The sequence below is a fragment of the Bacillus pumilus genome (genome assembly GCF_900186955.1).
GTDB lineage: Bacteria > Bacillota > Bacilli > Bacillales > Bacillaceae > Bacillus > Bacillus pumilus.
Genome location: NZ_LT906438.1, coordinates 2,187,394 through 2,242,506 on the forward strand (window position 1 = coordinate 2,187,394; position 55,113 = coordinate 2,242,506).

Here is a 55,113-nt window from a genome sequence, read left to right on the forward strand (position 1 = left end):
TTTTCAAATACAGCAACATTTGTTGGAATGCTGATGTATTCCTTCACTATGCTCATAAACCCTGTACTTATTAAAGAAACAAGGAGAATCACACCAATGGCTTTTCTCATCTTTTCGGGCATTCATTTTTCACTCTCCTCGCTCCTTACCCACACCAGAACACTCATGTTTTGGCTACATCTTTACTTTTGCCTTCTTCGCTTTGATTTATAACCGGCAGCTATAGAAAATGATTGGATAAATTGATAAAAGAAAAAGACGATTTCGTGGGTATATACAGCGATTTTGACACAATATAAAAAAGGCAGCTGGTTTTTCAGCTACCCTGTTGTTTTGACATCATTTGCTTGATGCAGCAATTCTTTTGCGTGCTGTTTTGTCAGTTCAGTGACTTCCACACCCGCAATCATCCTGCCAATTTCACTCACTTTTTCTTCATGACTTAATGGTTTGACGCTTGTCAGTGTTCTGCCTGCTTTAGAGCGTTTAGAAATGAAGAGGTGCGTGTCAGCCATTGCTGCTACTTGCGGGAGGTGCGTAATGCAGAGCACTTGTGAGCCAGCCGCCACTTTGTAAATTTTTTCGGCAATCGCCTGTGCAACTCTGCCGCTTACGCCCGTATCGACCTCATCGAAAATAATGGAAGTGACTTCTTGTTTGGCCGAGAAGATACTTTTCACGGCGAGCATAACACGTGAAATTTCTCCACCCGAGGCAACTTTTGATAAAGATTTCATCGGTTCGCCAGGATTAGTAGAAATCACAAATTGAGCTTGGTCGATTCCGTTTTTTCCAAGCTGGACGGGCTTTCCATCTAGCAGCGGATTATCCGTGCTGCTAAAAGGCGCATACCGAATAGAAAAGGATGTATCAAACGTTGATTTTTCCATATACAAATCCTTTAGTTCTGTTTGAATTTGCTTCGCTAGCTTTTTGGCCCATTTTTTACGAAGCTCCGAAACGTTAAGTGCTTCAAGCAGGGCGTCACGGCTCATTGCATCCAGTTTGTTTTTAAGCGTCTGCAGGTGACTGTCTCGATTTTGAATTTGATCGATTTCTTCTTCAATCTTCGCCGCATACTCCAAAATTTCCTCAACCGTTGTCCCGTACTTTCGTTTTAACTGCTTCATTTCATTCAGCCTAGACTCAATTAAATCAAGACGTGCTGGGTCGAACTCTAATTGATCCAGCATGCTTCGCATTTGGAACGTCGAATCCTCTAATAAATAGTAAGAGTTCGACACTTGTTCTGATAGCTTTTTCAGATCGTCGTTGATCTCAGAAACCTGCTCGAGCTCGCTCGATGACATGCCAACCCAATCAAGTCCCCCCTGCTCATTGCGCAAGGCATTATAGGCGTTTTGGAGTGAGGAAAAGATTTTTTCGTAGTTGCTGATCTGATGGCGCTCTTCTTGAAGCTTCTCATCTTCTCCCGGCTCTAATTGTGCCGCTTCAATCTCTTCTAGCTGAAATTGCAGTAAATCTAACCGGTGCACCATTTCCTGCTCATTCTCAGAGAGCTGTTTTAGCTTTTGGGCTGTCTTTGTATATTGCTCATATGCTTCTTGATATTGTGACAGAGCAGGTGCAATTTCTTCTGCTCCAAATTGATCGAGTAAATGCAGATGATTTTCATCCTCCATCAATAACTGGTTATCGTGCTGTCCATGTATATCGAGCAAAAGGCGTCCTACTTCGCGTAAAAGTGAGATTGTAACGAGCTTGCCATTGATGCGGCATATGCTTTTCCCGTTATTGTTCATATCACGGCGAAGAATCATCATTTCATCCGTTGCGTCAATTCCATGCTCTTCGCATAAAGCAAATACAGGGTGGTCAGCTGCTGGCACAAGAAAAAGCCCCTCCAGCTCAGCCTTTTTCTCACCATAACGAACAAATTCAGACGACCCTCTACCTCCCACAAGAAGTGAGACAGCATCAATCATGATGGATTTCCCTGCACCTGTTTCCCCTGTTAGGACTGTGAGTCCTTTTTCAAATGAAACTGTTAACTCTTCAATGATTGCAAAGTTTTTAATGGTTAGTTCTGCTAACACTCATTTGACACCTCTTTTTGTAAACCTGATTCTTTATAGAAGCTCTAAAATTTTGCTTGAAACTGTTTCCGTATCATCTGGAGTGCGGCAAATGATCAAAATGGTGTCATCTCCGCAAATGGTTCCCATGATTTCTTCCCAATCTAAATTATCCATTAAAGCCCCAATCGCCTGTGCATTACCCGGCATGGTTTTGAGGACGATTAAATGACTGGCAGCATCCATTTTAATAAATGCATCCATTAAGGATCGCTTTAGTTTAGACAGCGGATTAAACCGCTGATCCGCTGGAAGGCTGTATTTATATGTTCCATTGTTCGTTGGCACTTTCACTAAATGCAATTCTTTAATATCTCTTGAAACGGTCGCTTGTGTAATGTTATATCCATCGGATTTTAAAATATCGACTAGTTCATCTTGTGTTTCAATCTCTTGGCTCGCGATGATTTCTCTAATCTTGATATGCCTTTGACCTTTATTCATTTTTGACCCCCCTAGGCGTTTGATCTCAGTTTGTCTTTACGTTCTATGTTATATGAACCACAGTTCAAAAAACAAGCGTTACGTGAGAAACGGCCAATTCTCATCTTTTGACCATGTAAAAAGGAATAATAGCGAGCTATTATTCCTTTTGTTTCAATCTCATGTGTCAGCCGGCTCAGGACTGTTTTTCTTTTCTTTCAATACAGAATGGGCTTCCTTGACGATCTTTTCAAGCTCTGAAACCTGAAGTGCCGCATTCTCTTCTTGATCGGGATGAAGCACTAAATGGAGAAGGAACTCAATATTCCCGTCTCCGCCAGTAATAGGCGAAAATGATACATCCTTCACATCATAGCCTTCTTTTGCAGCAAATTCATTCATCTCTTCGAGTACACCAAGGTGGACCGATGGATCTCGCACGATGCCTTTTTTCCCAACAAGCTCTCTGCCTGCTTCAAATTGAGGCTTGACGAGTGCAATACAGTCTCCGCCCGGGACAAGAATGTGCTTTAAAGCCGGAAGGATGAGTTTAAGTGAAATAAAAGAGACATCAATTGACGCTACTTCTGGCAATCCTTCAGTAAAATCTCCTGGGACGGAATGACGGAAATTGGTGCGCTCCATGACGATTACCCTGTCATCCTGCCTTAATTTCCACGCAAGCTGATTGTAGCCAACATCAACAGCATATGATTTGACTGCTCCATTTTGAATCGCACAATCTGTAAATCCACCTGTTGATGAACCAATATCAATTAGCAATTTCCCTTCAACGGTTAAGTCGAATTCTTTTAGCGCTTTTTCCAGTTTTAATCCGCCGCGGCTCACATATTTCAGAGGGTTCCCTTTCACAGTGAGCGGTGTATCACGAGCGATTTTCTCTCCTGGTTTATCCAAACGGTTTTCATTTGAGTAAACGATCCCTGCCATAATGGCACGCTTTGCTTTCTCTCTCGTTTCCATTAGTCCTTGTTCGACTAATAAAACGTCAAGTCGTTCTTTCTTTGATGTCATGATCCAATTCCTTTTCTTGGTGCTGCGGGAAGCAGGTCACGTAAAGTGTCAGCAACCTGTGCTTTCGTCAAACCAATTTCTTCAAGCAGGGCATCAACACTTCCATGCTCAATAAATTCATCTGGAATGCCCATACGTTCTACTTTAATATGAGATGCTTTCTTATCGTGTATATATTCTAAGACGCTGCTGCCAAATCCACCTTGGAGCACAGCTTCTTCAATCGTTAAAATTGGAATACCTTCAGAAAAAATGTCATTTAACATCGCTTCATCAAGAGGCTTAATAAAACGAGCATTGACAACACGAACCGATTTCCCTTCTTTTTGAAGTTCTTCTGCAGCTTGGAGCGCCATTTTAATTGTCGTACCAAATGTTAAAATCACAGCATCCTTCCCTGGACGAAGAACCTCCCAGGACCCAATCGGAATGGTTTTCAGCTGATCATCCATTTTGACACCTAGCCCATTACCGCGCGGGAAGCGCATAGCAATAGGACCGTCATCATACTGAATGGCTGTATTGACCATGTGCTGTCCTTCATTTTCATCTTTTGGCATCATGAGCACCATATTCGGCATATGACGCATAAAGGCAATATCAAACACACCTTGATGGGTTTCTCCATCTGCACCGACAAGTCCCGCACGGTCAATGCCAATAAATACGTTAAGGTTCTGACGGCAAATATCGTGTAGCACTTGGTCATAGGCTCTTTGCAGGAACGTTGAATAAATCGCTAAAAATGGCTTCATGTCCTGCGTCGCAAGCCCAGCTGCCATTGTGGCTGCATGCTGCTCGGCAATTCCTACATCAAACATCCGCTCTGGAAATTCCTTCGCAAAGCCTTCAAGCTTTGAACCAACAGGCATCGCAGGCGTGATCGCAACAATCCGCTCATCTTCCCGCGCCAGCTTTCTGACCGTTTCACTAACGAGACCACTCCAAGACGGAGCTGCTGCTGCCGGTTTTACAAAATCACCTGTATCAATTTTGTATGGACCTGTACCGTGCCAAGTCCCGATTTTATCGGATTCTGCCGGCTGATAGCCTTTTCCTTTTTTCGTGATGACATGCAGAAGAACCGGACCTTTTGTTTTCTTTGCATATTCAAGATTTTCAAAAAGATCTTCATACGAATGTCCATCGACAGGACCTAAGTAGGTAAATCCCATTTCCTCAAAGAACATGCCAGATACAAGTAGATATTTGAGGCTGTCTTTGATACGCTCTGCTGTGGCAGCAAGCTTTCCACCTACAGCTGGAATGCGCTTGAATAAATATTCAAGTTCGTCTTTTACCCATTGGTATTTGCCAGCTGTACGTAATCTGCCAAGCATTGTGTGAATCGCACCGACGTTTGGTGCAATACTCATTTCATTGTCGTTTAATATGACAATCATATCTTTCTTTTCATCACCGATATGATTCAAAGCTTCTAGCGCCATACCTCCGGTTAGTGCACCGTCTCCGATAATCGGCAGGATATATTCATCTGTCCCTTTGATATCACGCGCTGCCGCCATACCCATCGCGCCAGATAACGAGGTTGAACTGTGACCTGTCTCCCACACATCATGCTCGCTTTCATTTCGTTTAGGAAAACCGCAAAGCCCTTTATATTGACGAAGTGTATCAAACTCCGCCCCTCTTCCCGTTAACAGCTTATGAACGTACGACTGATGTCCAACATCCCAGAGGAATTTGTCTTTTGGGCTGTCAAATACTTTATGAAGCGCAACAGTCAGTTCAACGACTCCTAGGTTCGGACCGATATGCCCACCAGAGTTAGCTAAGGACTCAATTAAAAACATGCGAATGTCAGCGCTAAGCTCCTCTAATTCTGCATTTGACATTCCTTTTAGAAACGTTGGATTTTTTATTGATAAAAGATCCAATTAGGATCAACTCGCTTTCAACAAAATTTCTATATACATCTATAATGCCTCATTCCTTTGAAAACCAATAGGGAATAAGAGTTGTCTCATCATAATAAACTGTTTACAGTTTACCACAATTGCTCGAGGACCCTCAAATCTAGGCTGTTTTTAATGATCTCTTGAGGCAATTAGATCACATAAATCATGCAACAATTGCTGCTCTAATTGAAGATTTGAGACAATTTCTTTTGCACGTGTGATGTGCTCATGCAGCTTTTCTTTTGCTCCTGAAAGCGTTAATAAAGAAGGATATGTCGACTTTTCATTTGCTGTATCAGAGCCGACCCGTTTTCCGATTTTTTCTTCGCTTCCTTCGAGATCTAAAATATCATCACGGATTTGAAACGCAATGCCAATATGATAGCTAAATTCCCTTAGCTTTTCGATATCGTCATCTGATGCTCCTGCTAGCATTGCACCTGCTGCGACGCTGAACGTAAGGAGTTTTCCTGTTTTACGGGCGTGAATGGATTCTAGTTCAGCAAGCGATACTTGCTTTTGCTCTGCTTCCATGTCGTCAAATTGACCGCCAACCATTCCTAGAGCACCTGCTGACTTTACAAGCTCATCCACAATTCTGAGCTTTTTGTCAGCAGAGACGCTGCTAGACAGCTGAGATGTAATCAGGCGGAAGCTTTCTGTTAAAAGGGCATCACCTGCGAGAACCGCTGTTGCTTCTCCGTACACTTTATGATTCGTCGGTTTTCCTCTGCGAAGGTCATCGTCGTCCATGCAAGGAAGGTCATCATGTATCAATGAATACGTATGAATCATCTCAACCGCACAGCCGACAGGTATACCGTCTTCTTCGTTTTTACCGTAGGCATTTAGAAGAGCAAGAACGAGAACAGGTCGAAGCCTTTTCCCGCCCGCTTTAAGAGAATAGAGCATAGAAGATTTCAGGTCTTCAGGAATCGTCAATTCCTGAACATATGTAAATAAATAATCTTCAATGGTCTGTTTTCGTGTTGTTAAAAATTCATTTAAATTACTTGTCACCAGCATCGGCCTCCTTCACTGAGAAGGGAGCTAGCTCACCGTCCTCTTTTAAAATGAAATCCATTTGCTTTTCAACATGCTGTAATTTTTCATGACAAAGCTTCGAAAGGGTCATCCCTTCTTGGAAATAATGAATGGCCTGCTCAAGTGGTACATCTCCTTCTTCGAGCTTTCCCACAATCTCCTCAAGACCTTTCATCGCCTCTTCAAATGTCATTTGTTCTTCTTTTTGTTTATTGGATTCTGTCATGTTGATTGCCCCTCCTTCTCAATAACCTCACAAATCAGACGTCCATCCTTCATCGTGATGGTCAGCTGATCCTGCGTCTCTACTTGGTTCACACTTTTTATTAGTTCATCTTCTTTATAGGCTAAGCTATAGCCTCTTTCCATCACTTGAAGTGGATTTAATGCATTTAGTTTACCAAGAACCGATTGGAACTGCGAATGAATTGTTTTCATTTGCACATTCATACTGCGAATGAGCTGTTCTGTTTCATTGGCGTGGCGTTTTTTCGCTTGAAGCAGCTGCTCTTTAGGGTGAAGCGGCTTCAGCCTGTATGTCTGGCGGTCTAGCTGACTGCGTTTTAGCTCAATTTGCCTCGATAGCTGTTTTTGAAAACGGTCAAATACCAAATCGAATTGCTGCTCTTTTTGCTCCTGTAATCGTTTTGGAAAACGGAAGGCATAAGAGGATTGCAGCGCCACAAGACGATCCTTCGCTTGTGAGGTTCGATTCTTTACCGCTCTTGTTAGCCGTATATCGATTGATTTGATTCGTTCAATTAAATCGGTCGTGCTTGGAACAGCAAGTTCGGCTGCTCCTGTTGGTGTGGGTGCTCTCATATCTGCAGTGAAATCACTGATCGTAAAGTCTGTTTCGTGTCCAACTGCAGATATGATTGGAATGTCTGATGCGAAGATGGCTCTTGCGACAGCTTCTTCATTAAAAGCCCAAAGCTCTTCAATCGAACCGCCTCCTCTTCCGACAATCAAGACATCACAGAGCTGTTTTTCATTCGCTTCCTTAATCCGCTCTACGATGGAACGGGTCGCATGCTCACCTTGAACGAGCGCCGGAAGCACAATGATTTTCGCCTGCTGATAGCGCCGATTAATGGTCGTAATGACATCTCGAACAGCCGCTCCTGTTGGAGACGTAATGACACCAACAACCTCTGGATATTCAGGGATTGGCTTTTTATAGCGCGCATCAAATAAGCCTTCACTTGCTAGCTTTTTCTTCAGCTCTTCATAAGCGAGATGAAGAGCACCAACACCATCAGGCTGCATTTCTTTTGCATATAATTGATAGTTGCCGCTTGGTTCATAGACTTGAATTCCGCCGCGTACAAACACCTTCATTCCACTCTTAGGTGAAAAAGGCAGCTTCGCCGCAGAGCGCTGAAACATGACAGCTTGCATGCGTGCGTTTTCGTCTTTTAAGGTGAAGTACACATGTCCTCTTGAATGAATCTTGACATTGGATAGCTCACCTTTGATCCAAATATCTTCTAAATGCGGATCAACATCAAATTTTCTTTTTATGTATTTTGTAAGGGCTGTGACCGTCACAAAGGCTTTTTCACTCATGACGTATTCCTCCTCTTCAAAAACGCACATTCATCCACCAGCAGCATGCAGGTGGATGAATGGATAAAGCTTATGCTAATGTACGTTTTGCTGATTTAACCGTATTATGTGCAAGCATCGTAATCGTCATTGGACCGACTCCGCCAGGGACTGGTGTGATATAAGAAGCTTTTTCTTTTGCCTCTTCAAAATCAACATCTCCAACAAGCTTTCCATTATCCAACCGATTGACTCCTACATCGATCACAATAGCGCCTTCTTTAATTTGGTCAGCTTTAATAAAGTTTGCTCGACCGACGGCAACAACTAAAATATCCGCTTTCAACGTATGTTCTGAAATATTCGCTGTTCTTGAATGGCAATAAGTAACCGTTGCGTTTTCGTTTAACAGTAATTGTCCTACTGGTTTACCGACAATATTGCTGCGTCCGACAACAACGACTTCTTTTCCAGAAAGACTGACGCCCGTTTTATTTAGTAATTCAACAATGCCTGCTGGTGTGCATGGAAGGAATGTGTCTTCCCCAAGGAGCATTTTCCCGATATTCAATGGATGGAAACCATCAACATCTTTTTCAGGTGAAATACGTTCAATCACGGCTTTTTCAGAAATATGTTTTGGCAGTGGAAGCTGAACAAGAATCCCGTGGAATTGATCGTTCGCATTGTACTGATCAATCAGCTGAAGCAATGCTTCTTCTGTTAAAGAAGCATCTAAATGATCTAGCTGGAAATGCATCCCCATTGCTTCTGCTGCTTTTTTCTTCCCACGTACGTAAGAAAGTGAAGCCGGATCATCACCGATTAGAATAACGGCAAGACCAGGTGTGACACCTTTTTGTTTTAGCTCTTCTACTTCTTTTGCTAATTGCTCACGCTTTTCTTTTGCTGTTTCTTTCCCATCGATGATTGTTGCTGTCATGTCGAATCCTCCTATTGCTGCTTTAGGTCGTTTTTAATGTTTGAAAGTACTCCATTTACAAATTTCGATGCTTTATCGTCACCGAATAATTTGGCCAGTTCAATCGCTTCATTCATTGAGACACTAACCGGGATATCTTCTTGATACACCATCTCGTACACAGACAGCCTTAAAATGGCTCTGTCTACGTTTGCAATACGATCGAGTTTCCAATTCACTAGATGCTGTGAAATCATGTCATCGAGCTTGTCCTTTTGTTCAAGCACACCGAAAACCAGCTCCTCGAAAAAAGGATCTGATTCTTGTTCATCCAGCGCATGTGTAATGGCCTCTTTCGGATCAATATTGCTCACATCAATTTGAAATAATGTTTGTAGCGCCTTTTCTCTTGCAGTTCTTCTTTTCATTATTTACTCCTTTAACCACTTTATCCGCTTGTCGTTAAGCCATACAGAGATCATAACATATTTTGACCGTGGTCGCACCAAGATCCATGCGAGCTGTGACGAAAAACGAATCAATCAACGTGTGAGATCTTTATTATTCGGAAATGACCCAAAAATGGGCTTTAAAAAACCAAAGAGGCAATGCCTCCTTGGTTTCACTTGAACTCTTTTTTTACATTTCTTGATCTACTTCAGCCTCAGATGCTTTAGTATCAAATTGAATACCAACGACATGAATATTGATTTCATTAATCGTTAAAGCAGTCATGTTCAAAAGAGTTTGACGGATATTTTCTTGTACAGCAGTGGATACCTTTGGAATGGATAGGCCAAATTCAACCACACAATATACATCGATTGTGATGCCTTCATCAGAGACATCTACTTTCACACCTTTACGGTGATTTTTCTTACCAAAGCGTTCTGCTACATCAGCAGCGAAATTGCCGCGCATTTCGGCAATGCCTTCGACTTCTGAAGCGGCGATCCCAGCAATGACCTCAATCACTTCTGGTGCAATTTGCACTTTTCCCAATTGATCTTCATCAAGGTTCATTTCAAGCAAATTGTTTTCTGACACGATCATTCACCTCCGAAAGCTGTGATTATTTCATGATTTGGTATGTTTCTAAAAACTTCGTATTAAAATTACCACTCACAAATGTTTCATGCTCAAGCAATCTTAGATGGAATGGGATCGTTGTGTAGACCCCTTCAATGACGAATTCTTGAAGCGAGCGTTTCATTCTCGCAATCGCTTCTTCTCTCGTCTTACCATATGTGATCACCTTTGCAATCATACTATCGTAATATGGCGGAATCACATAGCCCGGATAAGCGGCAGAATCAACACGTACTCCTAGACCGCCTGGCGGAAGATACATTTTAATTTCACCAGCTGAAGGCATGAAGTTTTTCTCTGGGTTCTCTGCATTAATACGGCATTCGATTGCCCATCCTTCATATACGACATCCTCTTGTGTAAGAGAAAGCTTCTCACCTGATGCGACTTTAATTTGTTCTTTGATCAAGTCAACACCTGTGACCATTTCTGTTACAGGATGCTCTACTTGAATACGGGTATTCATTTCCATGAAGTAGAACTTCTCTTCATTATAATCATAAATGAATTCGACTGTTCCAGCACCAGTGTATTCAACAGCTTCTGCAGCTTTTACGGCTGCTTCACCCATTTGCTCACGGATGTCTGCATTCAGCGCTGGTGATGGCGTTTCTTCAAGAAGCTTTTGCATTCTTCTTTGAATCGAGCAATCACGCTCTCCTAAATGAATGGTATTGCCATGCTGATCTGCAAGCACTTGGATTTCCACGTGTCTAAAGTCTTCAATGAACTTTTCTAAATAGACGCCAGGGTTACCAAAGTTTTGCGCTGCTTCCTGCTGCGTGATGGTGACACCGTTAATAAGCTCTTCTTCGGTACGAGCTACACGGATTCCTTTACCACCGCCGCCGGCAGTTGCTTTTATAATCACAGGATACCCAATACTTGCTGCTGTTGAAACAGCATCATCAAGATCTTTTACAATTCCTTGGGAACCAGGAACAATCGGAACGCCAGCATCTTTCATTGTTTCCCTTGCGACATCTTTCGTTCCCATTTTGGAAATCGCTGACGCAGTTGGCCCAACAAAGATGACATTGCATTCCTCGCAAAGCTCTGCGAAGTCTGCATTTTCAGCAAGGAAGCCGTATCCTGGATGGATGGCATCTGTCCCTGTTAATTTGGCTACACTAACAATATTCGTGACATTTAAATAACTATCTTTTGAAGCAGTCGGTCCGATGCAATATGCTTCATCAGCCATTTGAACATGAAGCGCATCGCGATCCGCTTCAGAAAATACCGCAACTGTTTCAATTCCAAGCTCTTTACAAGCGCGGATAATTCTAACTGCGATTTCTCCTCTGTTTGCAATTAATAGCTTTTTAATCATGATCGTACTCCTTACTCTGCTTTCACTAGAAAGAGGGGTTGTCCGAATTCTACAAGCTGACCGTTCTCAGCTAATACTTCGACGATTTCACCTTTTACTTCTGCTTCGATTTCATTAAACAGTTTCATCGCTTCTACGATGCACACAACTGTGTTTTCCTTCACCTTAGAACCTGATGTCACATATGGATCTGCTTCTGGTGAAGATGAAGCATAAAATGTGCCAACCATTGGGGATGTGATTTTATGCAGATTTTCAGACGCAGCTGCCTCTTGTGCAGGGGCTTCGGTCTGAGCTGGAGCTTGTGCTTTAGGAGCTTGTTGAGCTGGAGCTGCTTGGACAGGAGCCACTGGTGCCGCTACTTGCTGAACGACTTCTTTATTTTTCTTCAGTTTGATTTTTGCACCTTCGTTTTCGTACGTAAATTCATCAATTGTTGATTCGTCAATTAATTTAATCAGTTCATGAATTTCTTCAATTTTTAACATGGATTTGCACCCCTATGTATGGATTTATCTTTTTCTTTATAGGCTAGTACTAAAAGTACATACTATAACCATCTTACAGGAGGATTTCATTGAATTCAACTACTATTGTGGCGAAGCGCTTTGCGAGAGCACCTTGGAGAGGGCGCCAAACCGCATCAAAAAACGCCCTTTACGGCAAAGGGCGCCTGTTCATTTTTTATTCATTGGAGGGCTCAAAAGTGACCGCTACGTTATCAAGACCTCTCATTTCTTTTGTGACCATATCAATAATATCGGCCGCTTGGGACTTTGATTTTTTGTCAGAACGAACTGTGATGCTCACTTTATCTCCCTCTGCACTCACTAGCGCATCTTTATAACCTTTTGTTTTAATTAAGGTTTCGAGCTGACGCTCCGTTCCTTCTGCCTCACTAAGCGCTGTCATTTGGTCATACGCTTCGCTTTTTTCTTGTGCTGTTGCATCATCACTGGATACGATTTCGTTGAACTCTTCACGCTGTTTGCTTCGTTTATCTTCAAGCTCTAATCTGTATGTTGTAAAAAGCTCATCGTCTGTTTGCTCTGACACAGCCTTTCCTTCTTCACCGCTTGTTTCGATATCCTCTTGTTTACCATTTGTTTCTTTGTCAGTGGACTTCTCATCAGCGCCTTTTTCCGTTCCTTTGTCCATCCCTTTTTCTGGTTCAGTCTTTTTCTCTTCCGTTCCTTTTGATTTCATCTCTTCTACTGTCACTGCATTTTCACCTTGTGGAGACATGATATAGTACACACTTAAGACGACAACTAAACTTAGCATCGTTAATAGCCAAACCGTTTGTTTTTTTAACATCATTCCGAATCCTCCTTGATTTTTTTAGGGGCAACAGCCACTCTATGGCTCGGTACGTCAAGCACTCGTGTAACCGCTTCAATGATGGTTTTCTTTATTTGAACGTTGTCTACTCCTTGAGCAACAACGAGAACACCTCGAATATCTGGTTTTTTCGTTTGCACCACGACTGGCGTTTCTTCATTGCCATTTTTGATGATGACGATTTCTTCTTCTTTTGTTTGATCGGTGACACTTCGCACGCCGCCTTCTTTATCTGTTTCTTCGGTCGTTGTGCTTTTATTGGATTTGTTTTTTTCAAACACTTTTAAAGAAGTGGCGTCTACATTGACCACAATCGATACATCCTCAACGCCAATAATGGTCTCTAAAATTTCTTTCAGCTGATTTTCGTATTCTTGCTCCACATCTTCAATCGAATTTTTTGATTTACTTGACGATGCCGGCTTGAATACCTCCTGCTCTTGTGAGGTTGTTTTTTTAGAAGTAGGAACAGCAGCTTGTTCTTTGCTTGATGGCGGTGACAAGATCTGACTGACTAACATGAAAGATACGCCGATGATGAATACAAGCAGCAAGTAATGGTGCTTCGTTAATTTTGGTTTCCCTTCACCTTTTTCAGGCGGCTGCAAGAATGATTTCAGCTTTTGTTTCCAGTCCTTGTTATTCATGATCTGCTGCGTCACCTCCCTCAATGTTCAGCGCAATGTGCTCAGGACTCGTATTCCAAACATCAGCAAGCGTCTCTTTCACCCTCTTGATCTCTTTGCTAGAAGATCCAGCGCTTTCCTCCTTTTGCCTGGAGAGATCAATGTCCACCTTTGCCACCGTTTCTACAGCATCACCTGTGAGCGGGGAAAGAACTGCTTTGATGCGAAATTGATCCGCCTCCATATTCTGATCCAGGTGCTCTTCATCTGCCAACACTTCTACGTGTTTCATTTCGTAGCTCTCCTTCTCCAGTGGCTCCTTTGCGCTTTTTTCTAGTTGGACAGCCATTTGCTTTAAAATATATGCACGCTGAGAGGCTTGTATTTCTTTTTTTTCTAAATTCATCTGATTTTTTATTTCTTCTGACTGTGCTTCTTCCTTTCCCTTCATCAATTCTGAGAAAATTTGGTCAGGGTCTGCCCGAAATAAAGCAAAAATCGGATTGAGCATCACCACAATCAACAGGAGGCTGACGACCATTTTGGCATATCTTTGCATGCTTGAATTGGGAAGCAGAAGATCAATGACAATCGCAAATAAGATAAAGAGAATAATACTTGTGATCCATTCCGTGAGAAAACTCAAAAGGTGTCCCCTCCTTACTTCATCATCATGGTCAGGTTGCCAGCAGTGATAATGACGGTAATGCTTAAAAAGAACATGAGCGACACGACAGCAAGTGCAGCAAAGATATAAAGCACACTTTTTGAAATGACATCAAGGCAGCTGATAATCGGTCCGCCTCCTAATGGCTGAAGAATGGCTGCGGCAAGCTTATATATAAGGGCTAGCGAGAGCACTTTGATCGCAGGGAAAGCGGCAATTGAAATGAGAATAGCAACGCCAACAAGTCCGACCGTATTTTTAAGTAATACAGAGGCACTGATGACGGTATCCGTCGCATCTGTAAACATTCTGCCAAGGACGGGGATGAAATTTCCGGTAATAAATTTGGCTGTACGAAGTGCGATACCATCCGTAACCGCAGCAGATGCACCTTGCACAGAAATGACGCCAAGAAAGACAGTTAAAAAAACGGCTAACCCGCCTATCGCCACATTTCTTAACAGCTGGGCAAGCTGGGTAACCTTGTATTGTTCAGTCAGCGTACTGACAATGCTCAATATCGCTGATAAAAAAATAAGCGGAAGAACGACATATTGAATAAAAACGCCGCTCGTATTCATTAAAAATAAGATAACAGGATGAAAGAATCCGGCTGAGACAAGCCCGCCTGATGAAGCAATCAGTGCTAATAACAGAGGAATAAGAGCAAGAATAAAACTGGTCATCGTTTGAATCGCTTCTGTTGCATAAGAAATCGCCACATGAAAGCTGTTAAGTGCAATAATGATCAGCACCATATAAACAAGTGCGTATGCGACTTTACTGACAGTGCTTTGTTCAAATGCATTCTGCAAAAGCTGTAAAAGCGAACAAAAGATGGTGAGTAAAATCAGTGTACCAAGGAGCTTTCCGTTTGCGATGACCTCGTGAAAAAGATAATGAACAAAGGCTTTCAGCCATGTCTGGGGAGACAGCTCTTTATCGCCATCAATCATTTCCTTCACTGTTCCTTTTTGGCTTTCTGGCAGAAAGCCGCCATACTCGTCCAATATGGTTTCCCAAAAGTCACTAATGGAATGAAGCTCAAGTGCATCAGCCTGTCCAGTTGCCACTTCTTCTGCTGCTGGTGCTTCATTTGATAACGGCTCTTTTTCTTCTGCACCTGCGTGCGGAGCGAACAGCCAGAAGAAAAGCATCAGTCCCATAACAGCTGTCACCCGTTTCATTGTCATCACCTCTTTTCAATTAAGTCATGGACGGGATCATACCTAAGATGGTCTCAATGATGACTGTTAAAATGGGGACTGCCATGACCAAGATGAGAATTTTGCCGCCAAGCTCTATTTTTGATGCAATGGCGCCTTGTCCAGCATCTTTTGTCAGCTGGGCGCCGAATTCCGCAATATAGGCAATGCCGATAATTTTTAAAATGGTTTCAACATACTTCATATTGACGCCGGCACTTGCCGCAATTTTTTCTATCATCGAGATAATGGCATAGATTTGATCTATTAAATAAAGAAAGATCACACACCCTGTAAATACAACAAGCATAAAGGCGAAGGTTGGCTTTTGTTCTTTGACGATTAAGGCTAAAAAAGTAGCGATTAAACCAAGTCCAACAATTTGTATGATGTCGATTTGTAAGCCCTCCCCTATCCTTGAAATAGAAATACGGCTTTAATCTTTTTAAACAAATCATCTACAATGGTTGCCACCATAAACAAAATGTAGATAAACCCAAGCAGCGTGACCCACTGAGCGTACTCCTTTTTCCCCATTTGATCTAAAATCGTATGGAGGAATGCCACAACGATGCCTACTCCCGCAATTTGAAAAATGACGTTTACATCAACGCCCATGCTCTCGACTCCCTTCCTCTCACATCAATAAAAGAATCAGTAGTAATCCGCTTAAAAATCCGAGGCTTCTGACCATTTTTTCATTTTTGGCTTGGGCGATTTCAGCTTCCTTCTCCTCCGTTTCCAAATGACCTAAAGCAAGCTTGATATATTTTTGCTGAGACGTGACATCATGCTGGCCAAGTGTTTCTCCAAAGTGCTTCAGTGCCTCATATTCGCCTTTTTTTAAGACGGTTTTTTTCCAAACATCCTCAAGACTCTCATTCCATGCATGCCGCGCGGAAAAGGTTCCAACTTTCAGCTTTTCTGCAAATTGTTCAAATAACCGATTCACAGGAGGACCTACTTGCGACGCAATTTGCTCTGCTGCACGCGCTAGCGGTGTTTGACCATACATAATTTCAGCTTCAAGAGACTGGAGCGCAAACCGGAGCTGCCGAATTTGTTTCGGCCGGTCGCTATATCGTTTGGCAAACTCGAACCCTCCCCAAGTCGTAGCCGCGACAATCAAGATAGCGCCAATGAGCTTTAACATACGTCCACTCCCCGCCTCCATTTCATCTCTTGTCCGCCTTGGTCATATATCCGCCCGATCGTGCCGGGACCGTCCTTGCGATTTAATTCAACATAACGTTCAAACACTCGAAGCTCCCATAACGGCTTCAATGATGGACGTTTATACACATTTTCAAGTGAATAGCCATGAACGGAAACGATAATGGTGACCCCAGCATGAATCGCTTCTAAAAGTGCCTGCACATCCTCGCTTTTTCCGATTTCATCGACGATCATGACCTCTGGACTCATAGACCGAATCATCATCATCAAGCCCTCAGCCTTTGGACATGCATCGAGCACGTCAACCCGGTGTCCAAACTGGTGCTGTGGCACCCCTCTTATACACCCAGCGATTTCTGAACGCTCATCTATAATGCCTGTTTTTTTAGGAGGAATTGCTTTTGTGCCTGTACTAGCCAGTCTTGCTATATCCCGCAACAATGTCGTTTTCCCTGTTTGCGGTGGACCGATGATCAGTGTATTGCACCAGTGCTCGTCATATAAATAGGGAAGAAAGGGAAGCGCAATCCCGACTTTTTCTTTTGCGATGCGGATATTAAATGAAGAGATATCTCTTAATCCTTTGACAATGCCGTTTTCAACGATCACCTTTCCTGCAAGTCCCACCCGGTGTCCGCCTGAAATGGTGATGTAGCCTTGCTTTAGCTCTTCTTCAAGTGTGTACATACTATAATTGCTCAGCCTGCCTAATAGCTGAGACGCATCTTCTCCTGTTGTGTGATAAGAAAGAAAGCGCGGTTTTCCTCTTTGCATTAATTCAATAGGACGATCCGTGCGAATGCGGATTTCTTCTATTTGATCCCATTCTGCTTCTTTTAGCAGTCTAAGTTCTTGTCCAATCGAGTGCGGGAGAATATCCAACAAACTCCGCAACGAATTCCCCTCCTTTTTTTCTTCTCTAAAATGTATGATGGGAGACGTTAATTATGCCAAGCCGTTTTACTTATAGATTCCAACAAGAATAAATACGACACCAATGAAAATAAAGACGAGCTTGGCATAGGATAACTGCCCTGCGATTTGATAGATTCCAATCGTCATCGTGATAATAAAAATGAGCGGCCCAATGATAGCCAATAGACTATTGATGACAACCGCTTTTCGAACGTCATTTGTGACTAAAATGAGGATGGCGGCCGTCAGTTCAATCGCTGCCGATAAAAACCTCATGCCTGCCATCGCAGCGACTGATGGATGTAGACCTGGGAGAAATTGTTTCATATAGAACCTCCAGCTTTTTTTACACTATATGCTTGTCTAGCTGGAAGTAGTCTTGTTTTTCAGGAAGGAAAAGAGATGAATGAGAGAATTGAGAGAAGGCGTACCTTTTGGGGAGTCTTACATGTTTTACAATAAAAAAAGACTGTAAACACAAGGTTTACAGTCTTTCTTCATTTATTACGCTCTTGACACGTATGAACCGTCTGATGTATTAATGACTAGTTTATCTCCTTGGTTCACAAAGAAAGGAACGTTGACGATTAAACCAGTTTCTGTTTTTGCAGGTTTTGATCCGCCTGATGTTGTGTCGCCTTTAATACCAGGCTCTGTTTCTACTACTTCTAGTTCTACCGTGTTTGGAAGTTCTACTCCAAGTGTTTCAGCACCGTACATCACAATATGAACCGACATATTTTCTAGCAAATATTTCAGCTCATCTTTAATTTGTGTTTCACTTAGTTCAAGCTGCTCATAAGAACTTGTATCCATGAAGACATGCTGGTCGCCATTTGCATACAAGTATTGCATTGTTTTTGTTTCGATTTGAGCTTTCGCTACTTTTTCGCCTGCACGGAATGTTTTTTCTTGAATAGCACCAGTACGCAGGTTACGCAGTTTCGAACGAACAAACGCTGCGCCTTTCCCTGGCTTTACGTGTTGGAAATCCACTACACGCCAAATACCGCCGTCCACTTCAATTGTCAGGCCTGTACGAAAATCGTTTACTGAAATCATTTTGTCATCCTCCTACATTTCACCATCATAATATGATAAGTTCTTTCGGTGAGTGGGTCAATCGTTTATTGCCGTCAGCTGTCAGGACAATATCATCCTCAATTCTCACGCCGCCGACATCCGGTAAGTAAATTCCCGGCTCAACTGTCACGACCATTCCTTTTTCTAAGACGACCTCTGATCGTGAGGAAAGGCCTGGCGCTTCATGCACTTCCATCCCTAGCCCGTGGCCAGTTGAATGCCCAAAGTATTGACCATAGCCATACTTTTCAATGATGTCACGTGTGATGCGATCAGCTTCTTTTCCTGTTAAGCCAGGCTTGATTCTATCCACACCAGCGTTTTCTGCTTCTAATACGATATGATAAATTTCCTTTAGCTTATCGCTCGGTGTGCCAACAGCGATCGTTCTTGTCATATCAGAGCAATATCCTTTATAGTAAGCACCGAAATCGAGTGTGACTAAATCACCAGATTCAATCACCTTTTCACTCGCTCTTCCGTGCGGCAGGCTTGAACGAACACCTGAGGCGACAATCATATCGAATGAAGATCCTTCAGCGCCTTCTTTTCTCATGAAAAATTCAAGCTCGTTCATGACAGCAATTTCCGTCAAGCCCGGCTTGATGTAAGTGAGAATATGATCAAAGGCGTGATCTGCAATCTTCGCAGCTTCCTCTAATATCTTAATCTCTTCACTAGACTTAATCAAGCGCAACTTTTCAACTGATTCTGAGACCGGAACAAGCTCAATATCACCTGCTTTACCTGCATACTGCTGGTAAGTGGCAAATGTCATATGGTTTTGTTCAAACCCAAGGCGTTTGATCCCAAATTCCTTTGCCGTTTGAGCTGCGGTTTCTACGATGTTTCCTTTATGTTCAATAATGTCGAAGCCTTTTACTTGGTCCTTCGCTTGCTCTGTATAACGGAAATCCGTGATAAAAGCTGCCCGGTCCTTTGAAACAACGGCGAGACCGGCTGAGCCAGTAAAGCTGGTCATGTACTGTAAATTAAAGCTGCTCGTAATGACTAGACCATCGATCTCTAATTCAGATAAAAGTGTTCTTAACTTTTCAAGTTTCATGATACTGCTCCCCCTTCACTCACTAAATAACGAATCGCCAATTTATACCCTTCTAAACCAAGACCAACGATTTGCCCTTGGCATACTGGAGCAAGTACAGAATGATGGCGGAATTCCTCTCTCTTATGAACGTTTGAGATATGTACTTCAACGACGGATAAAGAAATACTTGCAATGGCATCTCTCAGGGCATAGCTGTAGTGTGTAAAAGCCCCCGGGTTAAACACGACTCCATCGTACTGGTCTTCTGCTTCGTGGAGCGCATCAATCAAATCTCCTTCGTGATTTGATTGAAAGAACGTTAACTGGATATTGGCTCTTTCTGCAAACTGGAACAAATCTGTCTCTAAATCTGTCAGCGTCTTACTTCCGTAAACAGCCGGCTCTCTTTTGCCAAGCCTATTTAAATTGGGCCCATTCAGTACAAGAAAATGAGGCATACAACCACTCCTTCACCCTAATTCAATCTATATCGAGATCTGTTTCTTTTTCCTTAGAAACCTTTCGTTTCCAAAAATATTTTATCATATGAATAGGTGATTTACACTTTATTCTGTCTTTTTCCCGAGTGCCCTCGCAAGCTTTTGACTCGTTAATTCATTATATTCAAACGAAATACTGTATCCGACAAACATGCCGTATAAAATATATAGGCAAAATGTTGTGACGATGGTGCTTTGCTGCAAATCCTGGACTTGCTTTACATCTGGGAAAATGGGATTAAATACGTAAAAAACGAGCAGCCATAAAAGCGCGCCATATATCAGCCCCATCCAATAGCCTTTGATCCGTTTCAAAAGCCCATAATAAATAAAGGCTGCTCCGATCGATAAAACCCCTAAAAGTACAATACTGATAAAAGTACCAAGTCCGCCCTTTTTCCACTCTCCGAGCACAAAAGGCTGAAGGAGCATATTGGGACTCACCTCTGAGAAATGAAACATATGGGTCAGAAACCCGATAAAGCCCCAAAAAACACCGCCAACAAAGCCTGTCGCAGCTGCTCTTGCCAACAGCGATGACGTTTGTACAGCCTGATTTTTTTCTTCTTGGTTTTTCTTTTCATCACGTTTCATTTGTGAACACCTCCAGCAAGTAGTATGTCCAAAATGTCATAAAAAAAAGGATTTCCATCCGTGAGTGTAAAATTTTTATAACAGGGTATACTGGCTAAAAAGAGGTAGATAGAATTCTAGTAGATAATCGACCTGTGCGCTAGTGATTTCCCCTCATTTCCTGTACAATAAAGGTATAAGGAAATGCATGTAAATTACAGGAAACAGGCAGGTTGATGAAATATGTCCAATCAAACAAAACCTCCAGCATATGGAGGGCAGGCAGTTGTCGAAGGTGTCATGTTCGGAGGTAAAAAGAACTATGTGACAGCGATTCGGCGTAAGGATCAGTCCATTGAGTTTTTAAAGCTTCCCCGGACCTCCAATAAACGAACCGCCTTTCTCAAGAAAATCCCCTTTGTCAGGGGTGTTGCTGCACTTGTTGAAGCAAGCGCAAATGGCAGTAAGCACTTGAACTTCTCCAGCGAGCGCTATGACTTAGATCCTTCAGAAGATCATACTCTTGAAAAAGAACAAAAAAGCTCGAAATTATCTATGATTTTCGGCATTGCTGTGATCGGAGTTCTCTCTCTTCTCTTTAGTAAATTTGTCTTTACCCTAGTACCTGTCTTTTTAGCTGAACTTGTGCGGCCCGTCTTTTCAGGGAATTTCGCACAAATCGCAGTGGAAACATTCTTTAAACTGGTCCTGTTATTAGGCTATATTTACTTTATTTCCATGACCCCTTTAATTAAAAGGGTATTTCAATATCATGGCGCAGAACATAAAGTCATAAACTGCTATGAACAGAATCTTGACATCACAGTGGAAAATGTCCAAAAACAATCACGGCTTCATTATCGATGCGGTAGCAGCTTTATTTTATTCACTGTCATTGTCGGAATGTTCGTCTATTTACTCGTACCGACAGATCCTTTATGGGTGAGAGTTCTGAATCGCTTGGCGCTCATTCCGGTTGTTCTCGGCATTTCATTTGAAGTGCTTCAGCTTACGAACAAACTCCGAGAAGTGCCTGTGCTGAAAGCGCTTGGCTATCCTGGCCTTTGGCTGCAATTGCTCACAACAAAAGAACCCTCTGACGATCAAGTCGAGGTAGCCATTGCAAGTTTTAATGAACTTCTTCGTTTAGAGGAAGCATCTGAGAAACAAGCGTCAGATTCTGCTCATCAAGTGATCTAACTTATAAATCCGGTAAATTCCTTCGGAGGTGGACAGTTATGAATCGCCGAGTACATCCTGCTTTTACCATTATTTTCGCTTTAGGTGTTTTGGGATTTGTGTATTTACTCACAACGAATCCAGGCAGACTTTTTACAATGCTGCTATCAGTTGTGATCATTGGAGCGGTTATGTTTTTCCTATTTAGATGGCTGATGAATCGAAGAACTGGAACAGAAGGCAATCTTTATCGTAAAGCAGTCAAACAATCAAAACGTCGCTACCAGCAGCCTAAACCAAAAACGAAAAGCCAGATGAAAAATCGGGTCACTCATTTGCGAAGCGTGCCGACTGACCACAAGTCTAAGCCCGTCCTTCTCAAAAAGAAAAGCCAAACACAGTTAACTGTGATTGAAGGCAAGAAAAACAAAAAGAAGAATCGCGCTTTGTTTTAAAATGTCCAGCTTTTTAAAAATTGCTCGGCCTTCTGTCTGCCTAGATCGACGAGCGCCTTTTTCTTTTCTGTCATCAGCTGAAAATCAGTGGCAATGACGTGTTCTACTGGAATAAAAATAACATGACGTTCGTGTTTTGTGGCAATGTGTCTTTCGTCATGAGCACCACGCATCGTTTCAAAAAGAGCGCCAAACAGTTCAAACGCATTGCGGATGGAGTGTTGAGGGCGTTCTTTTTCGTTTGGGGTTAATGTGACACCGACGAATGGTCTTTTTTTCTCTTCGGCAAACAACCAAATTGGAAAATTGCTAAGCACGCCTCCATCCACAATGGTACAAATGCCTTTCGATGACTTTAGTTTGACAGGCTCGAAAAAATACGGCAGACTGCAACTCATCCGGATTGCCCTTGCAACAGAAAAGCGCTCTGGATTTAAACCGTATGAAGGAAGGTCGTCTGGCAGAACGAGGATTTTCCCATTTGTTAAATCAGAGGCAACAATTTTCAGCGAATCTTTTTTGAGATCCCCAAATACGGTGACCCCCTTTCGTTTCAACACATCTGTCAGCCATTTTTCCAGCCGGTCGCCTTTGTACAGACCGAGGCGCCAGTAAATGGAGACCCACCTAAGCATTTTAAACGGAATGAATTGACATCTCCTATCAAGCAAGTGATGTTCATCCATTTCATCTAAAAGCTCCCGAATCTCCTGACTTGTAAAGCCTGCTGCGATGAGTGAAGCAATGATCGCTCCAGCACTTGTACCAGCAAGGCGGACAAATTGATATCCTCTTGCTTCAAGCGCTTCATAGGCACCCGCAAGTGCTGCCCCTTTAATGCCTCCACCTGAGAACACACCATCTATCTTCATCAAGGAGCCCCCTTTGATATCACGCTATTAATAGTGTAAGAGCATATGCTTTCAATTAGAACTTTAATCAAAAAGGACACCCTCTGCATGGGTGTCCTTTTTCTTAAGATTCTTGATTTGTTTGTTCGTTTTTCTTTTGAATCGCTTTCAGCTGAACAGATCGCTCGTCGTTTTCTTCAAAGAATTGAACGAGATCGCCGATGCGGTCAATGCTGTTCCAGCTGAGATGATGTTCAATGCCTTCTACATCATCATAAATTTTCTCTTCGTCTACACCAATGATTCTTAAAAATTGCTCTAGCAGTTCATGTCTGTATACGAGACGTTTTCCAATTTTTTTGCCTTTCGGGGTTAAAATTAGACCACGATACTTCTCATAAATGAGGTATTCATCTTTATCTAGCTTCTGAACCATTTTTGTTACAGAGGAGGGATGGACAGCGAGTGCTTCTGCAATATCAGAGACTCTGGCATATCCTTTTTCTTCTATCAGCATATATATTTGTTCAATGTAATCTTCCATACTAGGTGTAGTCATAAAACCCCTCCATAATGCACCTTTACTTAATAATCATAACAATTCTACACCATCGCCCTTTAAAAAACAAGGAGTGTCCTTTGTCCTAACGCTTGTAATTCCACTCGTCTGAGGCATATTTCGTTTTGGCAAGATGGTGGACAAATGCTAACTCTTCATCTGTCAGCTCATAAGGCACAAGCTCAATATTTAATCCTTTTTCAAATCCTCGTTTAAACGCCACACGCGCATCGTCTATTGTACAAGTTCGGTCTGAGATTTCATTGATGGCGACCGCTTTGTTTTTAAAGCTTCTCTGCATCCGCTCTCTCACACGGTCGTTTGGATAAAGAAATAAATCGAACAGTTTGTCCTCATCAAGATCAATTAAGATGGAGCCGTGCTGGAGGATCACTCCTTTTTGTCTCGTTTGAGCACTGCCTGCTACCTTTCTGCCTTCTACGACAAGCTCGTACCAGGAAGGGGCATCAAAGCATACAGACGATCTTGGATTTTTTAAGCTTTCTTTTTCTTTATCTGTTCGAGGAATGGCAAAATACGCATCGAGTCCCAGTTCTTTAAAGCCCTCTAAAATGCCTTCTGAAATGACGCGGTACGCCTCTGTCACCGTCGCCGGCATTTCTGGATGTTCCTCTGACACAATCACGCTGTAGGTCAGCTCCTGATCATGAAGAACCCCACGCCCTCCAGTTGGTCTGCGGACAAACCCAAGGCCATAGCGCTCGACTGCTTCCATGTTAATTTCTTTTTCAACATGCTGAAAATACCCAACAGACAATGTCGCAGGATTCCATCCATAAAAGCGGATGACAGGCGGGATCAGCTTCTCACTATGCCAATAAAGCAAGGCTTCATCCATTGCCATGTTAAAGGCAGGGTCTTGATTTCCTGTATCAATGAAACACCATTTCTCTTTTTGCATATAAAAATCCCTTCTCTTTTACGTAGTCAATGTTAGATGATGGTCATGACCACCGATATTCTCTCTCCATCAGTCTATCAAATAGGGAACGAATTGAAAATAATTCTTACCATTTATGATGACAAGTTTCTTTTGCTTTACTATAATAGTATTTGTCTAAAACGTACCATCAGACAGGCCACTGTGCTGATGCTCAAGAAGGAGTCGAGTTGTATTGTCAATGTTCAACTATATCGTCCTCTCACTTTGTGGACTTTTCGTTCTTTATTCTGTCGGCAGCTACATTTATCAGCAGCGTATTATGAAAACGCTGACGGAAGAAGAATTTATTAAAGGTTACCGCAAAGCTCAACTCATTGATGTGAGAGAGCCAAATGAGTTTGATGGCGGACATATTTTAGGGGCAAGAAACATCCCCCTTTCCCAGCTAAAGCAGCGCAAAAATGAAATTCGTCCTGACAAGCCTGTTTATCTTTATTGCCAAAACAATTTGAGAAGCGGAAAAGCAGCGCAAACGTTACGTAAAAACGGCTGTCGTGAGATTTATAATTTAAAAGGCGGCTTTAAAAAATGGGGCGGCCGCATTAAAACGAAGAACTAACAAAAAAGACTCTGGGAGCATGATCCCCTGAGTCTTTTTTCTTTATCTTTCAAAAACGAGAACTGGATTCCGGGCAGCCTTTGTTTCGTCCATTCGTTTGACGACCGTTGTATGCGGCGCTTCCTGCACGACTTCTGGATTCTCTTCCGCTTCTTTTGCAATCTGAATCATCGCTTCGATAAAGGCATCAAGTGTTTCTTTTGATTCTGTTTCAGTTGGTTCAATCATGATGCATTCCTCTACATTGAGCGGGAAGTAGATCGTTGGCGGATGATAGCCAAAATCAAGTAATCGCTTGGCAATATCCAGTGTGCGTACACCTAATTTTTTCTGACGTTTACCTGAAAGGACAAATTCATGCTTACAGTGACGGTCAAATGGCAAATCGAAATGAGTACTTAAGCGGCGCATCATATAGTTCGCATTTAACACGGCATTATCAGTGACAGCCTTTAAGCCGTCTGGGCCCATAGAGCGAATATACGCATATGCTCTGACGTTAATGCCGAAGTTACCATAGAACGGCTTCACTCGGCCAATTGATTCTGGTCGATCATCATCGAAGTAAAAGCGGCCTTCTTTCTTCACAAGCACCGGCTTTGGCAAGTACGGAATCAAATCCTTTTTTACGCCTACAGGACCTGAACCAGGGCCTCCGCCTCCATGTGGACCTGTAAAGGTTTTATGAAGATTTAAGTGAACGACATCAAATCCCATATCCCCCGGTCTTGCTCTGCTCAAAACGGCATTCAAGTTCGCTCCATCATAATAAAGCTTGCCACCAGCTCCGTGAACGACTTCAGCCATTTCTAAAATATTTTCTTCGAATAGGCCGAGTGTATTCGGATTCGTCAGCATTAAAGCCGCAGTTTCTTCATTGACAACACGGCGCAGGTCCTCTAAATCAACAAGCCCATTCTCATCAGATGCGACGGTAATGGTTTCAAACCCAGCCACTGTCGCAGATGCTGGGTTCGTTCCATGAGCAGAATCCGGCACAATGACTTTTGTTCGTTTATGATCTCCTCTTGCTTCATGGTACGCACGGATCATCATGAGTCCTGTCCATTCCCCGTGTGCCCCTGCCGCAGGCTGTAATGTCACAGCGTCCATCCCCGTAATTTCTTCAAGATGATCACCTAGATCATACAGCAATTCTAATGCTCCCTGCACAGTGTCTGCCTCTTGTAGTGGATGGACTTGCGCGAAGCCTGCAAGGCGTGCAACCTTTTCATTAATCTTTGGATTATATTTCATTGTACAAGAGCCAAGAGGATAAAATCCGGAATCGACCCCGTGATTACGTCTTGATAATGCTGTATAATGACGCATAATATCAAGCTCAGATACTTCAGGAAGCTCAGCATCATCATGACGGATATACGTGTCATCAAATAAAGCTGGGATCTCCTGTTCAGGTACATCTAAATCAGGCAGGCTATAACCAATTCTTCCTTCTTTGGATAATTCAAAAATAAGCGGCTGATCTTGTTTATTCATGGCGATCCCCCAATTCCTTCATGAACGTATCAATTTCTTCTTTCGTTCTTAGCTCTGTCACGGCGACAAGCATGTGATGTTGAAGCTCTGGGAAGTCTCTCCCTAAGTCATAGCCGCCGATGATTCCTTTTTCAAGCAATCGTTTATTGGCTTCTTTTACAGGTTCTTGTAATTTGATGACAAATTCATTGAAATGGGCCCCTTCTACATCAGCAAGCAGTCCATATGCTTTTGCCTGCGTCTTCGCATAGTGGGCTTTTTGTACGTTTTGATACGCAATGTCTTTGATGCCTGTTTTTCCGAGTGCTGTCATGGCAACGGAAGCGGCTAATGCATTTAATGCCTGATTCGAACAAATATTGGACGTCGCTTTATCTCTCCGAATATGCTGCTCACGCGCTTGAAGGGTTAGTACAAACCCACGAACACCATTTTCGTCTTCTGTCTGCCCGACTAAACGACCTGGCACTTTTCGCATCAACTTTTTCGTCACAGCAAAATATCCGCAATGCGGCCCGCCAAACGCTGCTGGAATACCAAACGGCTGTGCATCACCAACGACAATGTCTGCTCCAAGTTTTCCTGGCGGCGTCAGTAACCCGAGTGCAAGTGGATTACTAGAGACAACGAACAGACTTTTCCCTTTATGCGCAATAGGTTCAATGTCTTTTAACGGTTCGACGACACCAAAAAAGTTTGGATATTGCACAAGAACTGCTGCTGTATCTTCGCAGACAGCCTTTTCTAATGCTGCTAGGTCCGTCTGCCCTTTTTTCGCAGGCACTTCAACAACTTCGATGTGCTGTCCTTTGGCGTATGTTTTTAGCACGGCTCTTGCTTCAGGGTGAACCGTTTCAGAAACAACCACTTTTTTCTTTTTTGTATGTCCAGCAGCTAGCATTGCCGCTTCAGCTAATGCTGTCCCGCCATCATACATCGAGGAGTTAGCAAGATCCATACCTGTCAGCTCAGCAATCATTGTTTGAAATTCAAAAATGGCTTGTAGTTCACCTTGCGAAATCTCCGGCTGATAAGGTGTGTATGCTGTATAAAATTCAGAACGTGAGATGACATGATCCACAATGACAGGCTGGTAATGATCATATACACCGGCACCAAGAAACGATGCATAGGAGACCGTATCTTTATTCTTTGCAGCTAATCGGGATAATTCCCTTACAAGCTCTGTTTCAGATGCGGCTGCTTTAATGTTGTATGCTCCTTTAAATCTCACTTTTTCTGGGATATCTGAAAAAAGCTCATCAATCGACTGAACGCCGATGACATCCAGCATTTCTTTTTGATCTTGCTCGGTTTGCGGCAAATACCTATGCTTCATCCTCTATTCCCCCTCGTTATTTGGCTCTTTTATAAAATGGTGTTGCGACGATTTTCGCTTTTAGACGTTTTTTGCGAACTTGTACTTCTATCTCTGTTCCAAGCTGCGCCTGAGAAGATTCAATTAAAGCAAGCCCGACATTTTTCTTTAATGTTGGGGACTGTGTGCCCGTTGTGACTACCCCAATCTGCTTTTCTCCTGAAAAGACCGGATAGTCTGTGCGCGGAATCCCTTTATCTATCATTTCAATGCCGACAAGCTTTCGCTTCGGCCCTTCTTCTTTTTGCTTCTTGAGCGCTTCTTTGCCAATAAAATTGGCTTCTTTATCCGTTTTGACAGCAAAGCCAATCCCGCCTTCTAATGGAGAGATATCCTTTGATAGCTCCTGCCCATAAAGCGGAAGTCTTGCTTCAAATCTCAAGGTGTCACGTGCACCGAGCCCGCACGGTATTAATCCTTTTGGTGCGCCTGCTTTTAATAAAGCCGACCAAATGTGGACCGCATCTTCTGACTGGCAATAGATTTCAAAGCCGTCTTCTCCTGTGTAGCCAGTTCTTGAAACAAGCACCTCTTTTTGAGCAACCTCAGCTCTTGATAAAAATGTAAATGGCTTGAGCGATGTCACTTCTTCATCCGCCACATCTTTCATGATGTCAGCGGCAAGAGGTCCTTGAAGGGCTAGCAAGGCGATTTGATCAGAGACATTTTGGATCAATACGTCGTTCTCACCTTGATGCTGAAGCAGCCACTCCACATCTTTTTCGATATTTGATGCATTAATGACAAGCAAATAATCGTTCTTTTCTTTTTGGTAGACGAGCAGATCATCCACTGTCCCGCCATCTTCATAGCACATGGCTGTATATAGTGCCTTGCCGTCTGTCAGCTTAGACACATCATTGGTTAATAACCTTTGTAAAAAAGGAAGGGCATCTTGACCTTTGATTTCCACCTCACCCATGTGAGACACATCAAAAAGCCCTGCCTTTGTTCGAACAGCTTCGTGCTCTTCTTTAATGGAAGAAAATTGGACAGGTAATTCCCAGCCCCCGAAGTCAATGGTTTTTGCGCCAAACGTTTCATACGCATGAAAAAGCGGTGTTCGTTTCAACATCAATCGTTTCCCCCTTTTTTCTTTCAGTGCAGATCACAAGCTGAATTTTCAGAAAAAAATCACAGCAAAAAAGGACAGAGCGCTCCCTTTTATCAAAAAGAAGTCTCTGTCCTTGCACCTGAAAGTTTACAGCACAACATCATTGTGCGTTTTCCCCTTTGGTGGTTTGCTAAAAAAACGATGAGCAAACACTCTCCAGAGTTGCGTCCGGTAAGAGTACTTTTGCCTGAGAGATTCACTGAAACGAATCAGCTTGCTCCTTCGGCGCCTGCCAGTGCTAAATAACCGCCAAGTCTCTCCCCATACCATCATCCGCTCATATTCTTCACATTTATTGGACATACTATCAAAATGGGTGACTTATTTGCTAGATCACTTACCAACATCCTACCATTAGAAACGGATGAAGAGCAACAGAAAAATCATTAACATTTTTTAAACAACCATTCATTATCGTTCGCTTTTATTCAAATATCTAGTCTTTTCAAGACCTCTTAAAAAATGAAGCGTTTAAATACAGAACAATTTTATCCCCAACCTACTAGAAAGGCAGGCGACCACATTGAATATTCAAACGATTTTTGATCAGGATTGGGCAAGTGAATTTCAGCAGCGGCTTGCAGCAGACGGCCCCTGGGCGAACTGGGAAATGTACCGTTTAGCGACGCAGGTCCAAAAAGTCACAGCCATTGATTCATTTGAAGGACTGCAAGCTCCTGCCCATCTGCCTGCATTCACGCCTTTAAAACATCAGCTTGAAGTAGCCAGAAGAGTCGTAGAAGAGATGAACGGAAAAGCCATTTTAGCAGATGAAGTGGGACTTGGAAAAACCGTAGAAGCAGGACTTATTATCAAAGAATACATGATTCGTGGACTTGCCAAAAAAATTCTCATACTCGTCCCCGCCTCTCTCGTATCTCAATGGGTACAGGAGCTGCGGACGAAATTTTATATTGATGCTGTCGAACAAAAAAAGAGCTACGTGTGGGAGCAGTGTGACGTCGTGGTTTCCTCCATTGATACAGCCAAAAGGCAGCCGCATCGAGACACTATTTTATCCATTGCCTACGATATGGTCATTATTGATGAAGCACACAAACTGAAAAACAATAAAACGAAAAACTATGAATTTGTGAGAAATCTAAATAAGAAATTCTGCTTGCTGCTGACAGCGACGCCTATCCAAAACCGTATTGGAGAAATATTTAATCTTGTCTCCCTTCTGAAGCCAGGTCACCTAGGGAATGAACATCAGTTTAAAGATGTCTTTGCCAAAAAGGATTTACAGCTAGAAGACCATGATCGTTTAAAACAGCTTGTGAATAAAGTGATGATTCGTAACCGAAGGCAAGACACGGGCATTGAGTGGACAAAACGGCATGTCAAAACGATTTCCATTGATTTCTCTCCGACGGAACAAGCATTATATGATGAAATCTGCAAGCTGAAAGAGAACCCGTCCTATACTAAACACATGTTTTCCATCATGACCTTGGAACGAGAATGCTGTTCAAGTCGCGAGGCGGTCTATATGACAATTAAAAAAATGCAGGAAGATGAAAAACATATCCTTGGATCCTCTGCTATAGCGCAAATTATGGAGAAAATCAATCAAGTGCAGCAAAACACAAAGGCGCTTGAAGTCGTTAGGCTTATTCAACAGTTAAATGAAAAAGTCATTATTTTCACCAAATACCGCGCGACACAAATTTATTTACAATGGTTTCTTCAGCAAAATGGCATCAGCTCCGTTCCTTTTCGGGGCGGCTTTAAGCGGGGCAAAAAGGATTGGATGAAAGATTTATTTAGAGAACGGGCGCAAGTGTTAATTGCTACAGAAGCCGGCGGCGAAGGAATCAACCTTCAGTTTTGTAACCAAATCATCAACTACGATCTTCCGTGGAACCCGATGCGTTTAGAACAGCGGATTGGACGTATCCACCGCCTTGGACAAGAGCGAGATGTCCACATTTACAATATGGCAACTAACGGTACCGTTGAGGAACACATCTTAAAGCTTTTATATGAAAAAATTCAGCTGTTTGAAAACGTCATTGGCGATCTAGATGATATTTTAACGCGAATCGATATCAAAGATGCCGAATCAGAACTGCATCAGATTCTCTTTCAGCACGAATCAGACGGTGACATGAAAAAGAAATTAACTCAGTTTGCTTCCTATTTAACAGAAGCAAAAACACCGCTTTTAGAAAAAAGACAGCAAGGCTCATAAAGGAGAGTTGATCAATGAAGCAGCGTGACATACATACCTTTCTTCTCCGTTTCTTTCAGGCAAATCAATGCGACATACTAGAAGAAAGTGCTGGACATATGACCGTACAACTAACCATCGATATGGATAAATTGATTATGAACCGCCCTTTTTATTGGCACTGGCTTGAAAAAACTGGTGGTGTTCCGGAGCCGCGGCAATTGACCCTCATCACCGATCAAAAAAAAGTGGATGATACCATTGAGGGTGAATTTATCCACTTCGGCTCCCCTCGTTTATTTCAAATTTTCGAAGCTGTCAAACAGCAGGGCCGATTTATCCGTCTCTATGAACGAGTCACCCCTCTCATGGCCAACCAGATCGCACTCGAGCCCTGGCTTGGTCTCAATGTGAAAATTTCTTATCTCGCAGATCGAAAGAAGGATAAGCTTTTATCACTAGGACTTCATCTAATACGCGGAGAAGTCGTTGAACAATTTCAAGAAAAGCTGGAAACCCGTGAGCTGTCATCTCAAATTCCCGATTACTGCTTTACGATGAGTACAATGATCAAGCCAGAAAGCGGCGTCAAACGGCTCTACAGTTTAATGGAGCATTACGCCCATGAGGAACCAGATGATTGGGCGGTAAGAGCTGTTCAAAAATGGAAAGAAGACACTGAACTTTTAAACCAATTTTATGAAGGGACTTCAGACACGTCTGTAGAATATGAAATAGAAAGACAAGCACTCAAAACTTTATACGAACCAAAAATCAGTCTAACGATTGAAAATGGCGGACTTTTTTACTTACAGCAAAAAAGAGGAGGTTGACCTATAGGTCCCCTCCCTTTCATGTGACGTACAATTTTCGATCAGCCAAAAGCAACGTTTGTCTGTTTGTATTGGGCGGAAAAATGACGCAAGCAAACTATGAGGTCTTACCACCTGTGTCTTTCCATTTCATGCGTTAAGTGCCTGAAATACATGATTCAGTATTTTAGGAGGGTATTTGTATGGAAAAGAAAACGAACATATTAGACAGTGAATGGGTTCAATTATTACTTGAAGCTCGTAAAGCAGGGCTAACAGTAGAAGAAGTCCGTCAATTCCTCAAATCAAGTGAAAAGTCCTCTGAGTCTCACCCTCTGGTAAGAAGTCATTCTATCAAACCTTTCTGAATGTGCTATAATATCGAAAGGAAGGTGATGACATTGATTGGCCAGCGTATTAAACAATACCGCAATGAAAAAGGCTACTCACTATCAGAACTGGCCGAAAAGGCTGGGGTAGCGAAGTCTTATTTAAGCTCAATAGAAAGAAACTTGCAAACAAACCCCTCCATTCAATTTCTTGAAAAAGTCTCCGCTGTTCTGGACGTCTCGGTTCATACACTGTTACACGAAAAAGATGAAACCGAATACGATGGTCAATTAGATAGTGAATGGGAAAAACTAGTTCGAGATGCAATGACATCAGGGGTTTCGAAAAAGCAATTTCGTGAATTTTTAGATTATCAAATCTGGAGAAAAAAAGCAAGAAGAGGAGTAAAGCGCACATTTTAGCGCATACTCCTCCAATTGCTATGCAGAACTTGATATCAGTCTAAAGACTGACTTTATTTTTTATCTTCGCTGTGTGCTTTTTCGTTTTCTTTCACGTAGCCTTTTTCATCCGTATGCTTTTTGGGATTGATCGTTAAACCATTCCACTGAGTCGCTTCGAAGGAAAGATCAATTTGAATCGCATCGCCTTGGTATTTATTTTGGATATAGTGACCAGCTTTATCCTTCGTCTGGTCATTGACAAATTCAATGATCATTTCCATTTTATCGTAATCAAACGGGTTCTTTGGTATGCCGTCATACTCTGGAGCCACTGTTCCATCAACAGTTGCTACATTAATCTTCCCACTTTCATGTAAAAACTTCTCATCGACGGCATGACGAAGCTTTTCAAATGCAGTCTGATCCTGTTTTGCCGTTAGTTCATGCAAGTCAAGCAGGTTTGCAGCATCTAAGATAATATTTTTCGGATAACCATTTCCACCTTCGGCTCCAACCGTCAGAACACTCACCTGAAACTGACTGAGAAATTCTTCAGCTGTATTCTTACCGCCATTTTTCGAGGAAGCTCCATCTTGAAACTGGCTGTAATCAAGACTCATCAGCACTTGATTGATCGCAAGTGATCCTTTATTTTCAAAATTAAATTCTTTCTTGATGCGATCACCAGGTTTTAAGTTTGAAAGGTTGATGGCGCCGGAGTTCTCTTTTGCAGATAAATCCAGCTCTCCTGTCGAGTAGACCGCATTTGCCGTTTCTACATCGTTAAACGCCGCCCATGTCCCCCCACCAATTAATGCCAGGCCTAAAGCCCCTGATAATACACCTAAACGAATTGATCTTTTCTTTGCCATGAATGAACCCCCTAATAAATTGTTTTATTGAAACCTAATTAGGTTACAAACGAAAATTTAAGCTTGTTCCTCTGACATCTGTAAATCGGCCGTGTGTCTTCGGTGTTTTGCAGCGCCTACAAAATGAAGAGTCGAATAAACGAGCAGCATCACACCTGGTATAATGAGCAGCAACGCGGTTCCAGCCGAAGTCCCTGCATACGAAAGAAGCTTTCCTGCATATGGAATGGTCACACCCGTATACTGCGCAGCCACCTGATCCGCTTTTACTAGCGTGCCGTCCTGATACATATTGTGGTCACCTTTCGTCTCAAAGGCTTTATTTGCTCCCTTTCCTTTCACCCCAACAATTCGGTGGGTCACATAAGACTGGTCCTGCTTCGTTTGAAATGTGATAATATCCCCTTTTTTAAGTGCCTCCGGTGAAGTCACTTCTTTTACGACAATGAGTGAGCCAGTCGAAAATTCTGGTTCCATTGAGCCAGATAATACTTGCTTGAATTGATAACCGAAAATTTGAGGATCTCCCCCTGTAGTTCTTGATGACAATACGACAATAATACATGCAATCATCACCGTGAACACCACCACATAAAGAATACTTCCAGACATCTTCATCCATTTCTTCATGACCTCTTCTCCCCTTCGCCTATCATTGTTTCATTTAGAAGACAGCTCCATTTAGGATGCCTTTTCTTGACACTTTGCGAGCTGCATATGTTTAGACCATATAAATGCTTCTCCAGATCCTTCAAAACCTTTAGGGTAATAGATTTTAAACACATAGATTCCATTCGTTTTTGCTTTATCTGTCGTGACAGTCGTTGTTTGTTGAGAAAGAAGGGACTGTATAGAGCCTTTTTCAAGAATATGACCATCTTGTAACGGCTTCTGCTCACTTTTCACTTTATGTAATTCCCATTTCCATTCAGAGTGTGCAATAGGTTGTCCACTATTTTTTAATGTCATGCTCAAGCTTTGAGGCGCGCAGACTGTTCTTTTGATCATCGTTTGATCAATGAGCTCCAAATGACTTCTATCCCATTTGGAAGTCTGACAATGCTGGTCCGTCTGTTCAAAATTTTCGCATGTTTTCATGACAAAATTTGAGTGCTCAATATCGTTAAAAGAAGCGTTCGTTTTTGAGATCAAGAGTGACGTGAAAATCAAACAAATGGCACAAAAAAGTACAAAGAACGACTGTTTCATTCATTCTCCAACTCCTTGAACGATTGTTCTTTAATAAGAACGATTACATACAGTATAAGGAAATACCTATAAAACCCAAAACGTCAAATTAGTCCATTTTGTTCTTAAACAAGAATGATTACGAGAAAATTCTTCCATTTTCTCATTCTTTCGCCGTATTCAATATTTTTTTGTGTGACATTTGTACTTCTTAAAAATTTACATAAAAGTGCAGCATTTGGTCAGAATAATAGCAGGTGAGGTGATGTGAAGTGAAATATGGAAAGATGATAATCATGCTCAGTTTACTGTTGGGTCCTATGATACAAGACGCCAATCCTGCGGATGCGAGAGGTTTCACTGCCGCCGCAGATCAATGGGAAACGCGGGCAGTCAAAGAAGCAAAGAAACGATATCCGCTAACGCAAGTCTTATTCAAACAAAAAGTATGGGACCGTCATCGTGAGAAGGAATCTGTGAAACAGTATCATATTACGTTAAAAGACCACACCAAAGAATTTGGGGTATTTGTCACTATTTCTTATAACCCTTACTCAAACAAGGTCAATAAAGTGATTGTTGTGGAAGAATACAGCTAATGGGGCATAAAAAAACCGCCTGCTGGCGGCTTTTTACTTTTGTCGATGTCGCTTACGTTTTTTTAGCATCATTGAAAACCCAAACGGCAGAACCCCAAATAAACGCTGTGAAAATGGCGGTTTCGTTTCCATTCTCTCTTGTTTATGTTCTTTCCGTTCGTCACGTGGTGTATTCATATATTTAATGATTTCCTGTGTCATATATTTTACATAGTCATTTGTTTTCAAGCACATTCACCTCTTCTTTCTTCAAGTGTTACCAGGAAGAGGATCATTTTATACACTGGCTATTCACGGTTTGCCCATTTCATGATTTCACGGGTCTTCCAATTCAGCACGAGTTCCCGTTCATCTGATAAACCATCTTTTGTTTTCACCCTGACTAACATGTGGATACGCTTTTTCTTTTGATCGCATGTTATCTTCTTTAATGTCACGCGGCCTTCTTCAGTGTGAATATGAGTTTGCTGCTGTTCACACAAACGATGGAATGTACGGGCAGCTTCACTCGCACCCACCCTGAAAAGCTGCTGTTTTTTATAAAACGAAATCGTCAGCTCTGCACTTCTCAGCTCTTTTTGAAACCCTATCGTCATCGCCCCTAGGATCAAGAGAAAAAATAGAATTGCAGCCAGTACATGCGGATAGATAAATCCTCCTTCCCTTTTCACGATGTAGGAACCACCCCTTTATATATGAAAAAAACAGCTTCATACACCTTACCAGACTCATCTGTGACTTTAAGGATAGCTCTATGCTGATTTGTTCTCACGCGAAATTCTTTCACCTTTTGCAATAAAGGGAGATGGCCTGCTTGATCCATTCGCTTCCGAAGCATCTCTTGATATGGCTCAATCGTTACGACTCGCCCTTGATCAGATACATACTCTAACGCTTTACCTCCTTGCACCGATCGAACAGCCGTTGCTCGGCTTAATTCCTCATCTAATTGCAGAACAGTCTGTTTCCACTCCATTTGCGAAAATCGGTTAATCTCTTCAAAAGGACGGGCTTTCTCAGCTGTAGAAAAGATCAGTACACAGCCAAAAGAAAGGAACAAAAATAGCTGCAATTGCCATAAAGCCTGGACAAAGGTAAAACCTTGTTCACCGTTCAGCAACCTGGTGAAAGCATATGGTCTGCTTTTTTTGTATGTTGTATGATACACATCCCTTCTCTTTACTCCAATTGAATACATATGTGATGTCGCCTCGCTTCTTTTTGACAGAAGATTTTGTACCCTCTATGAACGATTCATTCATCTGTTCATGCAAAATTTGATAAGCCTCAAGTTTGGCTCTTACTTCATTTTTCCCTATTATGATTTTTTCATAGGCCGGCATAAGCACAAGGGCTGCAAATAGGAAGATATGACAAGCAAACAGCGCTTCTATCGTACTAAACCCTCTATTGCTTTTGAACATGGATTCGCCCGCTTCCTAAATAGATCGTGAGCTTATACGTTTGACTGCCAAATTGAATGATGAGAGACCCGCCGCTGCTTGGATGTCCGTTTACATTAAAATAGATACCTTGTGGAAATGTAGAAGCCTGAATGCTTCCCTTTTGTTGCTGAAAAGAAGCAATGACTTCGCCATCCTTTTGATCGATTACTTGATACGATACATGTGGCGGATGGAATTCAACATATACACGTGTTTTTTTGACAAATGCAGTATTAGCAGCCAATTGAAAATCTTGTTTCATGATGTTCACTTGTTTTTTGGCTTCAGCGTCTTCTATTAAATTTGGGATTTTTACTCCTATGATCGACAATAGAATCGATAGAACCAGTAAGATCATTAGCTGTTCTATGAGGGTAAAACCCTTTTCATGAAAAATTAATTTATTCATGCTTCACATGGCCGTTTTGAATGACAATTGCTTTTCCATTAGGACACGTTAATCCCTTTTTAACATAGCCTTCTTTTTCTAATTCAGCTAAAGATGGTGTCTTGCCATCGTGCTCTAATTCATATGCCATCACCTGAGTGCTCACCATTGATTTAAGCCCTTCACAGCCCTTTGCTTGAATCGTTTGGTGGTGACGAGTAATATTCGGAATGGTAATAAGTAAAAGAATCGAAATCACAAGCATGACAATTAACATTTCTAACAGAGTAAATCCTTTATCATTCATGTCTTTGCCCTCCTCCTTACACTTGCTCCATCAGTTGATACATTGGTAAAAGAATAGATAAATACACAATGAGTATAAGAATTGCCGTCAGTCCATAGATAACCGGCTGCAGCCACGACATCCATTTTTCAATTTTCAGCTCTGCATTCTCTAATAGAAATTGACTGTACGTGTACATTTCTCTTGCAAGCATCCCGCTCGCTTCACCATGCTCGATGACGGCTGCAAAACGTTTTTCAAAAAAAGGAGACAGGCTCACTTGATGTGCCATTCTCTCTCCTTTTCTTAACTCTTCAATCATCTGTTCTGATATTTCTTGAAGAAAGGGTAAGTAGCTTTGCTGCTTAAAAGCTAGCAAGCTCTCATACATCGATAATCCAGCCTGAAGCAGTCCGCTTAACTGTAGAGAGAAAAGATACGTATGCATCAGCCGCATTCCTTTATATAAAAAAGGAAACCTGCTGATCACCCTCAGCTTCTCAAGGGTAGATTTTTTCCTAAAAAAGAAAGCATAGTATCCAGTCAGACAGATACACACACAGCCGATGAGGAGGAGAGATACATGCAGCAATTGAAAGAGTCCAAACATACCTTGAATCAGCCATGACATTCGGGTATCCATCGAGGAGTACAAGAGAGAAAATTGAGGAATAATCATTTGCTGAACGAGTATGAGCACGATCAAAACTGTAAAGATGAGGAAAATCGGGTAACGTAATATGCGTTTAAACGTATCTACCTGTTTAATTTTTTTCTCTAAAAACCGTGCGCTTTGTTCAAGTGCTTTTGCTAGACTTCCATGCTTTTCGGAGAAGCTTAAAATGGCGATGACTTCCCGCTGAAAATGGAGTCTTTCTAGCACCACATAAAAAGGCTCCCCTTCGAGCAGCCACTGAATGCCCGGTGCTAATTGTTGCTGCTGCTTGTTCGACAACTGGATATTCAACATCGTTAATGCCTCAATCAGTGTATATCCAGCCTGAATCAATTGAGCAAGTTTTGATAGACATTCCGCTTGATCCTTTTTAGACCATGCTTTAGAGGCTTGCTTCTTCATAAACCCAGCGATGATAGGTGTTTTTCGATAAATAGCCTAGTGCCACTCCTTTACGAATTAATCTTTGCAGTGTTTCATATGACGAGTGAGCATATTCTCCTTTAGCCTCCTTGATACACTCACGAAGCTCCTTTCCGAACAGCAGTTCAAATACATTTGTTCGTCTGACCGGTCGATTTAATTTACAGTAAAGCTGGCATGTTTCTCCGCAAAAAGGACAGGTGAGCTCGATTAATCGCTGCGCAGCAATCGCCACCATCGTTTGTTCGAGTTCATTCATCGTGACACCAAATTCAAGCATACGATAAAGGGCTCCTTTTGCATTTTTCGCATGGAGTGTACTCATCACTAAATGGCCTGTCAGTGCTGCTCTAATTGCCGTTCGAGCCGTTTCAGCATCTCTTATTTCTCCTAGCACAATCATATCTGGATCATGTCTTAAAATAGCGCGTAATCCTGCGGCATATGTGATACCGGCTTTTTCATTTACTTGAACCTGCAGCACTTCTTCATTTCTCGTTTCCACAGGATCTTCAAGTGTAATAATATTTCTGTTGAAATTCTTTTTTGCAAACTGGATCAATGAATAAAGGGTTGTTGTTTTCCCTGAATTGGTTGGACCGGTAAATAAAATGAGCCCATGCGAATGATTCAAAAATGATAATAACCTGGTGGAGGCTTTCGGAAATAGTGACAGATGTTTTATTTTTGGAACATGATCCTGCGGTAATATTCTAATCACTAAGCTCTCATCATTTACAGTTGGTAGGGTAGACATCCGAATAAACACCTGACCCCTTCTTAGCATCACAGCTAATGACCCATTTTGCGGTCTCCGTTTTTCTCCGATATCCATGGATGATAAAAATTTAAAATGAGCAATGAGCCGCTCGCCGCTTTTTTTATCAATGGTTCGCTGCTGAATTAAATCTGAGTCTACGCGGAAAGATACCGACGCTTTCTTTTCCTTTGGAACAATGTGCACATCAGATGCTCTCATGCGGCATGCTTCTTCTAGCAGCTCTTGTCCCAAGTATTCAATCCCATACAAATGGTCCACTCCCTTCTCTGACCATATTGTAAGTCAGAGGAACCTGTCTGACAAAAGAGCAATTTATCATTTTAATGCCTAATCAATCGAAAAAATCATCAGCTTGCGATGGAAAACGTGGTTTTTTAAAAAAGTGCATATAAAAAAACCTGACTTTTACAAGTGCAGGTTTTTTAGTCATGTGGCTTCTTGCGGCTGTTCTTCAAAAATACGAAATCCTCTTTTTTCCAAGGCTTTTGCAAGGCTGTGTTCTGTATTTACTTTTGAGAAATCAATGCCGAGTTTCACAACGGTTTGAGCAATTTCTGGGCGGATGCCTGAAATAATCGTCTCAATGCCTAGAAGCTTCGCACTATCCACCACTTTAAACAGCTGATAAGCAACCATCGTATCAACGATCGGTACGCCTGATATATCAATAAACAAATGCGTTAGACGCAGTCTTGAAGCCTGTTCTAGCACGGATTCCAAAATAATTTTGGCCCGGTACGTATCAATCTCCCCGATGAGCGGCAAAATTCCGATTTCCTTTGAAACTGGAATAACAGGAGCACTCAGTTCCTGAATCATCTCTCTTTGTGCATTGAGCTGACTCAGTGTCACGCGGTCGTATTCCTCTGATAAACGCTCGATCATATCATCAAACGTTGAATGAAAATGCTGATTCCACCCGCATACATCTTGGAGCGTCACTTCAAGCTCAGTTTCTAGTATGAATTTCTCGATTCTCGAACAGAAAATCTGACGAAATATCTTAAATTGTCCAATGATTTCATATAAAGGCACTTCGTGAACGGCTCGATCACGTGCGATATCAACAGACCACTTTTTCAAATGATTTTCTACTTTGTCTGACAGCGTCACAAGCGTTGCTGCAATGGTTTGAATAAACGCTGTGTTCTGTTCCTTCAACTTCATTTCCGTTTCCTCTGAAGCATGTTTGGAATATAATGAGCCTTCTTCTGTTCTTGTTTTCAGCCATTCTTCGGTCATGACGGGGGCTTCTTTTAGGATAAATTCATATAATTGCTTAGATTTTTCATTTTTCATTTACTTCTTCCGCTCCTTTTTCACTTAAAACTCGTGACATACAACTTTTATGTATAAATGACCGCAGATGGTGAACAATATCATTACACGTTTGATATTGGGCTATAGCCAAGTGGTAAGGCAATGGACTTTGACTCCGTGATCGTTGGTTCGAACCCAGCTAGCCCAGTTCAGCACAAAAACGAAGACGGCTGAAGCATGTTTCAGCTGATCTTCGTTTTTATTAGGAAACTGATTGATGTATCGCTTTCTTTTTTGATAATTTCATGAGTTCGCCTGGATTATAGCCTACTACTAATTTATTTCCATCAATGATAATTGGTCTTCGGAGCAGTTTTGGTTTTTCAATAAGAAGCTGAAGAACCTCGTTTACTTTTAAATCATTAATATTTAAATTTAAGCTTTTAAAAGCCTGACTTCGTGTGGCTAAAATTTCATCCATTCCTTCTGTTGTTAAGGAAAGGATCTTTTTTAATTCTTCTAGTGTTGGCGTTTCTCTGAAAAGGTGACGCTCTTTAAAATCAATTTGATTCGCCTTTAACCAATGTTTTGTTTTGCGGCAAGACGTGCAGCTCGGGTATGAATAAAAAGTAATGTCACTCATTAGTCTTCCTCCTTAGGTCGTTAACCTTTTCTCTTATGGAGTAAGTACCCTCATGTATTTCAGCATAAACACGTTTTGATCACTTTTTCAAAAAAATTTTTCTACTCGTAAAATAAATGTTCACACGTTGTCAAAAATGTAAATGTTTACATAACAAGTGGTGATCAGCTATAATATGAATCAAAGGGGTTTTTTTAAGGGGAGGGAAAGAAATGAATCGCATGTTCCGCGTGCTTGGCTTTTGGACGGGTATTTTTGCTGTCATGTTCTATTTAGGGCATATGAAAGATGCATCGTTGCTGTTCTTCGGTCAAACCGTTCTTTTTGTATTTTTATCCTACTTGAATTTATCCGAAAGAATGTATATTTACATTTTCGGAGCGTACTTGACGATTTTCTTTGCCGGATTTACATATTATTCGATTTTCATCATGGTTCCCGGTACCGGACATTAATTGAAAAAAAGCATCGCTATAAAAAGAGATGCTCAGATTGTTGACAAAGGGCTAAAATGATTTTATTTTAGCCTTTTGTCTTCTTTTCAGCGTGATAGAAAACCTTTGAAGTCTAGGAAGGACGAGCATCGGAGCGGAGCGAATTTGACATTCGTGAGCACCGAAGCGCAGACCTGACAACGAATGCGAGGGTTTGTCTACACGCTGAGCATCTCTATAAAAAGAGATGCTTTTTTTCATACGTTTAAAGAGAAAAGCCATTGATAAATGGATTTTGTTCCTGCTCCGTAAGTACAGTGGTTTCTCCGCCATGTCCACTTAAAACAAGAGTTGATTCTGGTAAAGACAATAATTTGTTATGAATTGATTGAAGCAGCACTTCTTGACTGCCCCCTACTAAATCTGTTCTCCCGATGCCGCCTTCAAATAGCGTGTCACCAGAAATCACAAATCCTTCTTCCGCCGAATAGTAAGACACACTGCCTGGTGAATGCCCAGGAGTGTGGAACATCTCTAATGTAAACGATCCAATTTGAAGAGTTCCTTCTGACGTAATTAATTTTTCAGCTTCTTTGACCGTAATTCCATTTCCAATCAATCGAGCTGAACCGTTTAATTCAGCGTTCGTGAGCCATTCTTTTTCATTCTCGTGTACATAGAGTGGCACTCCCCACTCTGCGCGCACTTCATCTGCGGCACCGATATGATCAAAATGAGCATGTGTCAGTAAGACCGCAAGCGGTGTGAGCTGTTTTTCTTTTACATAGGAAATTAGCTTTTGTGCTTCACCGCCTGGATCAAAGATTAAACATTCTCCGTGCTCATTTTTCCAAATATACGCATTCGCTTGTACATAGCCTAGTGGCATTCTTCTCCAATTCATTTTCATCACCTACTTTATTCATTCTTTTTTATTATGAAGGCTACACAATAAAAATTCAAACAATCGTCAACTGGAATCTACTCGACAAGCTTTATGAAAACGGTTAAAATGAAAAGAAAGGAAATCAAGGGGATTGATGACAAAGGGGGACTTTCACATGATGCTCGTCATTATTTTTGGTCTAGTCACGATTTTAGCTGCACTCGGGATCTATCGCTCACTTAAAAAAGTGAACGTACTTGCCATCGCTTTTGCTGGCGCGACATTTTTGGTTTTTGGCTGGTTTACTGTCATGACCATCATCTATAGCGGTTATCCAACTGCACATTAAAAAGCCTGCATATGGCAGGCTTTTAGATTATTGACAAAGGGCTAAAATGATCTTGATTTTAGCCCTTTGTCTTCTTTTCAGCTTGATAGAAAACCTTTGCAGCCTAGGAAGGACGAGTACCGGAGCGGAGCGAATTTGATATTCGTGAGCACCGGCACGCAGGACTGACACCGAATGCGAGGGTTTGTCTACACGCTGAAAGCCTGCATTTAGCAGGCTTTTTTTATTGATTCAAGTGCTTATTCACGCTTTCTATTTTACTTGTAAGCGTTGTGGTTTGATCCCGCCTGTCATCAATGCGGATATTGGTCGCTACGCGGTGCAGTCCCTTTTCAAAAGGTGCTTCATGAATGTGCTGAATGACTTCAAATAAAACGGATAATTCACCTTCAATTAATGTATTCATTGGTGTTAGTTGATAATTAATTTTCCCTTCTTTTTGAAAGCCTTCTAAAATTCTTTGTACATCTGCTACATAAGCACTGACACTTGGTGTTTCCGTGCCTATTGGAATGATAGTGACATCTGCTATGGCCATGTTTATTGCCCCTTTCCACTCAAATCCTCATGTTTTCTCGTCCTCATTGTAACCTATTCGCAATCCATCATGCCATGCTCACGTTGCATTTAAAGAAGGTTTGTCCCGTTCTATCGTCAAATCCGCCCTCTCTACCTTCCCAATTTTTGTGAATAGCAGCAGGCATATCCCTGATACAGCTTCAATGATGCCTCCAGCCGCAATGACATATCCGGAACCAAATAATGTCGCCATATAGCCGCCAATGAGAGCGCCTAACGGGATCATGAAGAAGGAAATCATATTGATAATTGCATACACTTGCGGCTGATCCTCTGCTTTTACTGACAATTGAATCATTGTATGTTCAGGCACGTTGACTGCACTGATGGCGGCACCTAATGCAAAAGCTGATATAAACACAAGTGGTAAAAATGCGTTCATACCTGTGATGAAAAACGAGATTCCATCAACAATCCCGGCACCTATAAACAGCAGCCCATACCGGTTCACTTTTACCTTTGTCAAAACAAACCCCATCAAGAATGCACCTAGTGCCGTTGTGACTTTAATAAATGAATAGATCACGGGTCCACTATGTAAATCCTCTGTTAAATAAATAACAGACAATGCTTCCCATGGTGCGGCAGCAAAGTTTGAGCAGACACAAAAAATCGCCAATGGGAACAAAATATGATGCCTTCTCACAAGTGAAAATCCCCGAATCAATCTTTTGCCGTATGATACCCCTTTTTTGGCTTTATCAATGATGATTTCTGTTTCATATGTAATGATTAATACAAGTAAAGCGGACAAGAGATAAAGAGGAATAATCACAAGCATTGTATATCCTACCCCTACAAACGCAATCATGACACCACAAACCGTGACCGTCACAAGCCTGACTACATGACTTGCTGATTGAATAGTTGCATTCGCTTTTTGTATGAGGTCCTCATGGACAAGCTTTGGAATAATTGATACAGACGCCGGTTCGTAGGAGCCACCAGTTGCCGAATGAAGCAGCATACACCCAATAACAAGTGCTAATGGCGTGAAACCATAAAAGTAACTGACCACAATCACAAGAATTATCGCTCCTCTTGTTAAATCAGCAAAACACATCCAAAATTTCAATTGATGCGGCTTCATCATTGGGGTAATTAGCGGCCCAACAATGGCTTGCGGAACAAAGCTGACCGCAATAAAAAAGGCTGTTCCAATTGCCCCTTTTCCGCCTAGTACTAAAAGCCACAAGATGGTGTTGAAAGATAAACTATCAGCTGTTATTTTGCACATTTTAGACATAAATAAGTAAGTGAAATTCCTTTTCCACAGGCTTTGAGCACTCAATGATCGACATCTCCCTAAAACATATCCTTTTTTTTACATCCATACCTTTCACAATAGCTCACAATTTGGCCTTCGTCAATTGCCCTAACATTATTTTTATTGACAATAAGAAATTGCTTCATGTTCAAATGTAAAAAGCACCTGACAGGTGCTTTTAGATTGTTGACAAAGTGCTAAAATGATTTTTATTTTAGCACTTTGTCTTCTTTTCAGCGTGATAGAAAACCTTTGAAGTCTAGGAAGGGCGAGCACTGGCGCGGAGCGAATTGAACATTCGTGAGCACCAGCGCGCAGACCTGACAACGAATGCGAGGGTTTGTCTACACGCTGAAAGCACCTGACAGGTGCTTTTTAACACTTACATGCTTCCCATAACAACCGCTTTGTTTTCTCATAGATCGTGTCAAATTGATTCATGGAAAGAGGATTTTTTCCTAGGCCAAGCTCGACTGTATACCCCTCATTGTGACATTGATAAATAAACCAATCGCGATAGCCTGCATAGCTGTCAAGATATTGAACCGGTTTATAGCCGCTTACTTGTTCGAATCGTTTGACCGTTTCTTTTGAGATGGCTGGTTCATGACCAAGAAACCCCCAGTATATCTCTTCCCCTTGTGTATGGAGAGCAACAAGCCTGTCAAAGCGTTTTCGTAACGCTAGATTTGCCATCGCTTTCGCTTCTGGCTCTGTTAGCGGCTGATACCCAGGAAAACCTCGATTGGACGGAGCCTTAGTTTCATAACGGTAGTATTCGATCTCCCAATAAGCAGGAAATTGATTGTTCAAATCCACCCCTCGTATATTTGCTTTCCACTCCTGATAGTCAGCATATCCATCATGTAGCGGTGTGAATTCTTCACTGCTCAGACCAAGTGACTCTGGTCCATTTCGTACGAGGTCCACACCATCTGGATTCACCAATGGTACGATAGAGAGAGCTGTGGTTCGCAGAATATGAACGGCTTCATGATGCCTTGCTTGCACCGGGTCAGATGCAGCCAAACACAGCGATTTCAGCCATTTTATTAAAACAGACGTCGTGATCCATTCATTTGCATGAAAAGAGGCATTCAAATGAATAGAATGTAAATGCTGAACAGGCTCTGTTCGGATTTCATAAATAGGTGTATCAAGCACTGAATGACCTATGATGCTCATTTGAAGAAAAGGAAATGCGGCTTTCAAGTGGCTCAACTCTTCTTCTAATTGAGCACTATCATATTCAAAGGTTCCATTGATCCAATCATCGGATTGCTGCAGCCTGTATGGCGCAATAAATTTCTGCAGCTCACCTATGGAAGAAAATGAATGGATGCCTTCCGGAAGTCGATATCCCGGTAAAAGGAGGTACTCATTGCTGATTTGATTGGATAAATGGAAAGCTGCATTCCCTATCCCTAACTGCTTTGCTACATGATCCTTTTCCTCTCCATCTAGCTGCCATTCAATTTTCCCAAACGACGTTGTCTTCATTTACATCCCTCCTCTCATACTATATGAGCCGGCAGACCAAAAAAGAAAACCTCTGCATGTAAAAATAACAGAGGTTTTCTCGTATGTTAGGACGCCTTTTTTAGCTGAGTTTCATCTTCTTTTTTGGATGGAGAATGGTCCGGGCTATTCCGGTCATAAAATCTAAGGAGATCCCCATAGATGATTTGATCAGAGAATTGGAGCTCTTGCTTTGCCTTCTCTTCATAAGACTGACACACAGTCTCATCATCTCTTGGCTCACCCGTTTTTTTATTGTAGCAAACACCATCTGTGAACACACTGTCCTTCGTAATAAAACTGCCATCACGAAGCACGGTAAAATCATTCGTATCTTTCGATAAAAGGTCATGGCCAAATTGAATTTGTTTACTTGTATCAATTCCTAATAGATTGAGTACAGTTGGGCGGAGATCGACCTGACCACCTACCGTATCAATTTCTTTTGGATGTTGGTCTGTGATCCCTGGAATGTGTACAACAAACGGGACTTTTTGAAGCTGCACTTCTTCAAATGGCGTAATCTCTTTATTTAAAAATTGCCCCATGGCTTCGTTATGGTTTTCCGAAATTCCATAGTGATCCCCATATAAAACAAAGATGGAATTTTCGTACAAACCTGTTTCCTTCATTTTTTCAAAGAAAATCTTCAGCGCCTCATCTTGATATCGCACTGTAGGAAAGAACTTGTTTAGCGTTTTGCTCTTAGAATCATATTCATCAATGAGCTTATCTTCTTCATCTAGATCAAACGGAAAGTGATTCGTTAATGTAATCAATCTCGTATAGAAAGGCTGCGGGATCGATTTCATCAATTCCGCTGACTGTTCGAAGAATGGACCATCTTTCAGCCCCCAGCCAACTGAATTTTCTTCATTTACATCAAATGATTTAATATCAAAAAACTTATCGTAGCCAAAGCTATCGTAGATCAGGTCACGGTTCCAGAAACTTTTGTTATTCGCATGAATGACAGAAGAATGGTACCCCTCATCCTTTAACAGCTCAGGTGTGGCTGTAAACTCATTGCTTGGATTTGTGAAGAACACAGCCCCTCTTCCAAGTGGATAGAGAGAGTTATCAACAATAAACTCTGAGTCAGATGTTTTCCCTTGACCTGTTTGATGATAGAAATTAGTAAAGTTGTAGCTTTTCTTGATTAATTTGTTTAAAAACGGGGTGATTTCTTTCCCGTTTAGTTTTTCATTGATCACGAAACTTTGTGTAGATTCAAGTGAGACAAGAATGACATTTCGTCCTTTTGCTTGACCAAACGTCTTTTCATTACGGTCGGTTTGATTTGCACTTATATAGTTTTCAATTTCTGTTAAGCTATTGCTGTCAGCAAGGGCTCGTTGAGCAGACTGCTTCGATTGCAGCACTCCATCATAAATATGGAAATTATATAAGCTGATATTTTTCACCAGCATCTCACGGTCAAATGAGCGAGTGAGCAGTTCTGGTCTCTCTGTTTCAGCCAAACCAAGGTTAAAGAAGAAAGTCGCTGCCACAAATAAATAATAGGCTGCTCGTTCTTTTCGTGAAATGGTGACATCCGTTCTAAAGGAAGGCTGCTTTTTATAGAGCCACATTAAAATGATAATATCAACGAACATTAGAAAATCGACTGGTTCAATTAAAGAGGTAATACTTGACCCGAGGTCACCCATATTGTTTGTTTGAAATAGGACGGGGATGGTTAAAAAGTCACTATAGAATCGATAAAACACAATGTTAGCTAACAAAATAAATGTCAGAATAAAGCTCGTCACGATGATATATCGATTGCGATTTTTTTCTTTCATAAATAAACCGATTCCGAAGATAAACAAGATAAAGCTAAGCGGATTAATAAACAGGATGAACTCCTGCATGAAATTTTCTATTTTAATATTGAAGCTAGATTTATAGATAACATAGGTTTTGACCCACATGAGCAATGTCGCAATCAGTAAAAATGAAATCGCCTTTAATCTTTTCTTTCGCATTGTAACCTCCTTATGCTAAGCGAGCACTCAAGCTAGGGATACACCCTAATTATTGGTGCTTCTTCAAAAATAACTAAACTATATCTTATCCTGTATGTGCTGGAAAATCAATGTCTTTTTCCTCATGACAAACTTATGAATATGCTAAACATTTCATTTCATGCCCATCTATCGCTTTTTTTAATAAAAATGACATCATGATGACTTTTTTGTTTAAGACAACCATTTGTTTTTTGCCATCCATGCACCGCCGATGACTCCTGCATCGTTTCCGAGAGAGGCAATCACGACTTCGACATCATCAGCGCAAGGCGGAAATGCGTGATGCTTAACAACGCGTTCTACTTTACTGCGAAGGAGCTCACCTGCTTTTGAAACACCGCCGCCAATCACGATTTTTGTTGGGTTTAACGCACTGGCAAGATTCGCTAACACAAGCCCAAGATGAGTCGTCACTTCTTCTACGACACGCATGGCAAGATCATCTCCACTTTCAGCGGCCTTAAACACTTCCTTTGCAGTCAGCGAAGTGAGCGTGCCAAGTGAAGATGTATGCTGCTCTGTTACTAATTTATCCTTTGCAAGCCGGACGATGCCAGTCGCAGATGCAATGGTTTCAATACAGCCTGTTCTCCCGCAATTACACGGTGCTCCTTGGAATGGAACGGCACAAATATGGCCAATTTCTCCGCCAGCCCCTGTCTCACCTTGAACAACTTCACCATTTACAATAATGCCGCCGCCAACACCTGTGCCAAGTGTGACCATCAGGATGTTTTTTGCGCCATCGCCTGCACCCTTCCACATTTCACCGAGTGCAGCAATATTCGCATCATTTTCGATGACAGATGGAAGTCCGGTCTCTGCCTCTAGGTGATCTTTGAGTGGATAGTTTGTCCAGCCGAGATTCGTTGTTTTATAGACAATCCCAGATACTTTATCTACAGGCCCAGGTGCACCCATTCCAATCCCAATCAGCGCTGATTTGGGCATACTGATTTCGACTAGTTTGTGGTCAATTGATTTGGCAATATCGACTGTGATCGTCTGCCCTGATTTATCCGTAGGAATCTCCCACTTATGCTGAATTTCACCATATAGGTTAATGAACGCAAGCTTAATTGTCGTACCGCCAAGATCAACTCCTACAAACCAATCCCCGATCATATGCCCTCCACCTTCACATTGTTTTTCGATTTAATTTGGCTAGTTCCATTTGAAGAATCGTCATTGCGTTTAACCATTCTGTCCGGTCAATAATGCCCGATGTATACATTTCCTTCAGTTCATCTGCCATAAAATCTAATTCCACTTCACGATCTCCGAAATACACATAATTTCCAAATCTCATGAGCAGCTGCTGTACATCATATAACGTTTTCATTGTTTCCACCATTTCTTCTCATCAACAGATAGGATAAGCGTATTCATAAATGCGCTTTCAGTCAAGTCATTCAATGTGTTTGCGTGTTTTCAATATATTGTTTCAGCTTTAAAAATTGATCATTTTTTGGATCTTGGTCTAACCCTTTTTCTATTAGTTCCTCTGCTTTCGCTGTCTCTCCTTTTTCTACGTACAACAACGATAAATGATACAGTTTATTTGGATCATCTGGATTTTTTTTAAGCGACTTTTGTAAAAATCCAATCGCTTTGTCAAGGTGTCCGAGCTGGGCTTCCGATAGTGCATATATATGTAGAGCCTCAGCTGATGCATCCTTTTGATATACATATTCCTCTAGACGTTTACTTGCTTCGTTATAGTTCTTGTCATCAAATAAACTTGCTGCCTCACTTACTGCTGCCGCTTCCTTTTGATCGTCTGAATGAAACCCTGTATACAATCCAAAACCACCAATCAACAGTAGAACAATACTAGCAAGAAACATTTTGACAGGCTTCACCTGTTTAGGAAGCCGGACAGCTAAAGCCGCTAAAAAACCGCCAACCAGACCGCCAAGGTGCCCTGCGTTATCAATACCTGATACGGTAAAGCCGATCCCTAAATTGATGAGGATGATCACAATAATATTTGTCCCCATCGTCCGGAAGAAGAGCTTGCGGTTAGAAATTGCCAAATATAATAGTGCACCTAAGCATCCAAAGATCGCGCCTGATGCACCGGCTGCGATGGCCGTATTAAAGACAAAGCTCGCTATGGAACCAAAAGTGCCGGAAATGAAATAGATGAGCAAAAATCTCCATGAGCCATAAATTTTCTCAACAGCCGCTCCGACAGACCAAAGAGCAAATGTATTAAAGAGTAAGTGTGTCAAGCCAATATGCAAAAACATTGGTGTAATCAGACGCCACCATTCTCCATCTAAGATCAGCCCATTATTTTTAGCACCAAACGCTGTCAAAGTTGCCGTATTGGTACTTCCGCCAAATAGTTCAAGTAAAAGAAACATCACCACTTGAACAGCGATGAACAGGTAGGTGAAAATCGGTCTGCCATTTTGAAAAACGGCCCGTTCTCGTTCACGCTGCTTTTCCTGATCATCAAATGCTTGAAGTACGCTCACTTTAAGCTGGATGACATCTTCAGCTGTGTCTCTTTTTGCCTCTTCTACATCCACTGTCAGAGATGTATTGAGCCATTTTTGCAGCTCATTTACGTCGTGTTGAAGAGTGTCTGCATTCAGTAATACAGGTGTAACCGTCACCTTTTGCTTTTTTTGCGGTTGACCGTTTAGGTCCTCCCAATCATCTACAGGGTCGTCAGCTGTAAATTGGAGCTGTAAGAGATGCAGAGAACGTTTACGCATGGCCTCTCTCAGCTGATCCATCCGATACGTCTGTTCTTCGATATCTCGAACGATCTCCTGTTTAAAATTCACATCTTTTCTATATAGACGGATGAGATCATACCCTGAGTTTCGTGGTGCTTCAAAAAATATTTCATCTTCTGGAAACGGACTTTGAATCATCTCGTACCCTTTTTGTCTTAATTCATCAACAACTCGCCAAAATAAACTATCTATGACATTCATTCATTCGCGCTCCATTTTTTACATTATTATAACAAGAATCGTTCTGATCCGCATTTCTGAACAAAAAAATCCCGGCGTCTGCGGGATTAGAATGCTTGGCGAATAAATTTCGTCCGAAAATATGGGATTTTCATCAGCCACTTAATAAAAAAGTGACGCACTTGATTTTGACCTAAGATCAAATTCATCAGCCGGTAACGATTTTGCACGAGAACGAATGCAAACAATGTGAACACAATGCTCCAAATCATTTTATTCATCATATTCCCTCCTATGTTCGTATCGTGGCTTAAATAGGATGTGTTTATGCATGAACCATCATTTTTATCGCTTACCATGTGATATGCTTTCACACTCTAATCCCTTGTTCTTTTGATTGAATATAATAGACCTCTTCACACTCAGATTGATCATAAGAAACGTCAAATTGATGAAGATCGATTAAATCCTTGAACGTATGAGGCAGCTTACAATTCTGCTCTACCTCTTCTATCTTGTGAGGGAAGTAATTGTCGTATGGATTTGGTGTATGAACATATACAGCGTCTAAACCAGGGTCATGTTCGTGAATACAAATCCATGTTTGGTATGGCTTTTCAAAGCCTTCAAGCTGTTTTAACAGCCTATGATATAAAGCGATATGGGCTTTGATATGCTCTCTTCTTATTTTTAAGCTATTTTCCCCGACCCCAAAAAAATCAAAGTGCGTATGCCAAAAATAAAACCATGAATCCTGATCGAGTTTTAGGTCACAAGTATTCACTTCCTCCCACATATTGCGGAAGTATCTTTTCTTTCCACGAAATTTTTTCAAAACGGACCTCCTATCAGCTAAAATGCCATGACCTTATGAAACAACAAAAAGCCCGTTCTTTGGACAATGAGCGGACTTTTACTTTTGATATAACGTGCCTTTTTCACTGACAATCATAGACACCGGTATGTCGTGCGCTTCAGTCGGCACATGCCTGATTTGCTGTAAAGACAGACAAAGTGCAATGGTTCCCCCGTGATAGTCAGCTAAGTAGCGGTCATAATAGCCGCCCCCAAATCCAATCCGGTAGCCTTTTTGATCGAAGCATACCCCAGGCACAATGATTAAATCAATGGTTTCTTTATGTACAGCTGTTGATACTTGAGGGTCTGGTTCCAATAGCCCAAAGTAGCTGGGTGTCATCTTTGTTTCGGGTGTATATTCATAAAACATCATCTCTTTTGTTTTCGGAAAACAGGTAGGGATACATACTGTTTTTCCTTCTTCCCACGCTTTTTCAATTAAAGGCATTGTCGGTATCTCTTTTCCACTAGACATCGTCAAAGCGATCGTTTTCGCCTGTTTCCATGCTGGCAGCTGCAATAAGTGCTCATGAAGTAAAGCCGTGCTGCGCTCAAATTCTTCAGCGCTTATTTGATCAAGCTTGGCTAATGTTTGAAGGCGAAGCTCCTTTTTCATACAGATCATCTCCCATCATAAAAAAACAGCAGGAAAATTCCCTGCTGCTTACTTTGTTTCACGATGTACAGTTTGTTTTTTATCACGTGAGCAATACTTTTTGAATTCAACGCGATCTGGATTGTTTCGCTTATTCTTTTTAGTAATATAGTTACGCTCACCGCATTCAGTGCAAGCTAGAGTAATATTTACGCGCATATTTTTCCCTCCAAACTAAAATCAATTCACATTCAGACCTAACTATAATACCACTTCTAGCTTAGGAATGCTAGAATGTTTTTTCACCAATTTCAATTTGAGTGCATCCACTTACATATCGCATGCTTATGTCATGAAAAATCGTCTGCTCCCCTATAAAACCTGATCCTTTGTCGTACTGTATACATGAGAGACCCTCTTCTCCCCGCCGCTTTCATTTATTTTGACAGCGAAGCAAGGTTTTCATACCCGTTTTACATATAAAAAGAAAAAAGATGAAAAAAAGGTGATTTTCTTCAGCAATTCCTTTTGAAACTAGCTTTTTTATGGTATAAAAAAGAAGGGTCGAAAACTGTCTGAAACAATCTTGGAAGCCTTTTATGGCTTTCAGCATTAAAATATGAATAAAAGGTGATGAAACATGGAAATTGCAATTATCGGATTGCTTGTTGTCAGTATTGTACTGATCGCATTCTCATATTTTCAAAGAGAGCCGATTAAAGAAGTCGAGCAGGAACTTGAAACACTTCAACTATCTGCAATGCAAGAAATCTATAAACTGAAAAAGAAAATGAAAGTGCTTGAAGAAGAATTACTTGAAACAAACATCGTCGTCCGCAAGCATTCAGAAATTGATCCATCCATCGCAAGACAGATCATTTCAAAGCACCAAAATGGCATGTCTCCTGAGGCCATTGCGCGCGCTGAGCATGTATCTGTAGAAGATGTCAACATGATCATTAAAGACAACGAGAGGGTGCTTGTATGACGAAAAAAAGCATCCAAACGTTTGCAGCAGGTATGATTCTTGCAACTGGGGTTCTTGCGATTGTCTTTTTCCTCACTGGGAAAGACGAGGCAGCAGCTGATACAACAACAAAAGAAACCCTCGCACAGAAAGTAACAGACACTGACGTGAAAAACTATTTAGACTCCAAAAAAGAAGTCACTGTCAGCCGTGAAACGTACCAGCAGCTTCTTGACTATAAGGAAAAAGCGCTGAAGGCAAATGAAGACGGAGATTCTAAAAGTGATCAACAAAAAGAGGACAAGCCTAAAGGCAAATCGATCAAATTTGTGATTAAAAACGGTATGAGTACAAGTGATGTTTCAGACATGCTTGAAAAGGACGGCATCATCAACTCGTCTAAAGATTTTAATGATTACGTAATTGACGCCGGCTACCATAAAGAAATTCGTGCAGGCAAGTTCAATTTAAAAACAGGAATGACATTCAAACAGATTGTCAAAGCCTTAACAAAATAACAACAAAACCCCCCTGGCGGCACTGACCTCCAGGGGGGTTTCCTTATCCAAATCGACCAGATATATAATCATTCGTTCTTTGATCGTTTGGCTCAGAAAACATCACATTCGTATCATTGACCTCAACAAGCTCCCCCATTAAGAAGAATGCCGTTCGGTCTGATACCCGAGCCGCTTGCTGCATGTTATGCGTCACAATGGCAATCGTATATTTCTCTTTCAATTTCATAATCAATTCTTCAATCTTTAATGTTGAGACAGGATCAAGCGCTGATGTTGGTTCATCCATTAATAAGATGTCTGGGCTTGTAGCAATGGCTCTTGCGATACAAAGACGCTGCTGCTGACCGCCAGAAAGGCCTAGAGCGGGAGCACTTAATCGATCTTTCACTTCATCCCATAGGGCAACATCTCGAAGCGCTTTTTCCGCGATTTCTTTCAATTGCTGCTTGCTCTTAACTCCATGAATTCTTGGTCCGTATACGACATTATCAAAAATTGACTGAGGGAATGGATTCCCTTTTTGAAACACCATGCCGACATTTTTACGCAGCTCCACTAAATCGACACGACCTTTTAAAATGTTGTCATCTTTATACATCATATCCCCAGTGATTTTCACACCTGGCACTGTTTTGACCATAAGATTTAACGTTTTAATAAACGTTGATTTTCCGCAGCCGGACGGGCCGATAATCGCTGTAACTTCATGCTCTCTAATCGCTAAGTCAATATGCTTCAATGCATGATGCTGTCCATACCAAAGATTCATATCATTCACACGAAACACTTCTTTTTTT

Annotated in this window: 70 protein-coding genes, 1 tRNA gene and 2 riboswitches (2 of these 73 cut by a window edge); of the genes, 13 read left to right on the top strand and 58 right to left on the bottom strand. The window is 41.6% G+C overall.

The window, feature by feature from the left end; genetic code table 11:
• The 26 genes from spoIVB to CKW02_RS11255 all read right to left on the bottom strand — a co-directional run.
• Nucleotides 1-122 carry the start of a SpoIVB peptidase gene (gene spoIVB, locus CKW02_RS11130; RefSeq protein WP_003215755.1) on the bottom strand. Its footprint begins 1,156 nt before the window's first position, so 122 of the gene's 1,278 nt are visible here — the first part of the coding sequence; the start codon lies at nucleotides 120-122; its stop codon lies off the left edge, out of view.
• 198 nt (nucleotides 123-320) lie between these two features.
• Complete coding sequence (recN, locus tag CKW02_RS11135) at nucleotides 321-2,057, bottom strand: DNA repair protein RecN (RefSeq protein ID WP_003215540.1); 1,737 nt, start codon at nucleotides 2,055-2,057, stop codon at nucleotides 321-323.
• A 33-nt stretch (nucleotides 2,058-2,090) separates the two neighbouring features.
• A complete protein-coding gene (gene ahrC / locus CKW02_RS11140) occupies nucleotides 2,091-2,540 on the bottom strand; it encodes a transcriptional regulator AhrC/ArgR (protein ID WP_003215836.1) in 450 nt (149 codons plus the stop codon).
• A 159-nt stretch (nucleotides 2,541-2,699) separates the two neighbouring features.
• Complete coding sequence (locus CKW02_RS11145; protein WP_003216034.1) at nucleotides 2,700-3,554, bottom strand: TlyA family RNA methyltransferase; 855 nt, start codon at nucleotides 3,552-3,554, stop codon at nucleotides 2,700-2,702.
• Complete coding sequence (gene dxs / locus CKW02_RS11150; protein WP_003215579.1) at nucleotides 3,551-5,452, bottom strand: 1-deoxy-D-xylulose-5-phosphate synthase; 1,902 nt, start codon at nucleotides 5,450-5,452, stop codon at nucleotides 3,551-3,553. Before dxs ends, CKW02_RS11145 begins: the two co-directional genes overlap by 4 nt.
• Before the next feature lie 150 nt (nucleotides 5,453-5,602).
• On the bottom strand, nucleotides 5,603-6,499 hold the full coding sequence (locus tag CKW02_RS11155; protein ID WP_278254569.1) for a polyprenyl synthetase family protein: 897 nt from the start codon (nucleotides 6,497-6,499) through the stop codon (nucleotides 5,603-5,605).
• Nucleotides 6,483-6,743, bottom strand: coding sequence for an exodeoxyribonuclease VII small subunit (locus tag CKW02_RS11160; protein WP_003215880.1), 261 nt, complete (start codon nucleotides 6,741-6,743; stop codon nucleotides 6,483-6,485). The genes CKW02_RS11155 and CKW02_RS11160 overlap by 17 nt, the downstream gene beginning before the upstream one ends.
• Nucleotides 6,740-8,086 carry an exodeoxyribonuclease VII large subunit gene (gene xseA, locus CKW02_RS11165; protein ID WP_003215822.1) on the bottom strand — a complete coding sequence of 449 codons (1,347 nt, stop codon included), beginning with the start codon at nucleotides 8,084-8,086 and terminating at the stop codon, nucleotides 6,740-6,742. The genes CKW02_RS11160 and xseA overlap by 4 nt, the downstream gene beginning before the upstream one ends.
• Before the next feature lie 70 nt (nucleotides 8,087-8,156).
• Entirely contained in the window at nucleotides 8,157-9,008 is an 852-nt protein-coding gene (gene folD, locus CKW02_RS11170; RefSeq protein ID WP_003215670.1) for a bifunctional methylenetetrahydrofolate dehydrogenase/methenyltetrahydrofolate cyclohydrolase FolD, read from the bottom strand.
• Nucleotides 9,009-9,019: 11 nt separating this feature from the next.
• Nucleotides 9,020-9,415 carry a transcription antitermination factor NusB gene (gene nusB / locus CKW02_RS11175; protein WP_003216031.1) on the bottom strand — a complete coding sequence of 132 codons (396 nt, stop codon included), beginning with the start codon at nucleotides 9,413-9,415 and terminating at the stop codon, nucleotides 9,020-9,022.
• 211 nt (nucleotides 9,416-9,626) lie between these two features.
• Nucleotides 9,627-10,034: an Asp23/Gls24 family envelope stress response protein gene (locus CKW02_RS11180; RefSeq protein ID WP_034620383.1), complete on the bottom strand. Its 408-nt coding sequence runs from the start codon at nucleotides 10,032-10,034 to the stop codon at nucleotides 9,627-9,629.
• Between the two features lie 25 nt (nucleotides 10,035-10,059).
• Nucleotides 10,060-11,409 (bottom strand): acetyl-CoA carboxylase biotin carboxylase subunit, encoded by a 1,350-nt coding sequence (accC, locus tag CKW02_RS11185; protein ID WP_003215702.1) that lies wholly within the window; start codon nucleotides 11,407-11,409, stop codon nucleotides 10,060-10,062.
• Nucleotides 11,410-11,420: 11 nt separating this feature from the next.
• Nucleotides 11,421-11,897, bottom strand: a complete 477-nt coding sequence (gene accB, locus CKW02_RS11190; RefSeq protein ID WP_003215926.1) for an acetyl-CoA carboxylase biotin carboxyl carrier protein — start codon at nucleotides 11,895-11,897, stop codon at nucleotides 11,421-11,423.
• 196 nt (nucleotides 11,898-12,093) lie between these two features.
• Entirely contained in the window at nucleotides 12,094-12,726 is a 633-nt protein-coding gene (locus tag CKW02_RS11195; protein ID WP_003216063.1) for a SpoIIIAH-like family protein, read from the bottom strand.
• On the bottom strand, nucleotides 12,726-13,397 hold the full coding sequence (gene spoIIIAG, locus CKW02_RS11200) for a stage III sporulation protein AG (protein ID WP_003215656.1): 672 nt from the start codon (nucleotides 13,395-13,397) through the stop codon (nucleotides 12,726-12,728). Before spoIIIAG ends, CKW02_RS11195 begins: the two co-directional genes overlap by 1 nt.
• A complete protein-coding gene (gene spoIIIAF, locus CKW02_RS11205; RefSeq protein ID WP_003215732.1) occupies nucleotides 13,390-14,022 on the bottom strand; it encodes a stage III sporulation protein AF in 633 nt (210 codons plus the stop codon). Before spoIIIAF ends, spoIIIAG begins: the two co-directional genes overlap by 8 nt.
• 14 nt (nucleotides 14,023-14,036) lie before the next feature.
• Entirely contained in the window at nucleotides 14,037-15,230 is a 1,194-nt protein-coding gene (spoIIIAE, locus tag CKW02_RS11210; protein WP_003215689.1) for a stage III sporulation protein AE, read from the bottom strand.
• A 19-nt stretch (nucleotides 15,231-15,249) separates the two neighbouring features.
• Complete coding sequence (spoIIIAD, locus tag CKW02_RS11215) at nucleotides 15,250-15,663, bottom strand: stage III sporulation protein AD (RefSeq protein ID WP_095117840.1); 414 nt, start codon at nucleotides 15,661-15,663, stop codon at nucleotides 15,250-15,252.
• A complete protein-coding gene (spoIIIAC, locus tag CKW02_RS11220) occupies nucleotides 15,660-15,866 on the bottom strand; it encodes a stage III sporulation protein AC (protein ID WP_003153142.1) in 207 nt (68 codons plus the stop codon). The genes spoIIIAD and spoIIIAC overlap by 4 nt, the downstream gene beginning before the upstream one ends.
• A gap of 19 nt (nucleotides 15,867-15,885) precedes the next feature.
• On the bottom strand, nucleotides 15,886-16,401 hold the full coding sequence (spoIIIAB, locus tag CKW02_RS11225; protein WP_034620379.1) for a stage III sporulation protein SpoIIIAB: 516 nt from the start codon (nucleotides 16,399-16,401) through the stop codon (nucleotides 15,886-15,888).
• On the bottom strand, nucleotides 16,395-17,318 hold the full coding sequence (gene spoIIIAA, locus CKW02_RS11230; protein ID WP_003215633.1) for a stage III sporulation protein AA: 924 nt from the start codon (nucleotides 17,316-17,318) through the stop codon (nucleotides 16,395-16,397). Before spoIIIAA ends, spoIIIAB begins: the two co-directional genes overlap by 7 nt.
• Before the next feature lie 66 nt (nucleotides 17,319-17,384).
• Complete coding sequence (locus tag CKW02_RS11235; RefSeq protein WP_003215859.1) at nucleotides 17,385-17,666, bottom strand: YqhV family protein; 282 nt, start codon at nucleotides 17,664-17,666, stop codon at nucleotides 17,385-17,387.
• Between the two features lie 177 nt (nucleotides 17,667-17,843).
• Nucleotides 17,844-18,401 carry an elongation factor P gene (gene efp, locus CKW02_RS11240; RefSeq protein ID WP_003215497.1) on the bottom strand — a complete coding sequence of 186 codons (558 nt, stop codon included), beginning with the start codon at nucleotides 18,399-18,401 and terminating at the stop codon, nucleotides 17,844-17,846.
• Between the two features lie 25 nt (nucleotides 18,402-18,426).
• A complete protein-coding gene (locus CKW02_RS11245) occupies nucleotides 18,427-19,491 on the bottom strand; it encodes a M24 family metallopeptidase (RefSeq protein ID WP_170966016.1) in 1,065 nt (354 codons plus the stop codon).
• On the bottom strand, nucleotides 19,485-19,928 hold the full coding sequence (gene aroQ / locus CKW02_RS11250; RefSeq protein ID WP_003215787.1) for a type II 3-dehydroquinate dehydratase: 444 nt from the start codon (nucleotides 19,926-19,928) through the stop codon (nucleotides 19,485-19,487). Before aroQ ends, CKW02_RS11245 begins: the two co-directional genes overlap by 7 nt.
• Nucleotides 19,929-20,036: 108 nt before the next feature.
• On the bottom strand, nucleotides 20,037-20,564 hold the full coding sequence (locus CKW02_RS11255) for a YqhR family membrane protein (RefSeq protein WP_003215963.1): 528 nt from the start codon (nucleotides 20,562-20,564) through the stop codon (nucleotides 20,037-20,039).
• Nucleotides 20,565-20,786: 222 nt separating this feature from the next.
• Here CKW02_RS11255 and CKW02_RS11260 point away from each other — a divergent pair, with 222 nt between their 5' ends.
• Nucleotides 20,787-21,743, top strand: a complete 957-nt coding sequence (locus tag CKW02_RS11260; protein ID WP_003215983.1) for a DUF1385 domain-containing protein — start codon at nucleotides 20,787-20,789, stop codon at nucleotides 21,741-21,743.
• A gap of 38 nt (nucleotides 21,744-21,781) precedes the next feature.
• Nucleotides 21,782-22,177, top strand: coding sequence for an SA1362 family protein (locus CKW02_RS11265; protein ID WP_003215754.1), 396 nt, complete (start codon nucleotides 21,782-21,784; stop codon nucleotides 22,175-22,177).
• Here CKW02_RS11265 and CKW02_RS11270 read toward each other — a convergent pair.
• From CKW02_RS11270 to CKW02_RS11280, 3 genes are all read right to left on the bottom strand, one after another.
• The gene (locus tag CKW02_RS11270) at nucleotides 22,174-23,049 is read right to left on the bottom strand and encodes a patatin-like phospholipase family protein (RefSeq protein ID WP_003215585.1); all 876 of its coding nucleotides are present in this window, start codon (nucleotides 23,047-23,049) and stop codon (nucleotides 22,174-22,176) included. The two genes, CKW02_RS11265 and CKW02_RS11270, sit on opposite strands and share 4 nt — an antisense overlap.
• 103 nt (nucleotides 23,050-23,152) lie before the next feature.
• Nucleotides 23,153-23,587: a transcriptional regulator MntR gene (gene mntR, locus CKW02_RS11275; protein ID WP_003215946.1), complete on the bottom strand. Its 435-nt coding sequence runs from the start codon at nucleotides 23,585-23,587 to the stop codon at nucleotides 23,153-23,155.
• 85 nt (nucleotides 23,588-23,672) lie between these two features.
• Entirely contained in the window at nucleotides 23,673-24,509 is an 837-nt protein-coding gene (locus CKW02_RS11280; protein ID WP_003216009.1) for a lipoate--protein ligase family protein, read from the bottom strand.
• A 220-nt stretch (nucleotides 24,510-24,729) separates the two neighbouring features.
• On the opposite strand from CKW02_RS11280, the gene CKW02_RS11285 reads away from it, so the two are divergent.
• A complete protein-coding gene (locus tag CKW02_RS11285) occupies nucleotides 24,730-25,110 on the top strand; it encodes a rhodanese-like domain-containing protein (protein WP_034620482.1) in 381 nt (126 codons plus the stop codon).
• Between the two features lie 42 nt (nucleotides 25,111-25,152).
• On the opposite strand, the gene gcvPB is transcribed toward CKW02_RS11285, so the two are convergent.
• From gcvPB to gcvT, 3 genes are read right to left on the bottom strand one after another with little or no spacing between them, the layout of a single operon-like run.
• Complete coding sequence (gcvPB, locus tag CKW02_RS11290; RefSeq protein WP_003216118.1) at nucleotides 25,153-26,610, bottom strand: aminomethyl-transferring glycine dehydrogenase subunit GcvPB; 1,458 nt, start codon at nucleotides 26,608-26,610, stop codon at nucleotides 25,153-25,155.
• Entirely contained in the window at nucleotides 26,603-27,949 is a 1,347-nt protein-coding gene (gcvPA, locus tag CKW02_RS11295) for an aminomethyl-transferring glycine dehydrogenase subunit GcvPA (RefSeq protein WP_003215566.1), read from the bottom strand. Before gcvPA ends, gcvPB begins: the two co-directional genes overlap by 8 nt.
• Before the next feature lie 16 nt (nucleotides 27,950-27,965).
• On the bottom strand, nucleotides 27,966-29,063 hold the full coding sequence (gcvT, locus tag CKW02_RS11300) for a glycine cleavage system aminomethyltransferase GcvT (protein ID WP_003215703.1): 1,098 nt from the start codon (nucleotides 29,061-29,063) through the stop codon (nucleotides 27,966-27,968).
• 104 nt (nucleotides 29,064-29,167) lie between these two features.
• Nucleotides 29,168-29,264: riboswitch (glycine riboswitch) on the bottom strand.
• A 3-nt stretch (nucleotides 29,265-29,267) separates the two neighbouring features.
• A riboswitch (glycine riboswitch) is annotated at nucleotides 29,268-29,375 on the bottom strand.
• A gap of 250 nt (nucleotides 29,376-29,625) precedes the next feature.
• On the opposite strand from gcvT, the gene CKW02_RS11305 reads away from it, so the two are divergent.
• From CKW02_RS11305 to sinR, 4 genes are all read left to right on the top strand, one after another.
• Nucleotides 29,626-31,296 carry a DEAD/DEAH box helicase gene (locus tag CKW02_RS11305; RefSeq protein ID WP_095117842.1) on the top strand — a complete coding sequence of 557 codons (1,671 nt, stop codon included), beginning with the start codon at nucleotides 29,626-29,628 and terminating at the stop codon, nucleotides 31,294-31,296.
• Between the two features lie 14 nt (nucleotides 31,297-31,310).
• Nucleotides 31,311-32,108 (top strand): YqhG family protein, encoded by a 798-nt coding sequence (locus CKW02_RS11310; protein ID WP_003217448.1) that lies wholly within the window; start codon nucleotides 31,311-31,313, stop codon nucleotides 32,106-32,108.
• Between the two features lie 182 nt (nucleotides 32,109-32,290).
• Nucleotides 32,291-32,455, top strand: coding sequence for an anti-repressor SinI family protein (locus CKW02_RS11315; protein WP_003217357.1), 165 nt, complete (start codon nucleotides 32,291-32,293; stop codon nucleotides 32,453-32,455).
• Nucleotides 32,456-32,488: 33 nt separating this feature from the next.
• Nucleotides 32,489-32,839 (top strand): transcriptional regulator SinR, encoded by a 351-nt coding sequence (gene sinR / locus CKW02_RS11320; RefSeq protein ID WP_095117844.1) that lies wholly within the window; start codon nucleotides 32,489-32,491, stop codon nucleotides 32,837-32,839.
• Between the two features lie 53 nt (nucleotides 32,840-32,892).
• Here sinR and tasA read toward each other — a convergent pair whose 3' ends face one another.
• From tasA to tapA, 3 genes are read right to left on the bottom strand one after another with little or no spacing between them, the layout of a single operon-like run.
• On the bottom strand, nucleotides 32,893-33,693 hold the full coding sequence (tasA, locus tag CKW02_RS11325; RefSeq protein WP_003217403.1) for a biofilm matrix protein TasA: 801 nt from the start codon (nucleotides 33,691-33,693) through the stop codon (nucleotides 32,893-32,895).
• 57 nt (nucleotides 33,694-33,750) lie between these two features.
• Nucleotides 33,751-34,323, bottom strand: coding sequence for a signal peptidase I SipW (gene sipW / locus CKW02_RS11330; protein WP_003217306.1), 573 nt, complete (start codon nucleotides 34,321-34,323; stop codon nucleotides 33,751-33,753).
• 51 nt (nucleotides 34,324-34,374) lie between these two features.
• On the bottom strand, nucleotides 34,375-34,902 hold the full coding sequence (gene tapA / locus CKW02_RS11335) for an amyloid fiber anchoring/assembly protein TapA (protein ID WP_003217325.1): 528 nt from the start codon (nucleotides 34,900-34,902) through the stop codon (nucleotides 34,375-34,377).
• A 299-nt stretch (nucleotides 34,903-35,201) separates the two neighbouring features.
• On the opposite strand from tapA, the gene CKW02_RS11340 reads away from it, so the two are divergent.
• On the top strand, nucleotides 35,202-35,480 hold the full coding sequence (locus CKW02_RS11340; protein WP_003217457.1) for a DUF3889 domain-containing protein: 279 nt from the start codon (nucleotides 35,202-35,204) through the stop codon (nucleotides 35,478-35,480).
• A 33-nt stretch (nucleotides 35,481-35,513) separates the two neighbouring features.
• Here the strand turns inward: CKW02_RS11340 and CKW02_RS11345 are convergent, their stop codons facing one another.
• From CKW02_RS11345 to CKW02_RS11385, 9 genes are all read right to left on the bottom strand, one after another.
• The gene (locus CKW02_RS11345) at nucleotides 35,514-35,708 is read right to left on the bottom strand and encodes a YqzE family protein (protein WP_034620826.1); all 195 of its coding nucleotides are present in this window, start codon (nucleotides 35,706-35,708) and stop codon (nucleotides 35,514-35,516) included.
• A 59-nt stretch (nucleotides 35,709-35,767) separates the two neighbouring features.
• A complete protein-coding gene (locus tag CKW02_RS11350; protein WP_003217479.1) occupies nucleotides 35,768-36,151 on the bottom strand; it encodes a competence type IV pilus minor pilin ComGG in 384 nt (127 codons plus the stop codon).
• On the bottom strand, nucleotides 36,148-36,678 hold the full coding sequence (gene comGF, locus CKW02_RS11355; protein WP_226803663.1) for a competence type IV pilus minor pilin ComGF: 531 nt from the start codon (nucleotides 36,676-36,678) through the stop codon (nucleotides 36,148-36,150). Before comGF ends, CKW02_RS11350 begins: the two co-directional genes overlap by 4 nt.
• Nucleotides 36,587-36,904, bottom strand: coding sequence for a competence type IV pilus minor pilin ComGE (gene comGE / locus CKW02_RS20605; protein WP_003217390.1), 318 nt, complete (start codon nucleotides 36,902-36,904; stop codon nucleotides 36,587-36,589). The genes comGF and comGE overlap by 92 nt, the downstream gene beginning before the upstream one ends.
• Nucleotides 36,888-37,334 (bottom strand): competence type IV pilus minor pilin ComGD, encoded by a 447-nt coding sequence (gene comGD, locus CKW02_RS11365; protein WP_003217424.1) that lies wholly within the window; start codon nucleotides 37,332-37,334, stop codon nucleotides 36,888-36,890. The genes comGE and comGD overlap by 17 nt, the downstream gene beginning before the upstream one ends.
• Complete coding sequence (comGC, locus tag CKW02_RS11370) at nucleotides 37,327-37,620, bottom strand: competence type IV pilus major pilin ComGC (protein ID WP_003217322.1); 294 nt, start codon at nucleotides 37,618-37,620, stop codon at nucleotides 37,327-37,329. Before comGC ends, comGD begins: the two co-directional genes overlap by 8 nt.
• Nucleotides 37,621-37,636: 16 nt before the next feature.
• Complete coding sequence (gene comGB, locus CKW02_RS11375) at nucleotides 37,637-38,677, bottom strand: competence type IV pilus assembly protein ComGB (protein WP_003217311.1); 1,041 nt, start codon at nucleotides 38,675-38,677, stop codon at nucleotides 37,637-37,639.
• Nucleotides 38,658-39,728: a competence type IV pilus ATPase ComGA gene (comGA, locus tag CKW02_RS11380; protein ID WP_003217401.1), complete on the bottom strand. Its 1,071-nt coding sequence runs from the start codon at nucleotides 39,726-39,728 to the stop codon at nucleotides 38,658-38,660. Before comGA ends, comGB begins: the two co-directional genes overlap by 20 nt.
• A 177-nt stretch (nucleotides 39,729-39,905) precedes the next feature.
• On the bottom strand, nucleotides 39,906-40,778 hold the full coding sequence (locus CKW02_RS11385; protein WP_003217438.1) for an STAS domain-containing protein: 873 nt from the start codon (nucleotides 40,776-40,778) through the stop codon (nucleotides 39,906-39,908).
• 98 nt (nucleotides 40,779-40,876) lie between these two features.
• Here CKW02_RS11385 and CKW02_RS11390 point away from each other — a divergent pair.
• Nucleotides 40,877-40,947 (top strand) — tRNA-Gln (locus tag CKW02_RS11390).
• A gap of 54 nt (nucleotides 40,948-41,001) precedes the next feature.
• Here the strand turns inward: CKW02_RS11390 and CKW02_RS11395 are convergent.
• Entirely contained in the window at nucleotides 41,002-41,382 is a 381-nt protein-coding gene (locus tag CKW02_RS11395; protein WP_003217382.1) for a Spx/MgsR family RNA polymerase-binding regulatory protein, read from the bottom strand.
• A 212-nt stretch (nucleotides 41,383-41,594) separates the two neighbouring features.
• Here CKW02_RS11395 and CKW02_RS11400 point away from each other — a divergent pair, with 212 nt between their 5' ends.
• Entirely contained in the window at nucleotides 41,595-41,837 is a 243-nt protein-coding gene (locus tag CKW02_RS11400) for a DUF2626 domain-containing protein (protein WP_003217440.1), read from the top strand.
• Nucleotides 41,838-42,081: 244 nt separating this feature from the next.
• Here the strand turns inward: CKW02_RS11400 and CKW02_RS11410 are convergent, their stop codons facing one another.
• A complete protein-coding gene (locus tag CKW02_RS11410; protein ID WP_003217463.1) occupies nucleotides 42,082-42,720 on the bottom strand; it encodes an MBL fold metallo-hydrolase in 639 nt (212 codons plus the stop codon).
• Between the two features lie 157 nt (nucleotides 42,721-42,877).
• On the opposite strand from CKW02_RS11410, the gene CKW02_RS11415 reads away from it, so the two are divergent.
• A complete protein-coding gene (locus tag CKW02_RS11415) occupies nucleotides 42,878-43,051 on the top strand; it encodes a DUF2759 domain-containing protein (protein ID WP_003217333.1) in 174 nt (57 codons plus the stop codon).
• Nucleotides 43,052-43,274: 223 nt separating this feature from the next.
• On the opposite strand, the gene CKW02_RS11420 is transcribed toward CKW02_RS11415, so the two are convergent.
• From CKW02_RS11420 to rpmG, 11 genes are all read right to left on the bottom strand, one after another.
• Nucleotides 43,275-43,589: an MTH1187 family thiamine-binding protein gene (locus tag CKW02_RS11420; protein WP_003217504.1), complete on the bottom strand. Its 315-nt coding sequence runs from the start codon at nucleotides 43,587-43,589 to the stop codon at nucleotides 43,275-43,277.
• A gap of 78 nt (nucleotides 43,590-43,667) precedes the next feature.
• Nucleotides 43,668-44,921 carry an MFS transporter gene (locus CKW02_RS11425; RefSeq protein WP_003217413.1) on the bottom strand — a complete coding sequence of 418 codons (1,254 nt, stop codon included), beginning with the start codon at nucleotides 44,919-44,921 and terminating at the stop codon, nucleotides 43,668-43,670.
• Nucleotides 44,922-45,272: 351 nt separating this feature from the next.
• Nucleotides 45,273-46,397, bottom strand: a complete 1,125-nt coding sequence (locus CKW02_RS11435; protein WP_003217367.1) for a M14 family metallopeptidase — start codon at nucleotides 46,395-46,397, stop codon at nucleotides 45,273-45,275.
• A gap of 86 nt (nucleotides 46,398-46,483) precedes the next feature.
• Nucleotides 46,484-48,403: an LTA synthase family protein gene (locus CKW02_RS11440; protein WP_003217406.1), complete on the bottom strand. Its 1,920-nt coding sequence runs from the start codon at nucleotides 48,401-48,403 to the stop codon at nucleotides 46,484-46,486.
• A 213-nt stretch (nucleotides 48,404-48,616) separates the two neighbouring features.
• Complete coding sequence (locus CKW02_RS11445; protein WP_003217302.1) at nucleotides 48,617-49,570, bottom strand: ROK family glucokinase; 954 nt, start codon at nucleotides 49,568-49,570, stop codon at nucleotides 48,617-48,619.
• 13 nt (nucleotides 49,571-49,583) lie between these two features.
• Nucleotides 49,584-49,787 (bottom strand): YqgQ family protein, encoded by a 204-nt coding sequence (locus CKW02_RS11450; protein ID WP_034620832.1) that lies wholly within the window; start codon nucleotides 49,785-49,787, stop codon nucleotides 49,584-49,586.
• 70 nt (nucleotides 49,788-49,857) lie between these two features.
• Entirely contained in the window at nucleotides 49,858-51,396 is a 1,539-nt protein-coding gene (locus CKW02_RS11455) for a rhomboid family protein (protein WP_003217348.1), read from the bottom strand.
• An 86-nt stretch (nucleotides 51,397-51,482) separates the two neighbouring features.
• Complete coding sequence (locus CKW02_RS20290) at nucleotides 51,483-51,656, bottom strand: hypothetical protein (RefSeq protein ID WP_017367602.1); 174 nt, start codon at nucleotides 51,654-51,656, stop codon at nucleotides 51,483-51,485.
• Nucleotides 51,657-51,745: 89 nt separating this feature from the next.
• Nucleotides 51,746-52,210, bottom strand: coding sequence for a hypothetical protein (locus tag CKW02_RS11465; RefSeq protein WP_003217369.1), 465 nt, complete (start codon nucleotides 52,208-52,210; stop codon nucleotides 51,746-51,748).
• Nucleotides 52,211-52,288: 78 nt separating this feature from the next.
• Nucleotides 52,289-52,849 carry a 5-formyltetrahydrofolate cyclo-ligase gene (locus CKW02_RS11470; RefSeq protein WP_003217476.1) on the bottom strand — a complete coding sequence of 187 codons (561 nt, stop codon included), beginning with the start codon at nucleotides 52,847-52,849 and terminating at the stop codon, nucleotides 52,289-52,291.
• Nucleotides 52,850-52,897: 48 nt separating this feature from the next.
• The gene (rpmG, locus tag CKW02_RS11475; protein WP_012010579.1) at nucleotides 52,898-53,047 is read right to left on the bottom strand and encodes a 50S ribosomal protein L33; all 150 of its coding nucleotides are present in this window, start codon (nucleotides 53,045-53,047) and stop codon (nucleotides 52,898-52,900) included.
• Between the two features lie 421 nt (nucleotides 53,048-53,468).
• On the opposite strand from rpmG, the gene CKW02_RS11480 reads away from it, so the two are divergent.
• Both CKW02_RS11480 and CKW02_RS11485 read left to right on the top strand, forming a co-directional pair.
• Complete coding sequence (locus tag CKW02_RS11480; protein WP_003217285.1) at nucleotides 53,469-53,816, top strand: hypothetical protein; 348 nt, start codon at nucleotides 53,469-53,471, stop codon at nucleotides 53,814-53,816.
• Nucleotides 53,813-54,313, top strand: coding sequence for an endolytic transglycosylase MltG (locus CKW02_RS11485; protein WP_003217472.1), 501 nt, complete (start codon nucleotides 53,813-53,815; stop codon nucleotides 54,311-54,313). Before CKW02_RS11480 ends, CKW02_RS11485 begins: the two co-directional genes overlap by 4 nt.
• Before the next feature lie 43 nt (nucleotides 54,314-54,356).
• Here the strand turns inward: CKW02_RS11485 and pstB are convergent, their stop codons facing one another.
• On the bottom strand, nucleotides 54,357-55,113 hold the 3' portion of the coding sequence (gene pstB, locus CKW02_RS11490; protein WP_034620853.1) for a phosphate ABC transporter ATP-binding protein PstB. Its footprint extends 26 nt past the window's final position; the window shows 757 of its 783 coding nt (coding positions 27-783); the start codon falls outside the window, past its right edge — the gene reads right to left on this strand; it ends in the stop codon at nucleotides 54,357-54,359.

Bases quoted from the DNA above. Each gene is read 5' to 3' on its own strand.
- CKW02_RS11260 (WP_003215983.1), top strand. From the start codon at position 20,787: ATGTCCAATCAAACAAAACCTCCAGCATATGGAGGGCAGGCAGTTGTC.
- CKW02_RS11445 (WP_003217302.1), bottom strand. From the start codon at position 49,570: ATGATCGGGGATTGGTTTGTAGGAGTTGATCTTGGCGGTACGACAATT.
- CKW02_RS20290 (WP_017367602.1), bottom strand. From the start codon at position 51,656: ATGAATAAAATGATTTGGAGCATTGTGTTCACATTGTTTGCATTCGTT.
- CKW02_RS11400 (WP_003217440.1), top strand. From the start codon at position 41,595: ATGAATCGCATGTTCCGCGTGCTTGGCTTTTGGACGGGTATTTTTGCT.
- CKW02_RS11265 (WP_003215754.1), top strand. From the start codon at position 21,782: ATGAATCGCCGAGTACATCCTGCTTTTACCATTATTTTCGCTTTAGGT.
- CKW02_RS11315 (WP_003217357.1), top strand. From the start codon at position 32,291: ATGGAAAAGAAAACGAACATATTAGACAGTGAATGGGTTCAATTATTA.
- spoIIIAC (WP_003153142.1), bottom strand. From the start codon at position 15,866: ATGGGCGTTGATGTAAACGTCATTTTTCAAATTGCGGGAGTAGGCATC.
- aroQ (WP_003215787.1), bottom strand. From the start codon at position 19,928: ATGCCTCATTTTCTTGTACTGAATGGGCCCAATTTAAATAGGCTTGGC.
- comGC (WP_003217322.1), bottom strand. From the start codon at position 37,620: ATGAATGATAAAGGATTTACTCTGTTAGAAATGTTAATTGTCATGCTT.
- spoIIIAE (WP_003215689.1), bottom strand. From the start codon at position 15,230: ATGAAACGGGTGACAGCTGTTATGGGACTGATGCTTTTCTTCTGGCTG.
- spoIIIAG (WP_003215656.1), bottom strand. From the start codon at position 13,397: ATGAATAACAAGGACTGGAAACAAAAGCTGAAATCATTCTTGCAGCCG.
- CKW02_RS11480 (WP_003217285.1), top strand. From the start codon at position 53,469: ATGGAAATTGCAATTATCGGATTGCTTGTTGTCAGTATTGTACTGATC.
- ahrC (WP_003215836.1), bottom strand. From the start codon at position 2,540: ATGAATAAAGGTCAAAGGCATATCAAGATTAGAGAAATCATCGCGAGC.
- CKW02_RS11440 (WP_003217406.1), bottom strand. From the start codon at position 48,403: ATGCGAAAGAAAAGATTAAAGGCGATTTCATTTTTACTGATTGCGACA.
- accC (WP_003215702.1), bottom strand. From the start codon at position 11,409: ATGATTAAAAAGCTATTAATTGCAAACAGAGGAGAAATCGCAGTTAGA.
- CKW02_RS11340 (WP_003217457.1), top strand. From the start codon at position 35,202: ATGATACAAGACGCCAATCCTGCGGATGCGAGAGGTTTCACTGCCGCC.
- CKW02_RS11280 (WP_003216009.1), bottom strand. From the start codon at position 24,509: ATGCAAAAAGAGAAATGGTGTTTCATTGATACAGGAAATCAAGACCCT.
- nusB (WP_003216031.1), bottom strand. From the start codon at position 9,415: ATGAAAAGAAGAACTGCAAGAGAAAAGGCGCTACAAACATTATTTCAA.
- gcvPB (WP_003216118.1), bottom strand. From the start codon at position 26,610: ATGAATAAACAAGATCAGCCGCTTATTTTTGAATTATCCAAAGAAGGA.
- CKW02_RS11310 (WP_003217448.1), top strand. From the start codon at position 31,311: ATGAAGCAGCGTGACATACATACCTTTCTTCTCCGTTTCTTTCAGGCA.
- CKW02_RS11435 (WP_003217367.1), bottom strand. From the start codon at position 46,397: ATGAAGACAACGTCGTTTGGGAAAATTGAATGGCAGCTAGATGGAGAG.
- efp (WP_003215497.1), bottom strand. From the start codon at position 18,401: ATGATTTCAGTAAACGATTTTCGTACAGGCCTGACAATTGAAGTGGAC.
- gcvT (WP_003215703.1), bottom strand. From the start codon at position 29,063: ATGTTGAAACGAACACCGCTTTTTCATGCGTATGAAACGTTTGGCGCA.
- comGF (WP_226803663.1), bottom strand. From the start codon at position 36,678: ATGTATTCAATTGGAGTAAAGAGAAGGGATGTGTATCATACAACATAC.
- mntR (WP_003215946.1), bottom strand. From the start codon at position 23,587: ATGACTACACCTAGTATGGAAGATTACATTGAACAAATATATATGCTG.
- CKW02_RS11235 (WP_003215859.1), bottom strand. From the start codon at position 17,666: ATGAAACAATTTCTCCCAGGTCTACATCCATCAGTCGCTGCGATGGCA.
- CKW02_RS11420 (WP_003217504.1), bottom strand. From the start codon at position 43,589: ATGGCCATAGCAGATGTCACTATCATTCCAATAGGCACGGAAACACCA.
- CKW02_RS11410 (WP_003217463.1), bottom strand. From the start codon at position 42,720: ATGAATTGGAGAAGAATGCCACTAGGCTATGTACAAGCGAATGCGTAT.
- gcvPA (WP_003215566.1), bottom strand. From the start codon at position 27,949: ATGAAGCATAGGTATTTGCCGCAAACCGAGCAAGATCAAAAAGAAATG.
- rpmG (WP_012010579.1), bottom strand. From the start codon at position 53,047: ATGCGCGTAAATATTACTCTAGCTTGCACTGAATGCGGTGAGCGTAAC.
- CKW02_RS11155 (WP_278254569.1), bottom strand. From the start codon at position 6,499: ATGCTGGTGACAAGTAATTTAAATGAATTTTTAACAACACGAAAACAG.
- CKW02_RS11470 (WP_003217476.1), bottom strand. From the start codon at position 52,849: ATGAAAAAGGAGCTTCGCCTTCAAACATTAGCCAAGCTTGATCAAATA.
- CKW02_RS11270 (WP_003215585.1), bottom strand. From the start codon at position 23,049: ATGAAGATAGATGGTGTGTTCTCAGGTGGAGGCATTAAAGGGGCAGCA.
- CKW02_RS11255 (WP_003215963.1), bottom strand. From the start codon at position 20,564: ATGAAACGTGATGAAAAGAAAAACCAAGAAGAAAAAAATCAGGCTGTA.
- tapA (WP_003217325.1), bottom strand. From the start codon at position 34,902: ATGAAACAGTCGTTCTTTGTACTTTTTTGTGCCATTTGTTTGATTTTC.
- tasA (WP_003217403.1), bottom strand. From the start codon at position 33,693: ATGGCAAAGAAAAGATCAATTCGTTTAGGTGTATTATCAGGGGCTTTA.
- CKW02_RS11395 (WP_003217382.1), bottom strand. From the start codon at position 41,382: ATGAGTGACATTACTTTTTATTCATACCCGAGCTGCACGTCTTGCCGC.
- CKW02_RS11450 (WP_034620832.1), bottom strand. From the start codon at position 49,787: ATGAAAACGTTATATGATGTACAGCAGCTGCTCATGAGATTTGGAAAT.
- comGB (WP_003217311.1), bottom strand. From the start codon at position 38,677: ATGAAGAAGCAAGCCTCTAAAGCATGGTCTAAAAAGGATCAAGCGGAA.
- CKW02_RS11195 (WP_003216063.1), bottom strand. From the start codon at position 12,726: ATGTTAAAAAAACAAACGGTTTGGCTATTAACGATGCTAAGTTTAGTT.
- CKW02_RS11385 (WP_003217438.1), bottom strand. From the start codon at position 40,778: ATGAAAAATGAAAAATCTAAGCAATTATATGAATTTATCCTAAAAGAA.
- comGE (WP_003217390.1), bottom strand. From the start codon at position 36,904: ATGTTCAAAAGCAATAGAGGGTTTAGTACGATAGAAGCGCTGTTTGCT.
- spoIIIAB (WP_034620379.1), bottom strand. From the start codon at position 16,401: ATGTTAAAGCTCATTGGCGCTATCTTGATTGTCGCGGCTACGACTTGG.
- CKW02_RS11285 (WP_034620482.1), top strand. From the start codon at position 24,730: ATGTTCAACTATATCGTCCTCTCACTTTGTGGACTTTTCGTTCTTTAT.
- accB (WP_003215926.1), bottom strand. From the start codon at position 11,897: ATGTTAAAAATTGAAGAAATTCATGAACTGATTAAATTAATTGACGAA.
- folD (WP_003215670.1), bottom strand. From the start codon at position 9,008: ATGACAGCAACAATCATCGATGGGAAAGAAACAGCAAAAGAAAAGCGT.
- CKW02_RS11160 (WP_003215880.1), bottom strand. From the start codon at position 6,743: ATGACAGAATCCAATAAACAAAAAGAAGAACAAATGACATTTGAAGAG.
- sipW (WP_003217306.1), bottom strand. From the start codon at position 34,323: ATGAAGAAATGGATGAAGATGTCTGGAAGTATTCTTTATGTGGTGGTG.
- CKW02_RS11485 (WP_003217472.1), top strand. From the start codon at position 53,813: ATGACGAAAAAAAGCATCCAAACGTTTGCAGCAGGTATGATTCTTGCA.
- CKW02_RS11415 (WP_003217333.1), top strand. From the start codon at position 42,878: ATGATGCTCGTCATTATTTTTGGTCTAGTCACGATTTTAGCTGCACTC.
- xseA (WP_003215822.1), bottom strand. From the start codon at position 8,086: ATGAGTGAAAAAGCCTTTGTGACGGTCACAGCCCTTACAAAATACATA.
- CKW02_RS11455 (WP_003217348.1), bottom strand. From the start codon at position 51,396: ATGAATGTCATAGATAGTTTATTTTGGCGAGTTGTTGATGAATTAAGA.
- comGD (WP_003217424.1), bottom strand. From the start codon at position 37,334: ATGAATAAATTAATTTTTCATGAAAAGGGTTTTACCCTCATAGAACAG.
- CKW02_RS11145 (WP_003216034.1), bottom strand. From the start codon at position 3,554: ATGACATCAAAGAAAGAACGACTTGACGTTTTATTAGTCGAACAAGGA.